The organism is Carbonatibacter coralli (assembly GCF_039592655.1).
Taxonomy (GTDB): Bacteria; Pseudomonadota; Alphaproteobacteria; order Kiloniellales; family Kiloniellaceae; genus Carbonatibacter; species Carbonatibacter coralli.
Map to the genome: position 1 here is coordinate 572,877 of NZ_JBBUTJ010000001.1, position 56,718 is coordinate 629,594.

Sequence of the window (56,718 nt, forward strand, 5' to 3'; positions counted from 1 at the left end):
TGAGGAAATCGACGAGATCAACATTCTCCAGGCTTCCTTCCTGTCGATGCGTCGCGCAAAAGACGCCCTGCTGGAACAGCTCGGTCTTCGCTTTCCGAATCACAAGGTTCTGGCTCTCGTCGATGGCAACAAGGATCCGAATCTGTCCCTGCCGGTTCGCACACTGGTCAAGGGCGACGGCCGTTCACTCTCCATCGCTGCCGCTTCGATCTGTGCAAAGGTTCTCAGAGACAGGGAAATGTCACATCTGGCAGAGCTCTATCCCGGCTATGCCTTTGAAAAGAATCAGGGATACGGCACGAAGGATCACCAGAACGGACTCGCAAAACTGGGCGTTTGCCCGGCTCACAGACTCACCTTCCGCCCCGTAAAAGAGCGACTCGAGGTAAGCAATTGACTCTCTTGACTCTTCCTTAAAAAAAAACTTGACCACGACTCCGTGAAGATTCAGGATAGGGACTCGGAGTCAAGAGGAGTTTTTTTCTGTGAAAACCAACACTATTCATGTGGGCGATTGCCTGGACATTCTGAACGCGCTTCCAGAAAAGTCCGTCGACATGGTTTTTGCAGACCCACCCTATAACCTTCAGCTGGGTGGAGACCTGACACGACCGGACAATTCACGCGTTGATGCTGTTGACGACGACTGGGACAAGTTTGAATCGTTTCGTTCCTACGACGAGTTTTCATGGCGATGGCTGCGCGCTGTGCGCCGCGTCCTGAAAGACAACGGAACCATCTGGGTTATCGGCAGCTACCACAACATCTACCGCGTTGGCAGTCTCCTGCAGGATTTGAACTACTGGATGCTCAACGATGTCATCTGGCGCAAATCCAACCCGATGCCGAACTTTCGTGGCCGCCGCTTTACCAATGCCCACGAGACCCTTCTCTGGGCAGCAAAGGGCAAGGAAAGCAAATACACCTTCAATTACGAAAGCATGAAGGCGCTGAACGAAGATGTTCAGATGCGCAGCGACTGGTGGATGCCGATCTGCAATGGCGGAGAGCGCATCAAGGACAAGGATGGCAACAAGGCCCATCCGACCCAGAAACCGGAAGCACTGCTCTATCGCGTGATCATGGCTTCGACAAAACCCGGTGACGTTGTTCTTGATCCCTTCTTCGGCTCGGGAACAACCGGCGCCGTTGCCAAACGTCTGGGCCGCCAGTACGTCGGCATTGAACAGAACGAAGGCTACGCCCAAATTGCCGAGGAGCGCATCACAAAAGTCCAGCCGCTTGAAGATGTCAATGTTCTGCAGACGCCCCAGAAACGCGAGCAGCCTCGCGTTGCCTTTGGCAGTCTGGTTGAGCGAGGCCTGCTGGAACCCGGTACGGTTCTTTACGGCCCCAAGAAAAAATTCAGCGCCAAGGTGCGCGCCGACGGCACCCTGATCGGCATTGAAGACAAGGTCCAGGGTTCCATTCACAAGGTTGGCGCAACACTGCAGGGCGCAAGCGCCTGTAACGGCTGGTCCTTCTGGCATTTTGACCGGGAGGGCGAACCGGTTTCCATTGACGTGCTTCGCCAGAAGGTCCGGGAGGAAATGGCTGCTTCAGCCAAAGCCCAGTAACAGCGCGCCTGAAAACAGGACAAAAGACCGAAAACAGCAAAACCCGCTCCCTTGCCGAGCGGGTTTTGCTGTTCCTGTTCTCCGGAGCAGGTATATCTGTCTAGATTTTCGCGAGCTTGAGTATCTTCTTCATCACGGTCGGCAGGGAAAGTTCGCCCAGCGTTTTGCGATCAGCCCAGAAAGCAGAGCCTGCCAAATGTTTTCGGTTGAAAGCATTTTCCTGATTTTCATCGACCAAATGACGCACCGCGACGGAAATTTCAAAGTCAAAATGGGTGAAGCTGTGCCGCGCAATCCCGTTCAGTCGCTCCCAGGGGCCACTTTGCTCAAAAAGGGTATCAGGGACAGCATCCCCTTCCAGCCAATCCCCGGTCGGGACCTCTGTCATGCCTCCCAGCATGCCCTTTTCATCACGCCGCCTGAGAAAAACCGCAGTGTCCGTCGCAACAACATAGGCCCAGGTTCGCTTTGTCGGCTTGGGCTTTTTCTTTTCCTTGAGAGGATAGCGCAACACAGTCCCCTCCCTCTGCGCCTGACACCCCTCAAGAACAGGACAGAGCACACAGGCGGGATTTCTGGGCGTACAGACCGTAGCCCCCAAATCCATAAGAGCCTGCGCATAGTCTCCGGCCCTTTGATCCGGTGTCTTGTCATCCGCCAGAAGGCGAATCGCCTTACGCGCCTTTGGAAGCGTCTCTTCCAGAGCGTGTTGCCGGGTTATGACCCGCTCAACATTGCCATCCACAACGACAGCACGCTGCCCGAAAGCAATCGAGGCGATTGCCGCAGCTGTGTAAGCCCCGACACCCGGCAGCTTCAGAAGCTCACTTTCCATTGCAGGGAAAAGGCCACCGTGCTCCTGAACGACAACCTGCGCACAACGATGCAGGTTCCGGGCGCGGGCGTAGTATCCAAGTCCGGCCCAGGCCGCCAGCACATCATCAAGCGGTGCTGCGGCCAGATCAGCCACCGTTGGCCAACGCTCCGTAAAGTTTGCAAAATAGGGTTTCACAGCAGCAACTGTTGTCTGCTGCAGCATGATTTCGCTCAGCCAGACCCTGTAGGCAGGCGTCCGTTCTGCCCTGCCCGGCGGCATCCTCCAGGGGAGTTCGCGGGCATTGTGATCGTACCATTCCAACAGTTTTCCGGAAAAAGCTTCCGATCCCATAGCAACAGAGTCCTCATCCTCACTGACAGGGGGCCAAAAGGGTCTTATACTTGACCCGCACTCTTTTCCAACCAGCCCAGCCTGAATGCGCACAAGAATGGTCTCAAAAAGCACAACAAACAACAAAAAGCCTGCCAGCACCCTCAAGCTTTTCAACATGATCAAGCAACAGTGGGAGACACTGGCCGGTCCCGACATGGCCCTTCTTTGCAAACCAGTCAGTGTCAGCGCAACACGCGCAACCGGTACAGCCCACCGAAAGGAGAAAGAGGGACAGCTCGCGCTGGTGATTGAGCTCTCCCCCTTTGCAGGCGGAATTTTTCCCGAACTGGAAAAGAGCCTTCCCCTGCGCATCAATGCCCAGTTCGGTGAAAAGCTCATCAGTCACCTTGTTCCCGTCGCACCACCCAAAGGCAAGGAGATTCCGGAAAAGACGGAAAAGGTTCAGCGCAACGCCGCCTCCCTGATGAAGCGCAGAAACGGTTTGCGCGCCATTGCCAGCAACCTGCCCCGAATCACAAAACAGGCGACAGGCAAACGCAAAATGGCGGGAGCCGACATTCTGCAACACTGGGAGGCCATTGTCGGCAAAGCGCTTTCCTCTCAGTGCCTCCCTCTCAAGTACACGCCCCCGAAAGGCCTGAGCGACTTCGGCAGCATCACAATGAAAGTTGATCCGGCGGTTGCCATGGAGATCCAGTACCAGGAACAGGTGATTATCGAGAAGATCAATCGCTTCTTCGGACACAGGGCCGTTGGAAAGCTGAACCTGATTCAGGGCCGCTTTACAGGCCCCGAAGACAGCAAACTCCCGCAGCTCAGACAGCTTTCAGGCGCAGAGAAACTGACCATTGAAACCGAACTCTCGGACGTGCCTCACGATCGCCTGCGCGAAGCCATGATCAGGCTGGAAAGCACGCGACGCGCCCAAAAGCCCGGCAAAAAGTAAGCCTGGTGTCATTCCGCGCCCCAATAACGCCTTTTTTATTTAGCATCCATATGACTGACCTTTAATGTTGGGGACAAGCCCTCCATCTGTTCGGAGACACTCTGGCTGAATGGCTCGTCCGTCAGCCTTGTATTTCGGGAATTACAAAACAATGATCAACAGACGTTCCTTTTTGAAAGCAGGTTCCGCCCTTGCGGCCTTCCCATTCGCCCTTGGCGGCTTCTCCGGCACCTCCCTTGCCCAGGATGGCGCCATTACAGACCAGGACCGCATTCTCGGCGATCCCGAGGCCCCCATCACAATTATCGAATACGCTTCCCTGACCTGTCCGCACTGTGCAAATTTCCATGCCACAGCCTACAAGGATCTGAAGAAGAACTGGATCGACACCGGCAAGGTGCGCTTTGTCTATCGTCACATGCCGCTTGATCAACTGGCGACAGTCGGCTCCGTTGCCGCAGAGAGCCTTGATGACGACAACAGATTCTTTGGCCTGATCACCTATCTCTTCCAGACACAGGACACCTGGGCACGCTCACAGAATCCCCTTGAGGAAATGAAGAAGATTGCGCTTCTGGCCGGCGTCTCCAACGAGCAGTTTGATGCTGCACTCAAGGATCGCGAACTGATTGATCGCGTGATCAATCAGGCCCGTGAAGGCGCCGCTGCTTTCAATGTGAACTCCACCCCGAGCTTTGTTATCAACGGCAAGCTCTACAACAATATGTCCTATGAAGACTTTAACGAGGTTCTCGAAGACCTCTCCTGATTTGCGCACGCATTTCGCCCCCCTGTGAAACTGACAAAAACAGGTGGTGATTCAGGCTTGACAGTCACTGTTCAGTCCACGTATGTTTCGCCCGCGTTTATTATGTTCTGTCGCATCTGTATCTTTTTCCGGAAGGTACACGACAGTTTCACAGGGGGGCTTCTTTATGTCTGGAGAAAACGACAGACAATCCCTTGATGAATTGTCGGAAAAGTTGCGCGCCGCCAAGTCCAGACAGGATCAGGCGCAGCAGCCTTCGGGGAATTCCTCCGCAGCTGCGACAGGAATGGCAATCGGCTTTCGTATTGCCGTCGAAATAATGGCTGCTCTGGCTATTGGTTTTGGAATTGGTTATTTTCTGGATCAATGGTTGGGTACAAAGCCCTGGTTGATGATTCTTTTCTTCTTCCTGGGAATTGGTGGCGCTTTCATGAATGTCATGAGAGTGGCACGGCAACTTGAAAACAAGAAAGAGTTTGCAAAAGGTAACTCCCCAGCAGACTCCAGTGAAAAATAGAGGGACAGTTTCGTGGCCGGTTCACCTATGGATCAGTTCAAGATCAGCACTCTTAAAGAGATCTCTGTTGCTGGTCTGGATATCTCCTTCACCAACTCTGCCGTCTTTATGGTTCTGGCTGTTGCACTGGTGAGCATTTTTCTGATCGCGTCCACCTCCGGTCGCGCCCTGATCCCTGGTCGTTGGCAGTCTGCCGCTGAAATGTGTTACGAGCTTGTTGCCAACATGCTTCGTGACAACGTCGGTTCAGCAGGTCGCGCCTACTTCCCGTTTGTTTTCACTGTCTTCATGTTTATCCTTTTCGGCAACCTGCTTGGTCTGATCCCGGGTGCCTTTACCTTCACAAGCCACATCATTGTGACCTTTGCTCTGGCAGCAGTCATCTTTGTCGGTGTGACTTTCATCGGGTTTGCCCGTCACGGTTTCGGCTTCCTGCGCCTGTTTTTCCCCCACGGCGCGCCACTGTGGACAGCGGTCATTCTGGTCCCGATTGAACTGGTTTCTTATCTTTCCCGTCCAATCAGCCTTTCTGTTCGTCTCTTTGCGAACATGGTTGTAGGGCACGTTCTCCTGAAGGTGATCGCAGGCTTTGTTGTTCTGCTGGGTATCCTCGGGGTGGTTCCACTGGCTTTCCTGGTCGGCATTACCGCTCTGGAATTCCTGGTTGCTGCGCTGCAGGCCTACATCTTCACTATCTTGACCTGCATCTATCTTCACGATGCGATCCACCTTCACTAAGGTTCGTTTCTTTCGAAGAGCAGGGTTCATCAAGATCCCTCACTTTAATCCTATCCTGTCTTATGACTTATATCTTCAGCGTTAAAGGAGCTGGAAAATGGAACTCGAAGCTGCAAAAATGATTGGTGCTGGCCTGGCGACACTCGGTATGATCGGTGCCGGTGTAGGTGTTGGTAACGTATGGGCATCTTACTTCCAGGCCATCGCGCGCAACCCGGCAGCAAAAGACGAAATCGGTGCATCTGTATGGATCGGCTTCGCGGTAACAGAGGCGGTTGCCCTGTTCGCTCTGCTGGTTGCCCTGATGGTTCTGTTCGGCTAATCCAGATTCAAGCTCTGGCGGGTCAAGACTCAACGTCCCGCCAGAGTTTTGTTTTTCTGATCCAACAACCACCACGGGGCTAGCTGCACAATGCCACAGTTTGATCCATCGACCTGGACCAGCCAGCTCTTCTGGCTGATTGTTACATTTGGCGTGCTGTACTTCTTGATGGCTCGCGTTGCCCTTCCTCGTCTGACGGCGATTCTGGAAGAGCGTGAGAACAAAATCAGCGGTGATCTGGAAAAGGCCGAGCGCCTGAAACAGGAAGCCGAGGAAGTTCTCGCGGACTATCAGAAAGCGATTGCGGAAGCCCGCTCTTCTGCCTCTTCCCTGCTGAAGGAAGCTTCTGATGACATCGCGGCTCTCTCCGCGGAACGTCAGGCTGCCTTTGACGCCGGTCTGAAAGAAAAGACAAATGAAGCCGAAGCACGCATCAACGATGCCCGTGCCGAAGCTCTGACGTCTCTCAAAGACGTTGCGGCAGATGTTGCAACAGCAGCAACAACAAAGCTGCTTGGGACCGAGGTTCCGAAAGTTCGCGTCACACGCGCGGTTGAAGAAGCCGTTGAAAAGCGAGGTGAAGCCTGATGCTAGCAAGTACAACATTCTGGGTTGGCGTCGCGTTCTTTGCCTTTCTGGCACTTGTTGTTGTCAAGGGTGGCAAATCCATTCTCGGCATGCTCGACGCCCGCAGTGATGCCATTCGCAAGACACTGAGCGAAGCTCAGGATCTGCACGAGGAAGCACAGAAGACACTTGCAGAGTACAAGCGCAAACAGCGCGATGCTCTGAAAGAAGCAGAAGACATCATCGAGCACGCCAAGGCCGAAGCAGCCCGCCTGCGCAAGGAAGCAGAAGCTGAACTGGAAGTGACACTCAAGCGTCGCGAACAGCAGGCTGCTGACAAGATTGCACAGGCTGAAGCTGCTGCCTTGCAGGAAGTTCGCAATGCTGCTGTTGATGTTGCCATGGCGGCAACACGCAATCTGCTTGAAACCAACATGAGCAAAGCCAAAGGCAAAGCTCTGCTGGATGAAGCCATCGAAGAACTGCCCGGCAAATTCCACTAGAATTTCAGGCGGTCTTCCGACCATAGCGAAAGCCGATCCTTTCAGGGTCGGCTTTTTGTTTGTCCGCAACTTTCCCCTGTCTCGTGACAGAAAACAGTCACTGACTTGTCGTTCAAATAAAACTATTCTGTTTTCCTTCATCTAAGCTGGACTGAAAAATGTCCCCGGCTCCCCACCTTCAGGAACTGACTGAAAAATGAGCGAAGAAAAAGTACTCCATATCCGTTGTGGCAACGACATCGAACAGACCCTCGGCGAAGCGGGATTTGATGGAGACTTTCTGGAATTTTCCGATCCTGTCTTTCTGGGACCGGTTCGCCCCGACAAGCAGTTGCGCAACAAAAACAACAGCGACAGTTTCCTTCGAACCAGAGCCGAGTTCCTTGGTACAGCCCTCGGCTTTCCCGTCGGGGAAACCTATGAAAAGCTGGAAGAACAAAACAGGGGACTGTCAAAGGTTCACGACTATGACAAGATCATCCTCTGGTTTGAACACGACTGCTATGACCAGATGATCCTGATCTGCCTCCTGTCCTGGTTCTATGGACGCTACAAGGTCTGGCAAAAGCTGCACCTGCTGTCCATTGACCACTTTGAAGGCATCGAACACTTCAAGGGCTTTGGCCAGTTGAACCCGGCACAGCTGGCTTCACTGAAAGGGCAGGAAAAAAAGCTGAACCTGAAACAGCTGAGTGTTGCCTTTCACAGCTGGACAGCCTACTGCAACGGTGAACTTGACCGCCTCTGGACACTTGTGCATGAACAGGAGCCCTGTGCTCTCCCCTTCCTTCCAGCCGCCCTGCAACGCGCTCTGGAAGACCGCCCCTGGACCAGTGACGGTCTCAGCAGGACCCAGCGCCTGATCCTGCAAAGCCTTGCCGACAATGACACCCTGAAAACCCCTGTCGAGCTTTTCGGGCAGCTCTCCGGAGGGACAAACGAAATCCTGCATCTGGGCGATGCCATGTTCTGGCCCATGCTCTTCTCCCTGACACAGGGAGACAGGCCCGCCATCCATCCTGTCGAGGGCTATGCTCCCCTGGAAATGGCAGCGGATCATAACCTGCTCAAAACTGTGGAGCTAAGGCTGACCGAATTCGGACAGCAGCTTCTGTCCGGTGAAGCATACTGGCCAAACGGCGACAGTCTCAATCTGAATGACTGGCACTGGGACGAACAGGCAGAACAGCCCGTTCCTGCCATCGACAGTTCACTCAAACACTAAGGTTAAGGGCCGGAATTTCAGGCTGCTCCAAGGCTTCTGGAGCCGACAATTTCGTGGCCACGGGCCATGATCACCACACCGGGTTCTATCGGCTCCCAGAGGTCTGTATCCTCGGAAAGAGGTTCGGAAAGCACCAGCAGCGAATCTTCGCGCTTCGAGAGATAGAGCGAAGGCGCGCGATTGTCACTGGCATACCGGAAGAAATAGCTTCTGCTTCCGTCTGTCAGGGCAAAGGTACAGCGGAACGGCGCCCGGATCGCGGCTTCCCGCTGGAGCTCGACCACCCGTTCAACAAGCCAGCAGATGGCATCTTCCGGCGCCATGGTTTCCATTGCCCCCAGAAGGATCAGAAACAGGGCCTCACTGTCTGTTGTCCCTCTCCTGCTCTGATAGAGACTGTCCGGGATCAGGGCTTCGAGCTGGCGGCGCAAAACGGAGTAATCCCCGATCTGACCATTGTGCATGAACATCCAGTTCCCGACAGCAAAGGGGTGACAGTTGTCACGGGATGTTGCGGTACCGGTAGAAGCCCGGACATGCGCAAAGAAATGCTTCGTCCTGATCTGATGGGCAATGTGCTGCAGATTGCAGTCATTCCATGCCGGCATGATTTCACGGTAAAGGCCCGGTTCATTGCGATCAGCAAACCAGCCGACACCGAAGCCGTCACCATTGGTTGGAACCTTGGCTTCCGTCGCATTCAGGGACTGCTCGACAAGTGAATGCTCCGCCTTGAACAACAGTTCTTCCATGTAAATTGGGGACCCGCTGTAGGCCAACCATCGGCACATTTTCTTTTCTCCGGAAAATCATAAGGGACAGAACGAACTGGTTAGAAACGATACAGTGTCTTCCCCGTCCTATCACGAGAAAAAAAGCCTGCATCCAAAAAGGATGCAGGCTCAAGTCAAAGGAGCTTCGAGTAGGACCATGTCCCAACTGTTCAAAACTGTCCCCGGTTCCGAACACCCGAAGTCTTGATGGCAGGTTCAATCAAGGTAACAGATCAAACCTGCCGCACAGCGGCTTACTCAGCCGCATCCCGGTAATCTTCAATAGACGGGCAGGAACAAGCCAGATTGCGGTCACCGTAAACGTTGTCCACACGGGCAACAGGCGGCCAGTACTTGTTCAGGCGCAGTCCTTCAACTGGGTAAACAGCATCCACACGGCTGTAAGGGTGAGCCCACTCTTCAGCAGTCAGAGCCTCGGCAGTGTGCGGTGCATTGCAGAGCATGTTGTCATCGGATGGCAGCTTGCCGGAACCCACCAGGTCGATTTCCTTGCGGATCTGGATCATTGCCTCGATGAAGCGATCCAGCTCGTACTTGGACTCGGACTCTGTCGGCTCGATCATCAGCGTGCCTGCAACAGGGAAGGACATGGTCGGTGCGTGGAAACCGTAGTCGATCAGACGTTTTGCAACGTCATCAACAGTCACACCTGTCTCATCCTTGATCGGACGCAGATCAACAATACACTCGTGCGCAACCATGTTGGTTTCGGATGTGTAGAGGATCGGGTAGTACGGACGCAGTTTCTCTGCCAGATAATTGGCATTGAGGATCGCTGCTTCTGTTGCCTTGCGCAGACCGTTGCTGCCCATCATCTTCAGGTACATCCATGAGATCGGCAGAATGGACGCAGAACCCCATGGAGCAGCAGAAACTGCAGACTGGTTGTACTCGCCATCCGGACCGGCATCCTGAACGATGGAGTGAGACGGCAGGAATGGCTTCAGATGAGCGCCAACGCCGATCGGACCAACACCGGGTCCTCCACCACCGTGAGGAATACAGAAGGTCTTGTGCAGGTTGAGGTGAGACACATCCCCGCCAAACTTGCCCGGCTTCGCAACCGCGACCATCGCGTTCATGTTCGCACCGTCAACGTAAACCTGACCACCGTACTCGTGGACGATTTCACAGGTCTTGCGGACCTCTTCCTCGAACACGCCGTGTGTGGACGGATAGGTGATCATGACGGCAGCAAGGTTGTCCTTGTGCTTCTCTGCCTTTGCGAGCAGATCGGCATTGTCGACGTTCCCCTTGTCGTCACAGTCCACGACAACAACCTTCATGCCAACGAGGTTCGCAGACGCAGGGTTCGTACCGTGGGCAGAAGACGGGATCAGACAGATGTCACGATTATGGTCACCACGGCTTTCGTGATAACGCTTGATCGCCAGCAGACCGGCATATTCACCCTGGGAACCGGCGTTTGGCTGCAGGGAAACGGCATCATAACCTGTCACTTCCGACAGCATGTCTTCCAGTTCCTTGATCAGCTTCACATAGCCCTGGGCCTGATCAAGCGGAGCAAACGGGTGAATGTTGCCGAACTCCGGCCAGGTGATCGGAATCATCTCGGATGTCGCGTTCAGCTTCATTGTACAGGAGCCAAGCGGGATCATCGCACGATCCAGAGCAATGTCCTTGTCCATCAGCTTGCGCAGATAGCGCAGCATCTCTGTTTCAGAGTGATAGCTGTTGAAAACAGGGTGCGTCAGGAAGGACGAGACACGGTTCAGACCCAGCGGAAGGGCTGTATCAACCAGACCGTCCAGAGCCTCGACGTCAGCCTCGACACCGAAAGCAGACCACAGAGCCTGAACATCTTCACGCGCAGAAGTCTCGTCAAAGGAAACGCCAACTTCATCGCTGGAGATGTGACGCAGGTTTAAACCGGCTTCCAGAGCAGCCTTGACGATTGCATCGCCCTTGCCCGGAACCTTGACAGTCACAGTGTCAAAGAAGTCCTTGCTCACCAGTTCCAGACCGGCATCTTCCAGACCGCGCGCAAAGATTGCAGCCAGACGTGCAACGCGACGTGCGATTGTCTTCAGACCTTCCGGACCGTGGTAGGTCGCGTAGAAACCGGCGATGTTTGCCAGCAGCACCTGCGCTGTACAGATGTTGGAGTTCGCCTTTTCACGACGGATGTGCTGCTCACGTGTCTGCAGGGCAAGACGCAGGGCAGGTTTGCCATCCGAATCAACGGAAACACCGACAAGACGCGCAGGAATGGAACGCTTGAAGGCATCCCGTGTTGCAAAGTAACCGGCGTGCGGGCCACCAAAGCCCATGGGAACACCAAAGCGCTGGGCAGAGCCGATAGCGACGTCAGCACCCAGATCACCCGGTGACTTGATAAGGGTCAGCGCCAGCAGGTCAGCTGCGAGAACCGCAAGACCCTTGTTGGCCTGAACAGAAGCGATGATGTCGCTGAAATCTGCAACATTACCGGAAACGCCCGGATATTGAAGAACGACAGCAAAAACGTCCGCAGGGTCAAGATCCTTGCGCGGGTCACCAACGACAACATTGATGCCAAGAGGCTGGGCACGTGTCTGAATGACTTCAATGGTTTGCGGCAGGCAGTCCTGATCAACGAAGAAGTTGTTGGACTTGCTCTTTCCGGAACGCTTGCAGAAGGTCATGGCTTCTGCTGCAGCAGTCGCTTCATCCAGCATGGAAGAGTTGGCAATGTCCATACCGGTCAGATCTGCAATCATGGTCTGGAAGTTCAGAATTGCTTCCAGACGTCCCTGAGAGATCTCGGCCTGATAGGGCGTGTAAGCCGTGTACCAGCCCGGATTTTCCAGAACGTTACGCAGGATCACACCCGGTGTCTTCGTTCCGTAGTAACCCATACCGATGAAAGACTTGAGAACCTTGTTCTGCTCTGCGAGAGCACGAATTTCTGCAAGAGCCTGGTCTTCGGTCTTGCTCAGTTCCAGAGCAAGCGGAGCAGTCTCAAGAATTGTCTCGGGAACAGTTTTCTCGATCAGGTCAGTAACGCTGGCCAGCCCCAGAACAGACAGCATTTCCTGCTGTTCCTGCTCGGTTGGTCCATTGTGGCGACCGATGAAGTTTGTTGTCTGCTCCAGATCTGCAAGAGAAGTGTGCTGGTTTGACATCATTTTTCCTTGAACGTTGTTAGGGGCCCAACGCTGGCCTGCTGATAAGATACGAGGCATGCTCCAGCCATTGAGCTGTGCCACGCAGTGTGCATTTTCTGAACGCTGTCAGGTCCCGAACAGGGATCTCTTCATTCATCACCCGCGAGGGGTGGATTTGGGGGTGAGGCAAGTCACCCCCCGGCTATCCACGGATCAGCCTTGTTCAGCGATGAACGCCTTGTAACCGGCTTCATCCATCAGATCGTCAAGTTCAGACGGATCAGAAAGCTTGACCTTGTAGAACCATGCATCGCTTTCCGCAGCAGAGTTTACCAGGCTTGGATTGTCAGCCAGTTCCTCGTTGCCTTCGGTTACAGTACCGGAAACGATCGCGATCACTTCACTGGCAGCCTTGACGGACTCAACAACTGCTGCTTCCTCGCCCTTTTCCAGATCCTGGTCTTCTTCCGGAACCTCAACGAAAACAACGTCACCCAGCTGTTCCTGTGCAAAGTTGGTGATACCGACAGTACCGATGTCACCATCCACGTCGATCCATTCGTGATCTTCACTGAACTTGCGATTGCTCATTTTTTTATCCTTTTTGCATTTCAACCGAACCAGAATTCATTCCTGACAGGCCGGTCTTCACTTGGTCGTAAAATTGAGACAGACGACAGGGAAGTCTATGCTGCTCAACCGCGATAATAGCTCTTCTTTTCGAAAGGCATTTTGACAACCTTGCACGGAAGGGCCTTCTTCCGGACAAGTGCTGAAATCTCGGTGCCGGCTTCCTTGAAAGCGGCATCCACGTAAGCGATAGCAATCGGGCCGCCAACAGATGGGCCAAAGCCACCCGAAGTCACGCGACCGATAACGTTCTCGTCACCGTCAACAAGCTCGACACCCGGACGAAGCGGCGCGCGGCCTTCCGGCAGAACACCGACCAGACGACGCGGAGCACCGTTTGCAATCTGATCCTGAATGATGGCCGCACCCGGGAAGCCACCCTCTTCGCGGCGACGCTTCTGGATCGCCCACAGCAGACCGGCTTCGATCGGAGTTGTTGTTGTATCGATGTCATTGCCATAAAGGCACAGACCTGCTTCCATACGCAGGGAGTCACGGGCACCAAGGCCAGCGAATTCAACACGCTCGTCAGCCAGAAGCTTGCGAACCAGGGCATCAGCCTGATCACCCGGCATGTAGATTTCATAACCGTCTTCGCCTGTGTAGCCGGAGCGGCTTACAAAGCACTCAACACCAGCCAGTGTCAGGCTTTCCGCTGTCATGAACTTCATTTCACCGGCACGCGCATCCAGTTCGGAGAGAACCTCTGCTGCCTTTGGTCCTTGGAAAGCAACCAGCGCATAGTTGTCTTCGATTGTCAGTGTGACGTCGCCTTCAAGATTGTCGCGCATGTGCTGGATATCTGCGTCCTTGCAGGCCGCGTTGATCACCAGATAGAGGCCGTCTTCCTCACGCGTGATCATCAGGTCGTCAAGAATACCGCCCTGGTCATTGGTGAAGAAGCTGTAGCGGATCGCGCCAACTTTCATGGCCTGGACATCAGCAGGCAGCAGTTTTTCAAGGGAAGTCAGGGCATCGGCACCACGCAGACGGACAACGCCCATGTGGGAAACATCAAACAGAGCAGCGGATTCACGGGTGTGCTGGTGCTCTGCCATGATACCGGCCGGGTACTGAACAGGCATGTCGTAGCCAGCGAATGGTACCATTTTGGCACCCAGCTCTACGTGAAGGGAATGAAGTACTGTTTTATTGAGATCAGCTTGATCAGTCACGTTTCCAAATCCAGACATAAAAAGGGCACAAGGCAAGATAGTCTTGCCACTATACCCCCTCTGTCTTCGCACCTGAGAGATTGACAGTCTGACACACAAGGCAATCACACTGCTTACTCCTTCGGTGCTCCATGCTTGGAAACATGAAGCTTTCCAGAGTTGCCTCTTCCAAACGGTCCTCAAGCCTGAGAGTTTCCGGGGTGGTTGCTCCTTCGGCGCCCCTTTCTGACAAGGGGACTCTCCCATTTGGAATAGAACGGCTATGTTGCGGGCGAACCCGCTTTCCGACCTAAAATGGTTCCACTGCGACGAAATGTCAACAAAAGTCGACACAGCTCAATTTTTTTTGATGACAATAATGCAATGCTGCCATGCTCAGACAGCAGCTAGATTGCTGTCTTTCAACACAAAATTACAGTCCTGTTTTTTTGATCAGAATCGAGTCCGATTGTAGTAAAGTTCCGCCCGACTCACCTCCAGACCGAGGTAGATAATGAAATCCTCTCCGGTCTCCCTGTCCTTGAGGGGAATGCTCGGGAAAACGTTGTCAACCAGAGCAACAGATGTGTCATTTCCCTGGAAAGGAATAAGAATATCAAAAGCTTCACGCTGGAGGATATTGTCATTCAAATCGGTAATGGCAACAAAGTAGTTCAGCTTTGCCATGTTCTCGGCATTTGCCGGTCCCTGACTGGCTTCAAAACGGATAACCAGGCGATTGTCCAGGCGACGAATACCTTCGTCCCTGTCTTCCTCCAGCACGCAGTTCAGGGCAAAGTTGTTGATTTCAACTTCGAAGGAAACATCTGTCAGGTCACGCCCCTGACCGACAAATCGCGTCATTTCCGCGGCTTCGGCCAGAACGACAACTTCGGGGCAGGCTGGTGGAGGTGCTTCCGGCTCCAGCACACCACAGGCAGAGAGCAGCAGGGCTCCAAGGGCCATGAAAGAGCTGCGAACAGCATTTTTCCCGGCAAACCGGGAAGCACCCTCACCCGCCTGAATGTCCGATCGCTTTAGGTCCGTGTTCTGGTTCATTCCGAAATGTCCCGCAAATCCTGTTATCCCTGCTGGAAAAAGCAACTGATCAGCCCCATCTTTTTTTTGCATAAGACCAGACAGCGCCAGCAATTCCGGCACTTTAACGCCACTCCTTGCTTCTGGAAAGACCGTTTATTTCGACAACACCCTTCCATGGACCGGACGACTATACTAGTTTGCTGTCCACAAAGACTGCAAACACACCGTATCAGGCCTCGTCAGGACAAACATCAGGATTGCGACATGAGTTCCCTTGCCGCCCCAAACAACGCTTCGGAAAAACCGGACCTCACCATTTACCTTGCCAGCCCCAGAGGCTTCTGCGCCGGCGTTGACAGGGCCATTGAGATTGTTGAACGCGCGCTGGAAAAACACGGCGCACCGGTCTACGTCCGCCACGAAATCGTTCACAACCGCTACGTCGTTGAATCGCTTGAGGCCAAAGGTGCTGTTTTCGTCAAGGAACTGGATGAGGTACCAGAGGGCGTGCCGGTTATTTTCTCTGCCCACGGTGTACCAAAGTCGGTTCCCGCCGAAGCCAAGCGCAGGGACCTGATGTATTTCGATGCCACCTGCCCGCTCGTCAGCAAGGTTCACCGCGAAGCCGAACGTCACGAAAAGGATGGCCGAACCGTCATCCTGATCGGGCACGAAGGACACCCCGAGGTTATCGGAACCATGGGGCAGATCGATCCTGAATCAATCGTTCTGGTTGAAACAGTCGAGGATGCCCGCACACTGGAACTGCAGAATCCGGACAATGTGGCCTATGTCACACAGACAACCCTCTCCGTTGATGACACCCGCGAGATCATTGATGTTCTGCGCCAGCGCTTTCCAAACATGGAAGCTCCAAGGAAAGAGGACATCTGCTATGCAACGACAAACAGGCAGGACGCCGTCAAGGTCATCGCCAGTCGCTGCGAGGCCCTGATGGTAATCGGGGCTCCCAATTCATCAAATTCGAAACGCCTGGTCGAGGTCGCGTTCAACGCCGGATGCGAGAAGGCAGCCCTGGTTCAGCGCGCCAGCGAAATCAAGTGGGATCAACTCAAAGATGTAAAATCCCTGGGACTGACAGCGGGAGCTTCCGCCCCCGAGATTCTGGTGGAAGAGGTAATTGACGCCTGCCGGGAGCACTTCAGGGTCACTGTCGAGGAAATCAATATCCGGGACGAGGATGTCGTCTTCAAGATCCCCAAGGGCCTTGCTGCCGACGCCCCCACCAAACAAGCCTGACAACAAGAAGATTCGAAGATGGCCGTCTATACAGAAGTTCCCGATTCAGAAGTTCAAGAGTTTCTGACGCATTACAACATTGGCGAGGTTACTGCCCTCAAGGGAATCGCAGAAGGGGTGGAAAACACCAATTTCTTCCTTTCAACAACCGAAGGGCAATACATCCTCACGCTCTACGAGAAACGGGTCAATGCCGATGATCTTCCCTTCTTTCTCGGGCTGATGGATCACCTCTCCCAAAAGGGGTTGTCCTGCCCGCAGGTGATCTCTGACAAAAAGGGGCAGCAATTGGGTCGCCTCTGCGACAGGCCTGCTGCCATTACCGGTTTCCTTCAGGGAATGTGGCCACGGAGAATCAAGCCTGTTCACTGCAAGGAACTGGGACGGGCCATGGCACAACTCCATCAGGCCGCCGCTGACTTCACCCTTGAACGCCCGAATTCACTCTCTCTGGAGGGCTGGGGACCAATCCTTGAAGCCTGCAGGGAAAAAGGCAACTCTGTTCAGGACGGATTGATTGAAAGCCTGGATCACGAGCTGTCCTTCCTTCAGGAAAACTGGCCCGGAACCCTGCCCACCGGGGTGATTCATGCCGATCTTTTTCAGGACAATGTCTTCTTCCTCGACGAAAAGCTGTCCGGGCTGATCGACTTTTACTTCGCCTGTAATGATATCCTGACCTACGATCTGGCCATCTGCCTGAACGCCTGGTGTTTCGAGGAAGACAACAGCTTCAATGTCACCAAGGCCAGATTGATGCTCAAGGCCTATCAGGGTATCCGCCCCCTGTCCGAAGCCGAGCTTGAAGCCCTGCCCGTTCTGGCAAGAGGTGCGGCGCTGCGTTTCCTGCTGACACGGCTGTTTGACTGGATCAACCATCCCGAAGGTGCCTTTGTCAAACCCAAGGACCCACTGGAATATGTCCGAAAACTCAAATTCCACCAAAGCGTCAAATCGGTTCGGGATTATGGCCTGTGAGCGAAACACAATCAGCAGCCCCCGTTGAAATCTTCACAGATGGTGCCTGTTCCGGCAATCCCGGCCCCGGGGGATGGGGCGCGCTGCTCCGTTACAAGGGGCACGAAAAGGAACTCTGCGGGGGTGAAGCCTCAACCACAAACAACCAGATGGAACTGATGGCCGCCATCGTTTCCCTCGAAACACTCAAACGCCCTTCCCTCGTCCACCTGACAACAGATTCGGTCTATGTCCGCGACGGCATCACCAAATGGATTTTCAACTGGAAGCGCAACGGCTGGAAAACCGCCAGCAAGAAGCCGGTCAAGAACGAGGAACTCTGGAAACGCCTGGATCAGGCAATGACACGCCACACAATCGAGTGGTTCTGGGTCAAGGGCCATGCCGGACATCCGGAAAACGAACGCGCCGACGAACTTGCCCGAAAGGGAATGGAAGACTTCAAATAAAAAAGCCGCTGCTCACGCAGCGGCTTTTGTTTCAACCGGAATAAACCACTAGTCGTCTTCAAGAAGCTGAAGCAGTGTTTGTGGTCCCTTGTTGGCCTGGGAGCGCGCTGCAATTTCCAGCTCGCTCTGCACAAGCGTGTTTGCGATCTGTGTCGAAACAGCGCCGATGTCAGCATCCGCCAGCGCAGAATTGGCCGCAACAGAGTTTTCGAACTGACTGGCAATGTTTTCAGCCGTTACGTCAAACCGTGAAATGGTTGCCCCGACATCGGACCGGAATCCCGAAACGCTGTCGAGGGCGGCATCCACTGCCGAAAAAGCCGCCTGCGCATCGGCCTGTGTGGTCACATTCAGACCTGTAAGACCCAGCGCACCGGCAGAGGCATCGACAGAATCAAGCTCGATGGTATCGCCTGTATCGGTCCCGACCTGAAAACTCAGGGCCGGACTGCCATTGATCAGCTCCTGACCGTTGAAGGTTGTCCCCTGGACAATCTGGTCAACCTCTGAAAGGAGTTGCTGAAACTCGGCGTCAATATTGGCCCGGCCATCAGCACCCGCAGTTCCGGACAGGGATTGCCCGGCCAGTTCCTTGAGACGCGTCAGGACATCCCCGACACGTGCCAGCCCGCCATCAGCGATCTGGCCAATGGAAGACCCTTGCGAGGCCGTTGTTGCGACCTGACGCAAAACAGAGTTTTCTGCGGTCAGTTTTGTACTGATCGCCAGAGCAGCAGCATCTGTAGAGGGATTGGCCAAACGGCTACCACTTGAAAGCTGCTGGATGGAGTTCGTCTGATTGATCTGGTTTTGGCGAGAGATGCTGCCCAAACCATTGACAGGATTAACTGTCGGCATTGTCTCTATCTCCTGAGAACCTAAACGGATCTTACCTAATCCGTTCCGGCAAAATACGCCCACCGGAAATTAGCCAACCGGACACCACCAGTGACAAAGTCACCGAAGATATCCATGCATATATGAATGAAACATCGCACAAATGTGCCAAAATATCAATGAAAGGCAAAAACTTTTAGATTCAATTTTAAGTAAATTTTTACCTCTTGAACAATACCCCTTCAGGAATCGAAGAGAGGCGCTGTCATGAAACAGCGCCTCTCTTCCCTGTTTTAAGGGGCAGAAACCTCAGAGGTCAGCAAGCAGTGTCATCGCATCAGACACTTCAAGCGCACCCGGGTTTTCCTCAACATGGAAATGTTCGACAACGCCATCACGAACCAGCATGGACAAACGAATTGCACGCGTAGACAGGCCAAAGCCCGACCCGTCAAAGGATGCGCCGATGGAGCGGGTGAAATCGCCATTGCCATCCCCGACCATTGTGACCTTGCCATCTGCGTTCATGGCCTTGCCCCAGGCTTGCATCACGAAGGCATCGTTCACCGAAACACAGAGGATTTCATCAACACCCGCTGCCCTGAAATCATCTGCCGCCTTTACAAAACCCGGCAACTGGTTGTTACAGGTCGGCGTGAAGGCACCCGGAACAAAAAAGCACGCCACATGCTTGCCTGCAAAAAGGTCTGATGTCTGATGCGCTTCCATACCTTCATCACCGGGTACCCATACCTTTACATCCGGAACAGGGTCCCCGACCGCAATCAGTCTGGTCTGCTCTGCCATTGTTCTTTCCTCTCTGTTTCTGTTTGAAAATGCGATGCACTGGATACGTCTGAATCACGCATCCGGTTTTTCTGCAGTCTGTAACGCATCAAGCACCTCATCCACAGAAAGGATCTCGCTCAGGGCAATACCCTCTGCACTGGATGGGCCATAAACAATATTGAAGGGAATTCCATAGCGACCATTGACCTTCAGATAATCCGAGATAACCGGATCAGGGTTCGTCCAGTCAGCTTTCATCAAAACAACATCACCTGTTTCAAAGGCCTGCTGAACCTGATCATCGGAAAGCACCAGCCTCTTGTTCACCTGACAGGTGATACACCAGTCAGCTGTGACATCAACAAAGACCGTCCTGCCCTCTGCAACAAGTCGGGAGATTTGCTGCTCATCAAAGACAGTCCAGTTTTCCTCAAGCGCAATTGGCGCAGGCACCGTCGATGCCGATCCCAGCGGAATTGCCAGAGTGAAAACGGAAACAAGCGCCACCATGGCCCATTTGGCCTGCGTTTTGTATCGCAAGGCCCAGAGCACCACCAGCAGGGCCGCAAGAGCCAGAGCGATCAGCACGGTCACCATTGCCCCTGACTGTACCCAGACGACCGACAGCAACCAGACAGCCGTTACAATCAGGGCCAGACCCATGACCTGCTTGACCCGAACCATCCACATCCCCGGCTTTGGCATGACGGCTGCCAATCCGGGAAAGAGCGCAACCAGCAGATAGGGAAGCGCCATCCCAAACCCGAGGGCCGTAAAGATTGCAAGGATCTCGAAACTTCCACCCGCCAGTGCAAAGGCCACAGACGTTCCCAGGAAAGGCGCGGAACAGGGCGTCGCCAGCAGGGTCGCAAAAACCCCTGTCGCAAAATCACCCTTTACTCCTTTGGACTGACTTTCCCTGACAGCCAGATCGTTCAGGGCTCCGACAGAGCCGATCTCGAAAAGGCCAAAGAGATTCGCGGCAAAGAAAACGACGACAAGCGCCATAAAGGCCAGAAACACAGGTTGCTGAAACTGAATACCCCATCCCACAGAAAGACCGAGAACCTTCAGCAGAATGGCACCCAGCGCAAGTGCCCAGAAGGACACCATAATTCCGGAAACCGTTACCAGAAACCCCTTGCGTGCCTCACTTCTTTCCCTGTCAGCCTTGTTGACCAGAGACAGAAACTTCAGGGAAAGCACAGGCAGAACACAGGGCATCACATTCAGGATCAAGCCCCCCAGGACAGCAAGCAGAAGAACCTCAAAAAGCCTATCTGACAAGGGGGAGGCTGTCACACCATCAGGGTCGAAACGCGCGAGCTCCGCCCACTCTGTTCCGCTTTTCTGTTCATCGTTCACATAGGTCAGCGTTAGCCTTTTGCCTTCCAGAACCTGCCTGTCATCCGTTGAGGTGACTGTGATGGCAAAGCTGTAGAGGTCCTCTCCGCCACTGGCGGGTCTGAATTCCGGAGCCGAATAGAGAAAGGCTGTCGGTCCTTCAACAAGAACATCGCTTCCGTCCGGCAGGCTTTCGCCCGGAATGGAGATCATTCCGGCAAGCACAAGCTCCTCGTCACTGCCCTGAAGGGCGAGCGAGCGAAATGATGCAACAGACGATTGCGCCCCGGGGGTCTGAAGTTCCGGCACTGTTTTCAGGGCATCCTGAACAAGGTCTGCCTCAAGAGACTGAAAACCCTTTCCCGGTTGCAGTGTCATTTCAAAGGCATTCGAATAGGGAATGCAGACCTCTTCACAAATCAGGTAATTGGCCGTCAGTCTGAGGGTCAGGGACCGGCTCGTGTCCTTTGCCTTCACAGCGAGGGGGAACACAACCCGATCGGAATAGCCGAAGGTCTGGAGCCCGAAGAGCACAAAGCGATGGGGCGCAGGCCACAAAACCTCAAGGCTCTCGACATTTTCACTGCCGGACCAGTCAACAGAAAGCGGAAACCCTGCATCACCGGGAGAACGCCAGTAGGTCTTCCACCCCTTTTGCAGAACCTGCTCCAGAGCAAAAACGACCTCTCCCTCCCCCAGTGCGTCCCTGTCACTCAGGAGACGAACAGAAAGCTGGTCCATTTCCTGCCAGCCGGACGCTGCAGCACGGGCGTCCCTGACACCCAGGTCAGGGAACGAAAGAGACAAAACAGCAAGCAGGGCAAAAACGAAAGCCTGATATTTTTTAACGGCTCTGAAAAAAACGGGCATATGAAATCTGACTGATCGTGAATGACAAGGAGCTTGCAAACGCCAGTGAAAAGCTCCCTTTTCTGTCTTCTAAGGTAATCAACTCCTGTTCCCGGTCAAGGAAAGGAGGTTGCACATACTGTCACATCTTTGTCAGAAGCGTGAAAAAACACACAGGAAAGCGCTCTCAGGATTGATTTACCAAGCAAAGCACCGCTAGTGTTATAGAAGACGTCACTTTCATGGCAGGTCTGAAAACCCTATGTCCTCTTCCGATGAACTCACCTCGCTCCGCGGCAAACTGCTGATCGCCATGCCCCAGATGAGCGATTCCCGCTTTGCAGAGGCTGTTATTTACCTGTGCGAGCACACCCCGGAAGGTGCAATGGGTCTGGTCATCAACAAGGATATCGAGGTCATTTCGATGACAGAGCTGATGGGGCAGCTCTCCATCTCGATCCCCGAGCCCGAGAAAGACAGGCTGACAAACTGCTTTGTCGGAGCCGGTGGACCTGTTGAACAGAACCGCGGTTTCATTCTGCACAGCAACGAATACCTGAAAGAAGAGAGCCTGTCTGTCTCTGACCAGCTTGCCATGACAGCCACGCTGGAAATTCTCCAGGACATTGCAAACGGACAGGGACCGGCCTCCTGCCTGATTGCTCTTGGCTACTCCGGCTGGTCCGAACTCCAGCTTGACCGGGAGCTTCAGGAGAATGCCTGGCTTATTGTCGACGCCGATCAGGACCTGCTTTTCAATCATCCCAGATCAGAAGTCTGGGGCGCAGCCCTGGCAAAACTGGGCATCTCCCCGGAACTGCTCTCCAGCGAGATTGGCCGGGCATAGAACGGAAAGGCTAGTCGTCGAAATCCTGCAGCATTTCTGCGAAACGGTAGGCCGCAGGATGGGACGGATCAACAACGGGCCTACGCCAGTCATCGTCGGTCAGAAGACCAAATGTCAGATGGTCCTCCCATTCCCCGTTGATTTTCAGATACCTTCTGGCAAGGCCTTCCTGCCTGAAACCGGCGTGTCCCAGAACACACTTGCTCGCCACATTTTCGGGCAGACAGGCCGCTTCCAGTCTGTGAAGCTTCAGTTTTTCAAAGGCAAAGGCCGACACGGTAGGCAGGGCATCCTTCATAAAGCCCTTCCCGGCATGCGGCTCCCCCATCCAGTAACCGATGGTTCCACTGCTTGAGGTTCCCCTGCTCACCTTGCCAAGGGTCACGCCTCCCAGAAGCTGGTGATTTTTCCTCTCGAAGATAAAAAAGGTATAGCCCCAGCCATCCAGCCAGTCGTTGCGGTAGTTCCTGAGCCTGCGCTTAAAGGCATTGCGGGTCAGTGCATCCGCCGTCCAGGTTGGTTCCCAGGGGACAAGAAAGTCGCGACTGACCCTTCTGAGCTCTTCCCACTGGGCAAAGTCCGAGATAAGAGGAGGGCGAAGATAGACGCGCCCTCCTGTCAGGCAAACTGTCCGCATATCCCGGGTCGTGTAGAAGAGGTCAAACATGGAATTCTATGCCGCGAAACGCTGCCCGACAGCGTCATAACTCTCCAGCTGTGACAAGGGACCGATCGCCGCAATGGTCGGCGCAGAGGACAACAGCCGCCTTGCTGTTTCCCTGGTTTTTTCAAGATCAACAGCCTCGATCTCAGCAACGATTTCCTCTGTTGTGATCTGACGGCCGAAAACAAGCATCTGCTGCGCCAGTTGCTCGCAGCGTACAGAAGTGCTTTCCCGTCCCATCAGAATGGAAGCTTTCAACTGGATACGCGCACGTTCCACCTCTGCCTCGCTCAGGTCATCAATGGATTTCATCATCACATCGCTGACAGCCGGAACCAGTTCCGCCAGTTCTTTCTCTCCCGTTCCCGCATAGACCCCGAACAGGCCTGAATCCATGAAGGACGATGTAAAGGAGTAGATGCTGTAAACAAGGCCACGCTGCTCGCGGATATCCTGGAAGAGCCGCGAGGACATTCCGCCGCCCAGCAGGGTCGAATAGATATTCGCAGCATAGTAATCGGGATCCCCAAAGGCCACACCTTCAAAACCAAGCAGGAAATGCGCCTGGTCCAGCTTGCGGTCCTCCCGGAAATCCCCGCCCGTGTAGAGTGTTTTCTGTCGTTGAGGCACTTCCACGGAATTCAGGGCTCCGAAATGCTCCTCTGCAAGGCGCACAAAATCCTCATGCCTGATCTTGCCTGCAGCGGTCAGCACAATATTGTTGCTGCCGTAAAGCGAGATGTAATCGACAAGATCACCCTTCTCGAGGCGCGCAACAACTTCCGACTTGCCGAGAACCGGACGCCCCAGAGCCTGCTGAAAATAGGCGCGCTCCTGAAAGTGATCAAAGATCACATCATCCGGAGTGTCGTTGACCTGCCCGATTTCCTGCAGAACAACCTGCCGCTCACGCTGCAGTTCCTTCCTGTCAAAAACCGAGTTTTGCAGAATGTCTGCAATTGTATCGACGGCCAGCGGCACGTCATCAGCCAGTACACGCGCGTAAAAGGCTGTATTTTCACGGCTGGTGTAGGCGTTCAACTGCCCCCCGACGGCCTCGATCTCTTCTGCAATGTCATAGGCTGTCCGGCGCCTGGTTCCCTTGAAAACCATGTGTTCCAGAAAATGGGCGATCCCGTTCGCAAGCTGGCTTTCATCACGGGTTCCTACCCCGATCCATGCTCCCAAAGTGACAGATTCCACCGACATTACTGAATCTGTTGCCACTCTCAAGCCATTGGCGAGGGTTGAAATCTGAACTGTCATCCGGTGTTGAGCTTTCCTGTTGTACCGCAATTACTCTATCACCGGGTGGCTACAGAAGAACAGCCCAAAGGTCCAGAAAATAAAAAACCCGCCGCCGGAAAACCGGGGCGGGTTCCTTTTCTGACGACAGAAGGAATCACACATTCCGTCTGTGAGACAGGACAAATTCTTTCAGGGCATCCAGATCATTATCCATAACCTCGAAACGTTCTTCACGTTCAAAGAGATCAGACAGGTGTGCCGGCAGTTCGGGATGAACACCGGATGCCTTGCTGACGGCGTCCGGGAACTTGGCCGGATGCGCTGTGGCCATGCAGGCCATGACCGGAACATCATCACGGATCTTTTCGCGCGCCGCGACAACAGAGATCACAGAGTGCGGATCAAGCAGTTCTCCGGTTGTTTCATGGTAGTGGCGGATTTCCTTCAGGGTGTCTTCGTCAGACAGGCGGAAACCGTCAAAGAGACGCAACACGGAAGACAGCTGCGCATCACTGACACTGAATTCCCCCCTGGAGCGGAAATCGGTCATGGTTTGTGCAACAGCAGCTCCATCCCGTCCGAGCATGTCGAACAGCAGGCGCTCGAAGTTACTGGAAATCTGGATATCCATGGAAGGCGAGAGACTGGGCTCGACAGATTCCATGGTCATGGCACCGGTTTCAAAGAAGCGGGTCAGGATATCATTGCGGTTGGAACCAACAATCAGCTGGGAAACCGGCAGTCCCATCCGGCCTGCCGCATAGGCTGCAAAGACATTGCCGAAGTTTCCTGTCGGCACAGAGAAGCCAACGGGACGGTCCGGCGCACCCAGCGCGATCCCTGCCACGAAATAATAGGCGATCTGCGCCATGATGCGGGCCCAGTTGATAGAGTTCACGGCAGAGAGGTTCACGGCACGACGGAAATCCATGTCATTGAACATGGCCTTGACGTTGTCCTGGCAATTGTCAAAATCACCGTGGATCGCAATGTTGAACACATTCCCGGCCTGCACTGTCGTCATCTGACGGCGCTGAACATCCGACACACGGCCGTGGGGATGCAGAATAAAGATGCTGATCTGGTCACGATCACGACAGGCCTCAATCGCAGCAGACCCGGTGTCTCCGGATGTTGCACCAACAATCACAACCCGCTCGTCACGCTTCTTGAGGATCAGATCGAAAAGACGCCCCAGCATCTGCAGGGCGAAATCCTTGAACGCCAGTGTCGGACCGTTGAACAGCTCCATAACCCAGAGACGGGAATCAATCTGCTTGAGCGGCGCAACAGCCGAGTGGCGAAAATCGGCGTAGCTGCGCCGGATCAGATCTTTCAGCTCTGCATCAGCAATCACTCCCTCAACAAAGGGGCGAACGACACGAAAGACAACCTCTTCATAGGGCAGTCCGGCCATTTCACGCATTTCCTGCGCGGAAAATTCAGGCCAGGCCTCCGGAACATACAGGCCGCCATCTTCGGCCAGACCGGCCAGAAGAACGTCATCAAAGGAGAGGACGGGAGCTTTGCCACGGGTGGAAATGTATTTCATGGGCTGTCTCTAGATCTGCTGTCACAGGATGATTTCTGCACAACGTACTTGCACCGGTCCCAAACAGCAAGCCTTCGCGTGGCTCTGAAGCCCAAGTTTTAAGAATAGCCAGCAATAGAATATTCACTGGCCTCCCGGAGCAGGGACTATTCACCGTTCCGTTCCATGAATCTCAGGAACCTCTCAATGAGTGGATCAGCCCTGAGACTGGAAGCCCAGACCACGTGGACAGCCATGGGAGCAACTGTCCAGTCCGGGAGAATCTCGACCAGCCTCCCCTGCTTCAGATCCTCCCGCACCATGAACTCCGGAGGAGAGGACAGCCCCATTCCCTGCAGGGAAAACTGATGCATCGCATCAGCGTTATCCACCTGCAGTCTTGCAGCATGATGAATGCGCACCAACCCCTCTTCGGGGTGAGACAGTTCCCGGTAGGGCGGCATCATCGCCATCTGAATCCACGGCCAGCTTTCAAGATCAGAAGGCTTTTCAGGCACAGTACGGCCCTTGAGCAGATCAGGATGACAGACCAGCGTGCGGGCAAGGCTTCCCAGACTTTTTGTCAGCAACGAAGAATCCGGCATCTTTCCGACCCTTATCGCGACATCAATACCTGCCTCCAGCAAATCCTGCCGCACATCAGCGTAGATCAGTCTCAGGTCCAGATCCGGATAGGCCCTGGCAAAGGCGGCAATCTTCGCGGAATAATCACTGCGGACAAAAGCCGCAGGCAAGGCCACGGTAAAAACGCCTGACGGATTTTCCGTTTTGTTTCTGAGCAGGCTCAATCCCTGTTCCGCATGCTGAAGCATTGCACGGGCCTCGTGATAGAACTCTTCCCCGGCTGCAGTCTTGCGAATCTTGCGCGTTGAACGATGCAACAGGGCAAGATTGTACCGCTTTTCAAGCGACGAGATATGGTGACTGACCACAGAGGGGGACACCCCCAGTTCAGCAGCAGCCCTGCTAAAGGAACCCGCCTCGACTGCCTTCACAAAAACCGCCATTGCTCTCAAGTCATTGATCAAGATAACACCTGCGTCAATTATTCTATTTTTTGCAATTATCTTTTCTTATTAAAGCATATTATAGAAAATAGGAAAGCCTGATAGCTTGCCTGCTCCCATCTGGAGTTGACGATGCAAGATTATCTGTCCATGGCGCTCTTTGCGCTTGCCCTGTCCATCTCACCCGGCCCGGTGAACATGATCACGCTTTCATCCGGCGTCAGCCGCGGTTTTGCAGGGACGCTTCCCTTTGTTCTGGGGGCATCACTGGGCTTTACGGCACTTCTGTTCCTGCTGGGGCTGGGACTTCTTGAACTTGTGACGCAGCATGACCTTCTGATGACCGCGATCAAGGCACTGGGAACCGCCTACATCTGCTATCTTGCCGTCCTGCTGTTCAAAGCCCCCTCCACCCTTGCTGCTTCAGAACAGGAAAGTGCACCCCGCTTCTATCAGGGTGCACTTCTGCAATGGCTGAATCCTAAAGCCTGGGCAGCCTGTTTTACCGGTCTTGCCCTTTTCACAACAACACAGCAGCCGGAAAGCCTCTATACCTTCTGCAGCATCTATCTGGTTGTCTGTATGTGCGGCATCGGTTTCTGGGCTGTACTGGGCTCAAAAAGCACCCGCCTGTTTTCGACAGAGCGCCGTCTGGGACTTTTCAACAAGACCATGAGTCTGCTGCTCCTGCTGTCAGCAGGCCTCATTGCCCTGTCATAACAGGTCACTGCCCCAGATAACGGGTCTTCAGGTGAGCCTTGAAGACAGCCGGATCAAGAGGACGACCGGTGGCATGCGTCAGCAGTTCGTCCGTGCTCATGGATGATCCCCTGGAATGAACCTGCTCACCCAGCCAGCTCATCAGGGGCGCGAAATCACCCTGTTCTATCCGGTTCAGAAGATCCGGATTGGCCCGTCTGGCCGAATCAAATATCTGGGCCGCAGCCATGGCACCAAGACTGTAGGTCGGGAAATAGCCCCAGGCTCCATCATACCAGTGAATATCCTGCAAGCAGCCCAGTGTGTCACTCGGTGGACGAATACCAAGCAAGGCCTCAAGGCCATCATTCCAGGCTGTCGGCAGATCTTCCAGCTCCATACGGCCCTCAATCAGAGCACGCTCCAGACGATAGCGCAGGATGACATGCGCAGGATAGGTCACCTCGTCCGCATCAACCCGGATAAAACCCGGCTGCACACGGTTGCTCAGGGCACGGAGGTTCTCCGCTTCGTAAGCCGCTCCGGAGAGGCCCAGAATCTCCCGGGCCTTTGGTGCCATGAATCGCATGAACTCGGCTGAACGACAGGCCTGCATTTCAATCAGCAGGGACTGGCTTTCATGCAGGGTCATCCCGCGGGCGGAACCAACCGGCTGCAAGCGCCAGTCCGCGGGAAGGCCTCTTTCATAGAGGGCATGCCCCGTTTCATGGAGCACCCCCATCAGCGCGGTCATGAAATCCTGCTCGTCATAGCGGGTGGTGATACGGACATCATCCGGCACACCACCGCAGAAAGGGTGCAAGGAGGTATCAAGACGACCGTGATTGAAGTCGAAGCCGACAGCGGCCATCAGTTCGCGCCCCAGCTCCGCCTGTTGCGCGGTATCGTAAGGCCCCTGCAAAGGCAGGGCGTCGGGACGTGAAGCCTGCGCTTCCATCACCTCGCCCAGGAAACCCGGTAAAAAGGCCGCAAAATCCTCAAAAATGGCATCAATGCGTTCAGAGGAGCCACCCGGTTCATATGAATCGAGCAGGGCATCATAAAGCGAGCAGCCAAAAAGCTCTGCCTTGATCGCCGCTTCCTCACGCGACAGGGCCAGCACCTCTTTCAGTGCCGGCAAAACCGCCTTGAAATCATTGCCCGGGCGCGCTGTTCTCCATATGCCCTCGCATTTCTTGCAGGCACGCGTCAGACGTTCAACAAAATCACTGCTCAGGGCTGTAGCATGGCGCCAGATACGACGCATTTCCCGCAGGTTGGCCAGTTGCCAGCCATTGAGGTTGCCCTTGCTTTCCTCTGCAGCATCCAGCCAGTCCCCAACCTCGGACGCTGTCAGCATCTCGTGGCGCACGGCCCCGAGCGCAGCCAGCTGTTCTGTTCTGGCTGCAGCACCGCCTTCCGGCATGACAGCCGACATATCCCACCCCAGGACGCCCGAAGCCTCACCAATCGCGTTGATCCGGCGAAAACGCTTTTCGAGCTGTTCATAAGCAGTCATGGAATCTGTCCTGTTCAAAGAGTGATTGTGTCTGTGGTAATTTCTGGTTGGTGATTTATGATTTCAGAAGCGTGAAGACAAGCCCGACACCCTAAAGATCATCTTCCCCATCGCCGTCACGCCGATAGTGGAAGAGCACATAGATCACGGCAAGAACACCGGCAAGCGCGTACCAGGTGATGACATATTCCAGATGATTGTTCACCAGTTCGATACGGGTCTGACCTCCCAGAGGATAGCCGCCCGGAAGGTCCTGCCTTCGTGCATCCACATAGACCTTTTGAACCAGGTTCGGAATCCCTGCCAGCGTCCCCATGACTTCTGTGTCCACATAGAACCAGAAATTTTCCTCAATATCGTGTTCAGGTCTGACAAAGTCATACCCGCGCCATCCGTCGACACGCATCAGCGCTTCCTCGGTCAGCTGTCCAGAGATCTGTGCTTCGACACGGGTCGCAGGATCCTTCTGATCACCGGGAACCCAGCCCCGGTTGACCAGTATGGTGCGCCCGTCTGTCAGCTCGAACGGCGTCACCACCAGAAAGCCGATCCGGCGATCCAGCGCACGTGCACCCAGATAAAACTCCCTGTCGTGGCGATAGCTTCCCGTGATACGAACAGCCTTGAACTCCTCTGCCAGAGGATCCGCAACAGCCCCCGGGTAGCTCTCGACAAAATCCACCGACGGAGCAAACGCCCGCTCCTGCCGAAGGACGATCTGCTCTTCTTTCCATTCCAGCCTGAAAAGCTGCCAGGTTCCCAGCGCAATCATCCCGAAGAAAAGGGGAACAACAAAGAGCGTTGCAATAAAGGTTGGGCGAAAACGTCTGGGCGGCAGAGCCTTCCCGCCAGAGGAGCTGTTCGTCATAAGAAAGCGTTTCCTGCTAGTTGCTTTGCCCCAGAGTAGCCTATCTGCCCTGCAATGCAAATGCGTCCTTTTATTTCAGCGGCTTGAACAAAAAAGGAGGAGCCGGGGCTCCTCCTTGTGGTCTTCATGCTGCGGCCGTTTCCTAACCTCCCCACCAGTAAACAGCGAAGAACAGAAACAGCCAGACAACGTCGACAAAGTGCCAGTACCAGGCCGCCGCCTCGAAACCAACGTGGGCATCCGGGGTAAAGTGCCCCTTTTTCGCACGTTGCAGGCAAACGAACAGGAAGATGGTGCCCACCAGAACGTGGAAACCGTGGAAGCCCGTTGCCATGTAGAAGGTGGACGCATAGATGCCATCTGTGAAGCCAAAGGCCGCGTGACTGTACTCGTAGGCCTGCAATCCACTGAAGGCGATGCCAAGAACAACAGTATAGGTCAGGGCCTGTACCGCACTTTTCTGATCATCATGCAAAATGGCATGGTGAGCCCAGGTCACTGTACAGCCGGACAGGAGCAGGATCAGGGTGTTGAGAAACGGCAGATCGAAAGCATTGAAGGTTACGATATCTTCAGGAGGCCAGACAAACCCGATGGCCTCTTTCGGAAAGAGTGACGCATCAAAGAAGGCCCAGAAGAACGCAAAGAAGAACATCACTTCCGATGCGATAAAGAGGATCATCCCGTACCGCAAACCGATGCGGACAACCGGGTTGTAGAGCTGCTGCCTGTAGGCCTCATCCACGACCTCTCTCCACCAGCCGAACATGCAGATCAGGATCGACAGAACCCCCAGAGGCAGAATCCAGGGTGTCACGTCATGCATGAAAAGCACCATGCCAGTTGCAAAGAGACCACCTGCAAAGGCACTCAAAAGAGGCCAGATACTGGGTTCTACAAGGTGATAGGGGTGTTTTACTTCATCATGCCCTGCGCTCATGTTTATCCCTCTTCTTCCAGTGTTTCTCTGTTCTTGATGTTGTCTTCCAGCGATTGAAGGGAGAGCTCCTGTTCCTCTTCAAGCGCTTCTTCAAAAAAGGTGTAGGACAGGGTGATGGTCTGCACCTCGTCCATGTTCGTTTCGTCCTCGATGGACGGATCGACGTAAAAGGTTACCGGCATGTCGACCTCCTCTCCCGGCAGGAGGGTCTGCTCGGTAAAGCAGAAGCAGTCGATCTTTACAAAATAGGGCCCTGCCTTCAGTGGTGTCACATTGAAGGTCGCCACTCCGCGAACAGGACGCTCGGACGTGTTTTTTGCCCGATAGAAAGCCAGGCCACTCTCGCCAACCCTGATTTCAACCTGTCTCTGTGCCGGCTGAAACTCCCACGGCATGCCCCCGTTCACGGACGAATCGAAACGGATCTTCATCGTGCGATCCAGAATCTCCTCCGAGGCAACGTCCGATTGTTGCGGAGTTCCGCCATAACCGGTGACCTTGCAGAAAAGTTCATACAGCGGCACTGCGGCGTAGGCCATTCCAACCATTCCACCAACCATCAGGGCCAGTATCATGGCCATGCGTTTGTTGCGCGCAGAAGCCTGCGCCAAACGATCAGGTTGAGGAGAACGGGGATCCAGCGTCATGAGATCAGCTCCCTGCTCCGGTTCTGACAATGGAAACCGCGAAGAGAAGCACGACAATCGCCCCCAGCAAAAGCCCGAGCATCCTGTTCTGGACAGAAATGCGCTTGCGGCGCTGTTCCATCGTTTCCTCGGAGAGATCAGTCCTGTTCTTGTCCATGTCGTTCACAGTCATACCCTCACCTCAAAACAGCGTTGCCAGAAAAGCGAGGCCCTGCCCGGCCCGGGCCACAAGTCCATCACCGCTGTCCAGTATCAGAAAGGCAAACAGCAGTGTCAGATACAGAAGGGAAAAGAGGAACATCCTGCGCGCGGGTTTATTGCTTTCTGATCGCAACACCTGAACGTTCAGCCACAGGAACCAGAGACTGGCCGCAAGGGCCACAGCCCCGTACACAATCCCCGCGATGTCATAGACAACCGGCAAAAGGGAAACGGGCAAAAGCGAAAGCGTATAGATCATCATCTGACGCTTGGTTGCCTCGCGACCGGACACAACCGGCAGCATCGGCACACCGGCTGCAGCGTAATCTCCGTCCTTGTAGAGCGACAGTGCCCAGAAGTGCGGAGGTGTCCACATGAAAATCAGGGCAAAGAGAACGATGGCCTCAACAGAGACACTGCCTGTAACAGCAGCCCAGCCGATCATGGGCGGGAAAGCGCCGGCAGCACCACCGATCACAATGTTCTGCGGCGTACGACGCTTCAGATACATCGTGTAGACAAAAACGTAAAAGGCGTTGGCAAATCCCAGCAGGAAGGCCGCAACCCAGTTGACTGCAATGCCCATGAAGAAAACCGAGAAAACGCTCAGGATCACGCCATAGCTCAGCGCCACGTCCGGTGCCATGCGACCTGCCGGAATAGGACGCTTTCTCGTACGGCTCATGATCGCGTCGATATCGCGGTCATACCACATGTTGATGGCACCGGCTGCCCCCGCAGCCACGGCAATACACAGCACTGCAATCGCAGCAATCAATGGATGAATGGAGCCCGGAGCAGCCATCAGCCCTGCAAATCCGGTAAAGACCACCAGAGACATGACACGGGGCTTGAGCAGCAGCCAGAAGTCCCGGACTTCCGGAACCTGGGCGACATCGCTCCAGCCTTTCTCCTCTGTCATCATGTCCTGATTGGTAACATCACTCACGCCAGATCTCCCTCAATCGTCTCTAGTCTTTTTGATTATTGGCCTGTCGAGTAGCGGCCCACAGGCATTCGGGGCGGGCCGCCCCGCATCACTTGATGCGGGGAAGCTCGTTGAAGCAGTGGAACGGAGGCGGAGAAGAAACGGTCCATTCCAGAGTGTTTGCAGATTCACCCCAGGGATTGGCCTGCGATTTGCGACCGGCCCAGGCTGTGTAGATCGTCATCACCACCCAGAACAGTGTCGCCGCAAAGGTGATATAGGCTCCGTAGGAGGAAATCGCATTCCAGCCTGCGAAGGCATCCGGATAGTCCACATAACGGCGCGGCATACCGGCAAGACCAAGGAAGTGCTGCGGGAAGAAGATCATGTTCACGCCGATGAAGGTCAACGTAAAGTGCAGATACCCGGCCCATTGCGGATATTCGCGACCGGACATCTTGCCCATCCAGTAATACATCCCGGCAAACATTGCGAAGACCGCCCCCAGACTGAGGACATAGTGGAAGTGCGCAACAACATAGTAGGTGTCATGCAGGGCAATATCCACACCGGCGTTCGCCAGAACAACACCTGTCACACCACCCACAGTAAAGAGGAAGATGAACCCGATCGCCCAGCACATTGGCACTGTAAAGCGAAGCGAACCACCCCACATGGTCGCAATCCAGGAAAAGATCTTGATCCCCGTTGGTACGGCAATGATCAGTGTTGCAATGGTGAAATAGGCCCGGACATTCACATCAAGCCCCACGGTGTACATGTGGTGCGCCCAAACCGCGAAACCTACAAAACCGATTGCCACCATCGCATAGGCCATGCCCAGATAACCGAAAACAGGCTTGTTCGAGAAGGTGGAAATGATGTGGGAAACAATGCCGAAGGCCGGCAGAATCATGATGTAGACTTCAGGGTGACCAAAGAACCAGAACAGGTGCTGATACAGGATCGGATCCCCGCCCCCGGCCGCATCAAAGAAGGTTGTACCGAAGTTGCGGTCTGTCAGCAGCATGGTGATGGCACCACCCAGAACCGGAACAGCCAGCAGCAGCAGGAAAGCCGTCACCAGCATGGACCAGACGAACAGCGGCATCTTGTGCAGGGTCATCCCGGGAGCACGCATGTTGAAGATGGTTGTAATGAAGTTCACGGCACCAAGAATAGACGAGGCACCTGCGAGGTGAAGGGCAAAGATCGCCATATCAACCGATGGTCCGGGATGCCCCAGTTCAGCCGAAAGCGGTGGATAGACCGTCCAGCCCGTACCGGCACCCTCGCCAACGAAGGCAGATCCCAGCAAAAGGAGGAAAGCGGGAACGATCAGCCAGAAGGAAATGTTGTTCATCCGCGGGAAGGCCATATCCGGCGCACCGATCATCAGGGGAACGAAATAGTTTCCGAAACCACCGATAATGCCCGGCATCACGACAAAGAAGACCATGATAAAGCCGTGAGCCGTCACCGCGACGTTCCAGAGTTGACCATCTGGTTCACCGCCAGCCAGGAAGTATTGCACACCCGGCTCCTGCAGCTCCAGACGCATCCAGACGGAAAAGGCTCCGCCGATGATCCCGGCCACAACCGAGAAGATCAGATAGAGGATGCCAATATCCTTGTGGTTGGTTGAACAGAACCAGCGTTTAAAGAAACCCGGCTTGTGATCGTGATGAGCATCGTGATCTGCATGATCAACTGAATGTGCCGTTTCCATATTCTCATCCCTCTTCTGGATGTGTCTTCCCTTTGAACTTTGATCCGGGAAGAATCATTATAGTCTTTGAAAGGGAGGCAGTGACGCACCTGCCCCGATACTGATCCCGCAATTACTGTGCAGCTGCTACACGCAACGGAGCATTCTCCTGCTCCAGACCAGCAAACTCGTCCTGTGCCTTTTTAACCCAGGCATCGAATTCAGCCTTTTCCACAGCGCGGACCTCGATCGGCATAAAGGAGTGACCGGTTCCACAGATTTCGGAACACTGACCGTAGTAGGTTCCAGGCTCCGTCACTTCGAACCATGTCTCGTTGATACGACCGGGAACACCATCCAGTTTCACGCCGAAGGCCGGCATGGCAAAGGAGTGGATCACGTCACCCGCTGTTACGAGCAAGCGGATCTTTGTGTTTACAGGCACAACAACCGCATTGTCTGTTGCCAGAAGACGCGGCTGCCCCTCTTTCAGGTCCGCTTCGGGAATCATGTAGGCATCAAAGGTGAAGTCCCCGTGATCCGGGTATTCATAGGCCCAGTACCACTGGTGACCGATGGCCTTGATTGTCATTTCCGTATCCGGGTTGCGATCGGCAGCGTAAAGCAGTTTCAGGGATGGAATGGCAATCACGACAAGGATCAGGACCGGAACAGCGGTCCAGACAATTTCCAGAAGTGTGTTGTGACTGTTTGTCGAAGGCGTCGGGTTGGCCTTGTGGTTAAAGCGGACCATCACAAAAATCAGGAGCGCCAAAACAAGCAGCGTGATCACAGTGATGATAATGAAAAGCAGATCGTAAAGATTCGTGATTTCCACCATGGTCGGGGTTACAGCGGCCTGAAAGTCCGTCCCCCAAATATCGTCAGTTGCCTGCGAAAGGCCCGAAAAGCCAAAGACAAAACTGGCCAGAGTACTCAAAAATAGAGCGAAGCTTGCGCCTCTTGTCGTCATAGTCCTCATCCGCTACCTACCCTTGTTCACAAGACATTGATTATCTCAATGCCTCCCCCGTTAAAATCGAGTAAATATTTATTCGATTCAGGGATTTGCATTTACTGCTTCAGCAAGAGGTTACCGACATTTTCGCCTGACGACAAGCTCCTCCGAACAACCATATACTTAAAAAAGAGAAATAATGTCTCATATAGGCCCGTATTTTTCTTGAAAATCAGATGCTTATTTTATTTAATATTTCCCACAAAAAAGATAGGCTCTTTTTCCCATAAAAAACATACGCTTATACTTATACAGTTGAATTCAAAAAGAAAAACTCAACTGCTCCGGCGAACAAAAAACAGGAATCAATCAGACAAAAACCGTGATGCAGGTTTCAGAGGCCCGGTCAGCATCCTTTTGCGTTTTTACAAATTCCGGCAGCCGGGTTTATATTTCTTTTGACAAGCCTACTCCTCGGGCCCATCTCAAAAGAAACGAACCTGTTTCAAGCCATCAGGGAATTCCAATGAGCACCTTCGACATTACAGATGACCTCTTCTTCAATCGCACTGAGCTGGACCTGCCCCGTTTGCAGTCTCTGGTCGCGGACAGCCTGAAAGGTGCGGATGACGGAGAGCTCTATCTGGAGTATCGCCAGTCTGAAGGCCTGGCTTTCGACGACGGACGCCTGAAATCGGCAAGCTTCGACACCCAGCAGGGCTTCGGCCTGCGCTCGGTATCCGGCGAAAGCGCAGGCTACGCTCACGCCAGTGAACTGAGCGAGGAAGCGATCAGGCGGGCCTCCCAGACTGTCCAGGCCGTTCATTCAGGACACGATGGAACCATGGCACTGGCGCCAACCGGCACCAACCAGGCACTTTATGGAGACGACAATCCCCTTTCTGCACTGGCTTTTGATCGCAAGGTCAAACTCCTGTCGGAAATAGACGCCTTTGCCCGCGCCCTGGATCCCCGCGTTGTACAGGTCAGCGCATCACTGAGCGGTGAATGGCAGGCCATCCAGATTCTCCGTGCTGACGGCTACCGGGCCAGTGATGTCCGCCCTCTTGTCCGGCTCAATATTGCTGTGACCCTGAAAGACGGGGACAAGATGGAAAGCGGTTCCTTTGGCGGCGGCGGACGTTTCCTGTTTGATGCCGTGATTGATGACCAGTACTGGCAGGATGGCGTCCGCGAGGCCCTTCGCCGTGCCGATGTCAATCTTCACGCCATTGCCGCCCCTGCAGGGGAAGCCAATATTGTGCTGGGTCCGGGATGGCCCGGTGTGCTTCTGCACGAAGCCGTGGGACACGGACTGGAAGGCGATTTCAATCGCAAGAAAACTTCCAACTTTTCTGACCGCATTGGCGAACAGGTCGCCGCAAAGGGCGTCACAGTCCTTGACGATGGAACCCTCTATGATCGCCGCGGTTCCCTTTCCATCGACGACGAGGGTACACCCACACAGTGCACCACCCTGATCGAGGACGGCATTCTGGTCGGCTACATGCAGGACCGCCAGAACGCCCGTCTGATGAACATGAAGCCAACCGGGAATGGCCGCCGCCAAAGCTATGCACACATCCCCATGCCCCGCATGACAAACACCATTATGGCCAGCGGTGACAAGGATCCTGACGAGATCCTCGCCTCACTGGACAACGGCATCTATGCCGTTAACTTTGGCGGAGGACAGGTTGACATCACATCCGGCAAGTTTGTTTTCTCCTGCACGGAAGCCTACAAGGTGGAGAACGGTAAACTCGGTCAGGCCATCAAGGGGGCAACGCTCATCGGAAACGGCCCTGATGTCATGAACAAGATCACCATGGTCGGCAATGACATGCAGCTCGACGAAGGCGTCGGAACCTGCGGAAAGAACGGCCAGGGTGTGCCCGTCGGTGTCGGGCAGCCAACCCTGCGCATTGACGGCATTACGGTTGGCGGCACAGCCTGACAACGTACTGTTTGTTTCGAAGCAAAACGGAAAAAGCCCGGCCAGAGCCGGGCTTTTTTGCATGCGACAAATCCGGATTATTGCGAATTGATGTAGTCAATAACCGCAACAGCATCATCCGATTTCTTCAGACGGAAGGACATCTTGGAACGCCCGGAAGCCTTGCCGCCCTTTTCAGTGACATAGGCTTTCAGGAACTTCTGAGGATTTTCAAGATACTGGACAAGGTTTTGCTCATCCCAGACAAGTCCCTGGGCACCAGCCTCGACCAGAATCTTGGAATACTTGAACCCGTCCACAGAGCCGGCTGTTCGCCCAATCATGCCGTTGAGGTACGGACCAACCTTGTTCTTGCCAACTTCAAGACTGTGACAGGACTTGCACTTGTTGAAAACCTTCTTGCCGTCTGCAGCAGAAGCGCCTCCGGCCACCAGAAGTGCAGCTCCGAGAGCAACGCCAAGCAACGCAATTTTTTTCATCTCAATCCCTCCGGACTTTTTTTTCGGAAACCTGCCTTCTTCAGCCAGTTCCATTCAAGTCATAAACCCTTTTTAGCAAGGGCTTTGTTCTGACAGCCATGATCCACGTCAGGCTGCCTTATCCAACACCAAAATCACGCAGCTTCATAGCGGTCATAATGGCGCATGGCCTCCAAACCCAAAGCCTCCAGCAGAGTTCCGCCATCCCCCAGGTTTTCCGTGATATGATCAAGCCTTTCAACAACATGATCCCTTACAGTGGAAGAAACCTGCAAAAGCACCAGAAGGGCATCGACGTTTCTCTGCTCAACAGCCAGTTCAACACAGCGCTTCAGAAGATCCGGATCACCCTTTGCAGCCACGCGCTCCAGAACCGTTCTGCGCACGAGATGAACCTCGTCGGACAGGGCGTCCCGGACAATGTCCAGCGGGTTGTCCTGCACGCTTTCAAGGCGCGCAAGCAGCCCGAGGGATCTCAGATGGGCATCGTTGTCAGTCGACAGGGTCGCCAGAATATCCCCGCAGTTTTCAAAGGCCTTCAGGATAAAAGCTGCAGCAGCATAGCGAACCTGACTTTCCGGATGTTTCAGCAGCCCGACCAGTTCATCCCGCTCCTGTGCAGAACCCGCAAAGGTTCCCCCAACACGGGCCATGGCATTCAGGGCAGCAACCTGCAACGGGATCTGATCGGACAGGGCCGCAGCGATCATTGCGTTCCGGATGGTTTCGAAGCCTGAACTCTCAGGATCCAGAACATTGAGCGCATTGATCCTGAGATCCAGCTCAAACGCTTCAGGCCCCCTCACATCAACCCGTTTTTTGCCTCCGGCCTTTGGCTTGCGCACACCGGCCTCCCCGCCATGGATATCATCTGCCTTGTCTTGCGAACGGGTTTCATCCTCCCGCTCCTGATAGGTTGAACTTTCGGGAACCGCTCGCACCAGCGGACGCTGCAGGGCAGCAAGAGTGGATTGTGGCGCAGCAAGCTCTTCCTCCGGAACCTCGCTCTTGTCCCTGTGAAGGATCTCCCCATCCTCGGCAATCTCGAGATATTTGTCTGTCTTGCCCGGAAGCGGGTCACTGTGATTGTCCCCGGAATCAGAAGCAACCGTCAGCAGGTCACCGCCGATCGCCATGGCAAAAAGTTTCACAGCCCCATCCCTTTTCAGAGGCTGATTGCTCTGCAAGGCCAAACGGAGGCCGCTCAGTGCCGAGACACGCATTTGACGGGAACGATCCTTCAGTGAAAGTTCAAGGGTCGCCAGCGCCTCCTCACCATCCATCGTCCCGAGCAGGCTCAACGCCTTCAGGCGAGCCTGCTCCGGGCGATCCGCGTTTTTGACCAAAGCACAGAGAACCGGAACAGCCCTTGATCCGCCCCATTCTGCAAAGCGCTCGACAGCGGCCACACAAAGCGTTTCCCCGCCCACAGAAATCCAGACCTCAAGATTTGCCAGCAGGTCGTTACAGAAATTCTCGTGATCCGGCAGCACAAGCGTTTTCAGGGCCCGGGCCCGGACCTCTTCACTTTCATCCAGCAAGGCAAGCCTTGAAAGATCCTGCCGCTCTGCACCGAACAGGCGGACAAGCTCGGCTCGAACAGAGGCCTGTGTGTCATGTTCGAGAATGAACCGGAGTTCCTCGTGATCAGCCGGAAATCCTCTCAGGGCAATCCTGCGGATTTCCGGGTTGTCATCTGCAGACAGAGCCAGCACATCACCGGCCAGAGCCTCGGGGGCAACGGTCATCAGGGCGTTCATCGCAATCCGGCGGGATCGTCCGTCTTCCCCCTTCACAATATCCAGCAGAACAGGCAGTCCCCTCTCCGGCAAGGCTGCAAGGCTCATGAATATATCCGCATGGATTTCCTGTCCCATTTCGTCCTGCCAGGCCTTCATGAGAGGCTCGACAGCATCCGGATTGCCATAACGCCCCAGCGCCCGAACGGCTTCAAGCTGGATGTCCAGCCAGTCGTCCCAGACATCACCGTGCTCATCCCAGAAAACCTCGTCCTCTGCCCGGTCCACAACCAGCCTGCAAAGCAGGGGAAAGGCCTCTTCGGCCTTCAGGCGGGCCAGCGTCTTGACAGCAGCAATCTTGACTTCGGGGATCGGGTCCCCCTGAAGGGATTTCAACACTGTCCGTGCATCTTGCGGACGCGCCACATCCCTGAGAGCAACCATGGCATCGATGCGAACATCTTCATCCTCGTCCAGCAGGGCTGCCAGCAATTCATCAGCAGTCTTGTCTGTTGCATAGCCACACAGCGCGCGCGCAGCGGCAGCGCGAATGGTGTCTTCCTCTGCCTTGAGAAAGCGCGTCAGAACTCGGGCCTGTTCATCCGCTTTCATCTGGCTTGTCAACGCAACGGTCTTTGTCTCTGTCATCATGACGACATATCCTTTCCTGTCCCGGGAAAAAGAAAAGGTGCGTGCTGTCGAAAAGAAGAGAATTCCCTGTCATTTCCGGATCAGCAGCGCACCTCGTCTCCTGTCGGGTGATCAGATCACCCGGGGCTCATGCTCTGCCTTACGCGATATCGCGACGGGCAAAGGACATGGAGCGCATGTCATGCTTGTAAGGGCTCTCGCCGATACGCGTGACCTTGCCCACACCCATTTTGTAGTTGTAGTTGCCGCTGATCCAGTCGACCACACGGCCGGACAGCGCATTGGCCGGCTGGGCAGTGTGCAGGAAGTCCATGTAACCGATGCCTTCCTTGATGGCCGGGGACACAATGGCAACTGCAGTGATCGCCGCCTCTGTCAGTTCGATGTGACCATTCTTCATCAGGCTTGCGAAGTCAAAGTCATCACCCTCGACACCGATGATGGTGTCTTTCTGGACAGGGATACGGTCTGAGTGCAGCAAGACATAATCACCGGACTCAATACCGTATTTGGCCGCTGTATCGGGGTGCAGTTCCACCCAGTTTTCAGGCCAGCGCTGAACGATATAGGGACGGCGACGATCATCGTAACCGGACTGCCAGCGTTCATTGATACGACCGGAGGTAATCCAGATCTCGCCATCGCGCGGTTTCAGCCACTCCCAGTAACTGGAGAAGAGAGACCAGGGCGCTTTCTGGATGTTGCACTTGCCGGTCTGGCTGTTGAAGTGGGTCAGCTTCTTGTTGAAGACAGTTCCACCAACGGGGCCTTCTTCAGGCAGAACACGGTTCACATCGTGCAGGCGCTTGGTTTCTTCCAGCGTGCCGTCCTTCAGCATCAGAACAGGGCCCTGAATACCGTTGGTCCCGTATTCACCCAGTTTCTGGTGCAGGGTCTTGCCCTCGCGATGCGCGGCGACCTTGACCATGTGGAAATCCTTGCGGGAACCGCGAGAGTTGCGGGAACCCTCTTCCAGCACTTCGTTGGAATCCTTCCAGTCAAAACCGTCATACCCCATTTTCTTCGCCAGATTGGCAATGATCCACCAGTCCGGTTTTGCCTCGCCCGGTGCATCATAGAACTTGGGATAGAGACGAATGCGGCGCTCACCGTTCGCACGGGTAAAGGTTTCCTCACCCCAGCCGGCAGCCGGGAAGACGATATCCGCATAGCGTGCGCCGATCGGATCGACCAGATAGATATCCTGATTGATCACAACAGTCCCGCCGCTATCCACGCGCCGTTTCAAGGTGGCGATGATTTCTTCCTTCATGAAAGACATCACCTGATTCGGGTTGCGTGTTGTCAGCTCATCGAACTTTGCCTGCAAAGACTGGGAACCGCACATGGCCTGAACCCAGGTGGAGCCGATCACATGGGCAAGTCGGGTGTGACCGGCCATCAGATAACGGTCTGTATCAATGGCACGACGACGGCGACCCGGCAGCTTCTCGGGGCTCTTGTTGCGCGGATACTTGCCGCCACGCAGACCACCACGCTGGTGACCACCGGCACGACCGATCATCTGGCCATCCCGTCCACCGGCACCAACAATAATCCCCAGAGAGGAAATAGCGTTGGTGTTTCCGGTGTTGTTGGACCAGTAGAAACCCTTCTCAATCATGATGGAGGTCTTCGGACGGGTGCCATCGGCTTTTGGCTTCGCCATCCATTCAGCGGCCCTGTAGATCTTCTCGACATCGATCTGGGCAATCTCGGCAGCTTTCTCGGGAACGGCATAGTCCTGTTCCAGCAGCCAGTTTTTCCAGTCGTCAAAACCCTTGGTCTGGAACTTGCCCCAGGTGGTCCGCCACTGCCATGGCGTGTTCCGGGTGCCCTGGCCAAAGCCGGAGTTGCTCTCCCACTTGGAGTTGACCCAGTCTTTGATCCATTCCTTGTCTTCCCAGCCGTTTTCAACGATCACGCGGGCAATCGCCAGAACAACGGGCAGGTCCGTGCCGGGCTGGATGTCAATCAGCATGCCGCCATGCTTTTCGGCGTAGGCCACACCCCCTGTGCGACGCGGGATCAGGAAAATGGTCTTCTGACCACCCTGAATGGCCGGCATGATCCAGTCCGTAAAGAGAATGGTCTTGGACTCGTACGGGTCCGTGCCACAGATCATGAGGGTTTCGGCGTTCGCCCAGTCTTCATAGGACGGACCGAAATTGTCGAAACCTGCATCGCGGAAACCCGGTGTGGAGGTCACATCGGACGGCGTGTCGTGGAAGGTGAAGTTTGCAGTCTTCACATGGCGCAGCGCGTACTTGGTGATGGCGTAGGTGTTCTCCATATAACCGTAGGAGAAAGTCTTGACGCCGTATGCGTTTGTGCCGTGTTTCTCGATCACATAGCGCCCGACCTCGGCCGCAATGTCCAGCGCGAAGTCCCAGGGAACCGGCATCAGAACACCGAACATGCGGATCATCGGGGATTTCAGACGATCACGGGTCGGGGTTTGCGGGTTGTAGACCTTCTGGGCAATGGCCCCGCCACGAATGGAAGAGTTGCCGGTGTAGTTTACATATTCGGTGTCCTTGTCAGGGATGATGACAACGTGATGAGGTTCACCGTTGTGCATCACAATGTTGTGCTGGTTCGGAGCAACCCATGCTCCCAGCTGACTGACGGGAAAATCCTCGCCAAACGCATTTTCCTCTGCTCTCGGGCCACCGTTTTTACCGCCGCGAACCGGCCAGCGATAGACCTTGTAGCCGCAGGCAACGATACAGTAGTCACAGGCTGTGGAAATGACATCTGCATCAGGTGGTGGCAGTGGAACAGATTCTTCCGGAACATAATAGGGAGTAGACATATCTTATCCTCCTCAACCCTGCAGATTGTCAAAACGACCGTAGATCAGGCCGAACATGCCAACGGCATAGATGTCATCACCATCCAGCTCCAGAAGGACCTGGGGCAGTGACTGATAGGCCTGACCGGAGATAAAGATCCCGTGGCGGGTCAGATCAAAGGTGGTCAGGTGGAGCGGACAGGGACCAAGCGCCTTGTCTGCCGCCTGATAGGTTCCCTGAAGAGGCCCGCCCTGGTGTGTACAGGTATAGTTGAACGCCACGATATCGTTGTCCGGGCCGATACCGCCGCCCGCTTTTGTGCCCAGCTTGACCAAGGCTGATTCGGCGTACTGGCCTTCATCCGGATAGGTGAAGTCAAACGGCTCGTCCTGTTTCAGCTCGGACAGCTTTGCGATGAACTTGCGTGGATAGGTAGAGACAGCAGCAGGCACTTCCTCTGCCATTCCCGGAATACCGACCATCACAACGGAGGTTGCAACACCACTGCTGAGCAGGAACTGGCGGCGGTTCATCAGACAACGACGTGTACCGGCCTTCTCGGCCTCGCCGTTTTCGCCATTGATGGCAGAGCGTACTCGATCAATCACTGACATGATTTTCTCTCCTTATTGCTGCGCAACCGGCAGAGGTGCGATTTCAGGAATGTCCGGTTCTTCCATCAGGATTTCAGGACCGGACAGACTCTCCAGAAAGGCCACGAGGTCTTCCTTTTCACCAGAGGTCAGACCCAATGGCTGGATGAGCTTGCTCTTGTTCGCAGCAAATTCGTTTGTATCCCCGCCGCGGTCATAGAACTCGACCACGTCAGCCAGGGTCTCGATGGTCCCGTTGTGCATGAAGGGATAGGTGTATTTGGTATAACGCAGGGACGGCGTACGGAACTTGCCCTTGTCCGCCTTTTGCTTGGTGCGGAAGTAAAGACCGGGATCATCCTTTGTATGACGATACATCTCTTCGGTAGAGCCCTTGGCATAGAGCTCGAAACGGAAGGTGATCTGTGCCAGGGGGTCCTCTTCCCAGATCGGGCTGGGCGGCACACCAATGTTGTAATAGGCCTCGTCACTCAACAGAGGTCCATTGTGACAGGTGATGCAGTTCCCCTTGCCTGCGAAGACTTCCAGACCACGCTTTTGCTGTTCGCTCAGCGCATCGTCATCACCACGCATGTAGTTGTCAAAGGGCGTATCGGTCTGAACAAGCGTGCGCTGGAACGCCGCCATTGCGCGATAGGCATTGCGGATCAGGGGATATTCATCACCAAAGATTTCACGGAAGGCTTTGCGGTATTCCGGCACAAAAGCCAGACGTGCCTCCATCAGATCGTCTTCCCCATTGCCTGCAACGGCACCACGCGCAGCAGAGCGTGCCTGCCCTTCCAGAGACTTGGAAGCTCCGGCCCAGAACAGCTTGCCGTAATAGGCAGAGTTCACAATGGTCTGGCTGTTGCGCCAGTGGGTTGTACCCGGATAACCAAAGCTGATCGGATCCTGAATGGCCCAGCCAGCTTCTGGCAGGTGACAGGCCGAACAGGGCATGCCGTTGTTGCCGGACACCTTGGGATCGAAGAAAAGCTTCGCACCCAGGGCCACCTTGGCAGCTGTTGTCGGATTGTCGGCCGGAGCAGGAGGAGGATCCAGTGGAGCCAGAGCATCCGGGCGAAGATTTTCGGCCATGGCAGGCCCTGCGAGACTGGCTAGCAGGGCGACCACAGAAACTGTAGATTTCATCAACATGACAAGCCTCCCTTAATTCGCCGTTTCACGCCAGTTTTCAATCAGCGTGTAGTCGTAGTCATCTTTCCGCCAGACATAGGCGTCTGTGTCGAAGGAATCGCCGGAAAGGGACTTGAGGAACTCAACCAGATCACTCTTTTCAGAGTCATTCAGATCCAGGGGCCTGATCCGCTGATCCTTGAGCGTGTCTGCACCACCGCCTGCGTTGTAGAAGTCAACGACCTCTTCCAGAGTGGCAAGGGTCCCGTTGTGCATGTAGGGCGCAGTGTGTGTCAGCTCACGCAGGGATGGTGTCAGGAAAGTCCTGCGGCTCGTGTAGCTGTGGTCCCTAACAAAGGCACCCAGATCCTGACGCAGGTTCATGTAGTTTTCGACACCCATGAACTTGGCATAGGTCACAAAGGCAATGTGACGCTCCGGATCAGCCCAGATTTCAGGATTGTCCTGAACACCTGTGTTGTGCACCTTGTCATCGGTGTAGCGATCACCGGAGTGACAGGAGACACAACCGGCCTTGCCATTGAACAGCGCCTGCCCCCGCAGTGCCGCAGCAGTCAGATCACCGGTATCAATCGGCGCATTGCGGGAAACAATCGTGTCCTGGAAGGCGGCAATCGCCTTGCGGGCACCACCATTGGACGGTTCGCCCAGACCGGCGGCCCTGAACATCTCGACGTAAACAGGGTCCTGCTTCAGACGCTCCTGCATCAGCCGCATGTCCATGTTCATCAGATAGGTTTCCGTGATCATTTCACGGGTGACATCATTCAGGTTCGTGCCCAGGCGACCATCGTGGTTCCAGGCAGCACGCTTTCCGACATTTGCCAGTGTGGGTGTGTTGCGAAAGTGGCTGACACCTGAATAGGCTTCTGACAGCGCCAGACCATCGGTAAAGGCCTTGTCCGGCTGGTGGCATGATGCACAGGCCAGAGACGTATCACCAGACAGCCTGGCATCATAGAACAGGCGCTTGCCCAGTTCTGCCAGTGCCGGATCGACATCCTTTGGCTTGATCGCTTCGGCCTGAGCCGCTCCAGCGCACAAGATAGCCAAGAGGCCCACTTTCAGGCCCTTTGTGAGGCTTGAGTGTGGTTTCATATCTCCATTCCTCCGTTTTTTAAGGTTTCTCTGCCCTGTGGAGTAACGAAAGAATGGCAGAGTTCAGAGGAACGGCACTGACATGGATCATAAGAAACAAAAAGATCACATTTTTTTTGTGGATATAATGTCACACCCATTGAAAAAGGGCCCCTGCCTTCCGGCAGGAGCCCTTGAAACACACGCCACTAGAACGGAGAAATCCTAGTAGGCGTATTCCGTGAAGATCGGATCGACCGACTCGTGCCATTCACTGTGATAGCGATCCAGTTTGATCTGCGCTTCTGTCTTTCCTGTACGGACGATCTCGTGAAGGGGTGCAAGGAACTGGGTTTCATCCTGTCCCAGGGAATCTGTCTTTGCCCGGTTCCGCAGACCATTGTCGGCAATCTTCAGAACTTCACGGGCAATGTCGTGAACCTTCTGCCCGGCAACTTCTGCATTCAGGGCAGAACGGGGAACTTCGCGACGCAGGTGATCATGATCCTCCTGGGTCCAGTTTTTGACGAGGTCCCATGCAGCATCCAGTGCATCCTCGTCATAAAGCAAACCAACCCACAACGCCGGAAGTGCACAGATGTTCTTCCACGGACCACCATCGGCACCCCGCATTTCGAGATACTTCTTCATGCGCACTTCCGGGAAAGCCGTGGTCAGATGATCCTCCCAATCCTGATAAGTCGGACGCTGTCCCGGCAGAATATCCAGTTCACCCTTCAGATAATCGCGGAAGGATTTCCCGCTGGCATCCAGATACTGTCCGTCGCGGTAGACGAAATACATCGGAACATCCAGCATGTAATCAACGTAGCGTTCAAAGCTCATTCCCTCTTCAAACACAAAGGACGGCACACCGCAGCGATCCGGATCTGTGTCTGTCCAGGTGTGGCTGCGGTAGCTCTGGAAGCCGTTCGGCTTTCCTTCTGTGAAGGGTGAGTTGGCGAAAAGTGCGGTTGCAATGGGCTGCAGGGCCAGAGAGGTGCGGAATTTCTGCACCATGTCGGCCTCGTTCGCAAAATCCAGATTCACCTGAACCGTACAGGTTCTGGTCATCATGGTTGTTCCAAGCGCACCGCGCGTTGGCATGTACTCACGCATGATCTTGTAACGCCCTTTCGGCATCCAGATCACCTTGTCCTGCCCCCAGCGTGGTGTGAAGCCCATACCCAGCATGTGAATGCCCAGTGGACCAGCGATTTCCTTGACCTGTTTCAGGTGTTCATGGGTTTCCTTGCAGGTCTGGTGCAGGGTCTCAAGCGGTGCTCCGGAAAGCTCGAGCTGCCCGCCCGGCTCCAGAGTGACAGAAGCCCCATCCTTGGTCAGAGCAATGATGTTCTCGCCTTCATAGCCCGGATTCCAGCCAAAACGCTGTTGCAGTTCTGTCAGCACGCGCTGGATGGACTTTTCTCCAAAGTACGGGAGGGGTTCCAGTGTCTGATCGCAATACACGAATTTTTCGTGTTCGGTGCCAATCCGCCAGTCTTCCTTGGGGGAACAGCCACTGGCGATATAATCAATCAGATCATCCTTGCTGGTGACCTCGGGAGAAACGGCTTTACTGTCTGCCATCGTAACAATCCTCTTGGCCCAAACCCACTCGGGTGTACAGGCGGTTCTCTCTTGGATTTTGCAGGAAATCCCTACGCATCATCCCTGACTGGTGTTGTGCCACCTGGCGGTCGTTCGCTGCCATCCCCCAGAACAGCCTGCCAACAGGCCAGCGCTGCAACTGCAGCAGTATCTGCGCGCAGCACTCGCGGACCAAGGCCAACTGGTGTGACATAGGGCAGTTTACGCAAGGCTTCAAGTTCGGATTGTGCAAAGCCACCCTCGGGACCGATCAGAATCGCCCACTGCCCTGTTCCGCTTTCCTGTCTCTTGCGTTCCAGAGCCACCTGAATCGGTTCTGCCTCGCCAAATTCAGCGCAAACCAGCAACTGGCGTCCCTCCGGCCAGCTCGCCAAAAGTTGATCAAAGCTGACAGGCTCGGCAACCTCCGCAACACTGAGGCGCTCACACTGTTCCGAGGCTTCCTTGCTGTTCGTGCGCAGACGGGCCGTATTAACCCGCGACGAGTTGGTAAAGCGCGTAAAGACAGGCACCAGTCTGGAACATCCCAGTTCACAGGCCTTTTCCACCATAAAATCCACACTTTGTTTCTTGATCGGAGCAAAAACCAGCCAGACGTCCGGCTCCCCCGCAGCCTCCCGGCTCTGTCCTTTCAGCAGAACAGTTCCGTTGGCCTTGGACAGGCTTTCAATCTCGCCGATCCATTCACCATCGTGCTCGTTAAACAGGGCGACCAGTTTTCCCGGAGACAGGCGCAGGACAGAACGCAGGTGATGCGCATCATCCGGACCAAGAGTGATCGAGGCCTTCAGGGACAGTTTTTCGGGACAATGGATCCGCGTTTCGATTTTGATGCTGCTTCTGGACATGCTGTCTTGGTTCTTTGAATCAAAGCGACTTAACAAAGGGGGAAGGCAGATGTTAATGAGGGGGGCAACATCTGCACAGGATTGCGCCATCATGGCGCATCACCCATCAAAGGCAACAAAAATGTCTGTACCGAATCATTCTGCCAGCGACATCGCGAACGATCACTGGATCATCCGCATTGCCCCGGCTTTTGCCATTCCCTATCTGAAGCTGGCGCGGGCAGATCGACCGATCGGAACGTGGCTTCTGCTTCTCCCTTGCTGGTGGGGTATGCTTCTGGCTCTGGTTGCGACAGGGCAAGGTCCCGATGCAGCGACCCTGTTCCACGGTCTCTGGCTTGCCTTTCTCTTTGCGGTGGGCTCCTTTGTGATGCGCGGAGCGGGCTGCACCGTTAACGACATGGCCGATCGCGAGTATGACAGACAGGTGGCCCGAACAGCCCTGCGCCCACTGGCCAGTGGCGCCCTGTCCATGAAAAAGGCAACCGCCTTTCTGGCCCTGCAGCTTCTCATTGGTCTGCTGATCCTGCTTCAGTTGAACAGCTTCACAATTCTGCTGGCGGCCTCCTCACTCGTTCTGGTTGCCATCTACCCCTTCATGAAGCGGATCACCTACTGGCCACAGGCCTGGCTGGGCCTGACCTTTAACTGGGGTGCTCTTGTAGGCTGGGCCAGCATCACGGGCGAAATCAGTCTGCCAGCACTTCTGCTCTACGCCGGGAGCCTCTTCTGGACTCTCGGATACGATACAATTTACGCCCATCAGGATAAGGATGACGATGCCATGATTGGCGTCAAATCCTCGGCCCTGCGTCTGGGTGCCGGAACAAAACCGGCCCTGATCCTCTTTTACGGTCTGACCACAGCTTTGTGGACGGCAGCTGGCTTTGTCGCCGAAACAGCTGTTCCCTATTATGTCGCGATCACTGCGCTGGCAGCCCAGTTCGTCTGGCAGGTCTCCAGCCTGAAGATCGATGACCCCTCTCACTGCCTGATGCTTTTCAAGTCAAACCGCTATGTCGGTTTTATCCTCTGCGCAGGTTTGATCGGCGCACTGGTCTGGCAGGGTCTCTGAAAATGCAAATCACGGATCGGGAAGCCTTTATCAGGGAGAACACGCGTCTTCAGGGGACGCCCCTGCTCGGAGAAGAGTACCTGCTCTGGCTTGCCCATGACAGCTGCCCGCTCTGGACCATGGGCGAGGAGGACATGAAGGCCATCGGCCTGCCGACCCCGTTCTGGGCCTTTGCCTGGGCAGGCGGACAGGCTCTGGCCCATTACATCCGCGACAATCCCCGACTGGTCCAAAACAAGACTGTCCTCGATTTTGCCTGCGGCTGTGCCCTGCAAGGCCTTGCAGCTCTCAGGGCTGGTGCCAGCAGGGTTCTCGCTGTTGACATTGACCCCTTTGCCATCACGGCAACACGCATGAACGCAGAGGCCAACAACCTTGGAACCGGACTGGAAAGCTCCACAGAAAACCTGATCGGTCAGGACCTGTCCGAATGGGATGTCATCTTTGCCGGTGATGTCTGCTATGATGGCCCCATGGCCAGAGAAATTCTGGACTGGCTGAGAAAGGAAGCGGCAAGGGGTGCAGTCATTTTTCTGGGAGATCCGGGGCGCACCTATCTGGATCGAACAGGTCTGGAACGCATTGTTTCCTATGGCGTCAAGACGACATCGGCACTTGAGGACAGCGACGTCCGATCCGCAAGTGTCTGGCAACTCGGACCGTAAACAGAAAAGAGGCACAGCATGCTCTCTGACAAAGTTCTTCTGGCAGGAACCCTTTTTGGAGCCACGGCTCCCCTGATTGGCCTCTTTGCAGGGCTGCAGATTGCCCCTCTTGCAGGAAACATCCTGCTGTTTTCCTTTGTCATCGCCAGCCTGCTTACAGGTGAGGCACCCGGAGATTTCAGCACAGTTGCAACAGTCCTGCTCTGGATGGTTTCGATCATTGTGTGGGGTGCCCTGTTCAAACTGAGTGGAAAACTTGTCGCAAAGCGCTCCTGATCAAGAAGAGTGACGCTTCCAAAACGGATTGCAATCCGTTTTACAAATAGAACGTATCTGAAAGCTGAACAAAGAGAGCAGAAACAAAGCTGGACCTTTAAAGCCTGAGCAGCTAAATGCTCTGCAAAACTCGCTCAGGCAGGACAAAGAATTAGGGCAAGAACTCCTTGGACACGACTTCCGTCTCACAACGACCAGAACTTCTTGATGACGCAACGCTGCAGGTCCTTGTCGAATCTGCGCGAAAGGCCCCCTTTGTCATGCTGGAAGACACCCTTCATGGCAAAGGTGCAAAGCTTTTCACAGCTCCGCAGGAAATCATTTCCTGCAGCTCTCCCCGCGATGTCCGCGAAGCCCTCGACAGGATTGATCTCAGGCAGAGCCAGGGGTTCTATCTGGCAGGCTTTATGTCCTACGAGCTTGGCTACGTCTTCGAAGAACGCCTGAACAGCCTTCTGCCGGCAGACAGCAAAACGCCTCTGCTCTGGTTTGGCGTTTTCGAAGCCCCTCAGGTTCTGACACCGGAACAGGCCGATCAGTTCCTCGGCGCTCTCAGACAAAATGACTGTCGTGTCGACAATCTCGTCCCTTCCATGGAACAGGCCGACTACGAACACGCCATTCAACGCGTCCGGGACTTTATTGCCGCAGGAGATACCTATCAGGTCAACTTCACCTTCAAGCATCGCTTTGAAGTGACAGGCGATACAACAGCCCTTTACCAGCAGCTGCGCCAACGACAGCCCGTCGCGCACGGCGCCATGGTTTTCACCGGGGAGCAGCGTATCCTCTCCCTCTCGCCGGAACTCTTTATCAAATCCGAAAACGGTCTTTTGACGACACGTCCGATGAAGGGCACAACCCCCCGGGGCACAACGCCGCTCGAAGATGATGAGAACCGGACTTTCCTGACCCGGGACCCCAAATCCCGCGCGGAAAACCTGATGATTGTAGACCTCCTGCGCAATGACATCGGACGGGTTTCCGAGACAGGCAGTGTCAGGGTCACCGAGCTCTTTACTGTGGAAACCTATAAATCCCTGCACCAGATGACCTCCAATGTCACGGGCAGACGCCGCGAGAACGCCACCACATCAGAGTTGATCAGACGTCTCTTTCCCTGCGGTTCAATCACAGGCGCGCCAAAGGTCCGCACGATGGAGATCATCCGGGAACTGGAACAGGAACCCCGGGGCCTCTACACTGGCAGTATCGGCATGATCGAGCCCAATGGCGATCTCTACTTCAACGTCGCCATTCGTACACTTGTGATGGACAAGCCCCGCCAGGATGGCAAGGCCGTTTACGGTGAACTCGGTATCGGCAGCGGCATTGTCTATGACTCTGTTCCCACAGACGAGTACCACGAGTGTCTGCTCAAAGGCCGCTTCCTTTCGGCCAATCAGGCCCTTCAGGATGAAGCACTCTCCCGGCCCCTTTCACTCATAGAGACCCTGCGCTGGACAGAAACCGGAGGATACTGGCTTCTGGCAGAACACCTTGAACGCCTGCAACACTCGGCCGGCTTCTTTGGCTTCCCTTTCAATGCGAAAACAGTTCGGGAAACGCTTGAGAACCTTGATGCCTCGGCCGGGGCGCTCCAGCGCGTCCGCCTGCTTCTCGACAGGGATGGCAGCTGCTCTCTGAGCACGACTGTTCTGGATCAAAGCGCAATCGAGCCGGACATCACCTTCGCCGTTTCGCAGAAAACCGTGGACAGTGGAAATCCGCTTTTCTATCACAAAACCACCCGCCGCGAATTCTACGAGGATGAACTGGCGCAGTGCGCGGCACAAACAGGCTGTGATGAAGTGCTGTTCCTCAACGAACGCGGAGAGGTCACAGAGGGCGCAAGAACCAATATTTTTGTCGAGAAAGACGGCAGGCTCTTCACACCGGCCCTGAACAGCGGCCTGCTCAATGGTGTGCTGCGACGCCATCTGCTCCGCACAGGTTACAGGGACCTTCAGGAACAGCTCGTTACTCTGGAAGACATTCGCTCCGCAGACCGGATTTACTTTGGCAACTCCGTACGCGGTCTGATGCAGGCCAGCGAGATCAGGCAGCCCAGAGGCTAGACAAAGGTCTTTTGCGCTGCAGCCATAAGCGCATGGCGGTAGGTCTGATCGTCAATGGAACGCAGGATGGAACGATCCAGCTCCTCAGGCTCCACCTGATGCACCAGCGCCAGAAGCTCTTCCTGACAGAGCGACAGTCCCTGCCGCCCTTTCGAGGGAATCGCTGCAATTGAAATGGGCTGCCCGCCCCTTTTCAGGGGATCATCATTCGACTTGTAATAGTAAACCGGAAAGTCACGGCCAAACATTTCAGGAATTTGCCAGTCCAGTGGAGACCAGTTTCCCTCAACCGGGATAAAGCTGTAGGAACTTTCCGTTTTGTGCATCATCTCCAGCTGAACCGGTGTCAGCCAGTTGACAAAGACCTGCACCGAGACACCCGGAGCGGGGGCCAGATCCGCGGCAACAGAGCCATAACGCGCCATGTGGGATGAAAAGACCACATCGTGATCCTCAAGCCAGATTCCCGTGACAACAACCCCTTCATCAAAGGTGTCATGTCCCTGATACTTGCGTTTCAACTGCTCGGGAGACCGATTGGAACCGTGCCCGACGACGGGCGTCCTGCCTTCCAGAACCGTTCCCAGGGTTTTGCCGCTTGACGCCAGTCTTTCCTCAAGCCGCAAACAGCACGAGGAGTCCAGCCAGTAAGAGTAGTCCGGAGCGAAAAAGGGATAGCTTTTCGCAAGATCAACACGATCCTGCGGAGATGTCGGCAAAGGCCAAGGCATGAATTGCCTTTCCTGTAACTCTCAAGCGTTCAGCTGCTCAATCCGTGCAGTGCGGATCGTCATCATCAATACGCTCGATGCGGTAACGCATTGTGCATTCATCAACTGTCTTCCAGGCGTATTTGGACCACTCTGCCTTCGCGGAGGCATAGTCTGCAAATGGTCCGAACCATTTTTCTTCACCTGAAATCACGTCAGCAAATGAAGTATCCTTATACTCACCGCCAACAACAAAAAACTGAGCCATTTTGGACCCTCGTCCCGCTTTTCGCGTTCTAGATTTTCACACCCGTGCTCTTCTGTTAGGCCAAGAGCTTCCTTGCAGTACCAAAATATCGCACTACGCAATAAAAGTGTCATTAAAATAATGATTGTCTCGAGACAAGTTTTTCTTTGGGCGCAACCACAAATATCCGGAAGCTGCGACAGTCCGGCAGCGCACTGATCCTGCCCGCATCTTGAAACGTAGTGACAGCAGTCAGATTGGCGGCTCATCAGAATCATTTGGCAAAAGAGCCTGAATCACGTACCTAACAGTAAAACATTCCCAGCAAACAAGGGCTTTCTCCCCATGCCTTATGCTTCCATGCGCGATTTCATTGATCATCTGGAAAAGGAAAACCGACTCGTTCGGGTCAGTGAACCGATTTCGCCGGTTCTGGAGATGACGGAAATCCAGACGCGCCTTCTGGCAGAAGAAGGCCCCGCTGTGCTCTTCGAAAACCCGGTCCGTGAAGACGGTACTCCCTATGGTGTTCCTGTCCTGGTGAACCTTTTCGGAACTGTCGAACGGGTCGCAATGGGAATTGACCGTAAGCCGGAGCAACTCAGGGAAGTTGGTGAAACGCTGGCCTTCTTCAGGCAGCCGGAACCTCCTGCCAACTTCAAGGAAGCCATTTCCCACCTGCCCCTGCTGAAAACCGTGCTGGCCATGAAGCCCAAAACCGTCAGCAAGGCCCCCTGTCAGGAAGTGGTTCTGACAGGTGATGATATCGATCTGGGCCGTCTGCCCATCCAGACCTGCTGGCCCGGAGAGCCCGCCCCCCTGATCACCTGGCCGCTCGTGGTCACAAAAGGTCCGGGCAAGGGCAAGGAAGATGACTTCAATCTTGGCATCTACCGCATGCAGGTTCTCGGCAGGAACAAGGCCATCATGCGGTGGCTGAAGCACCGCGGCGGAGCACAGCACTACGCCCGCTGGAAGAAGGAAAAGCCGGAACCCCTGCCCGCTGCCATTGTTCTCGGCAGTGATCCGGGAACCATCGTTGCTGCTGTCACTCCGGTTCCCGACACCCTCTCGGAATACCAGTTCGCAGGCCTGCTGCGCGGCAAAAAGGTTGAACTCGTCGACTGCAAAACCGTCCCTCTCAAGGTTCCGGCCAATGCAGAGATCGTTCTGGAAGGCACGATCTCACTGGATGAATATGCCGATGAAGGCCCCTACGGAGACCACACGGGCTATTACAACTCTGTTGAACCCTTCCCCGTGTTCACGCTCTCGGCCATCACCATGCAGGAAAAGCCGATCTACCTCTCGACCTTCACGGGGCGCCCACCGGACGAGCCCTCTGTTCTGGGTGAAGCCCTGAACGAGGTTTTTGTTCCGCTGATTCAACAGCAGTTCCCCGAAATTACAGACTTCTGGCTTCCCCCGGAGGGCTGCAGCTACCGCATTGCTGTTGTCTCGATGAAAAAAGCCTACCCCGGGCACGCCAAACGGGTCATGCTGGGCGTGTGGTCCTACCTTCGCCAGTTCATGTATACCAAGTTCGTCATCGTTGTGGACGATGGCATCAACACCCGCGACTGGAAGGATGTGATGTGGGCCGTCTCGACCAAAATGGATCCGGCACGCGATATCACTGTCATTGAAGACACACCGATCGACTACCTTGATTTTGCCTCGCCTGTGAGCGGCCTGGGCTCAAAGATCGGCTTTGATGCCACAGACAAGGTCGAGCCGGAAACCAACCGCGAATGGGGCGAGGTTATCCGCATGGATGACGAGGTTATCGACAGGGTTGACGAACTCTGGTCCAAACTCGGCCTGCCCGGAAGTGGCAAGGACATCTGGCGCCGCTGACCGGAAGCAGAAAGCTTCAAAACAATGAGAGAGGTTCCGGCTGTCAGAAACCGGAACCTCTCTCAAACATGAAAAAATACAAATAAAACTATAAAACAGGTGATATTAAAATTCTCTTTCACCCGAATTATTTTTAACCGAAAATAGATAACAAGGTAAATACCGACAATTATATGTAATTTTCGAATGATTTTTGTTTCTGACAAATGCAGACAAGCTTACGAATACTGGCAGAGCCTTTTTAAAGGCGGTCGCTTGCCTGCACGATCGGATATCTCCCCGCACGACATTCCACAGCTTCTTCCCAACCTGATGTTGAAGGATGTCCTGAAGGACCCGCACGATTTCCGTTATCGCCTGATCGGAAGCGAGATCTGCCGGCATATCACCCGGGACTACACGGGCTGGAAAATGTCAGAGATTTCCGGACAGGGACCGGAAAGCGCCCTGTGGAAGCTGATGACCGAAGTGATCGAGACCGGAAAACCCATCCGGACCAACCCTCCCTACGTCGGCCCCTATTCCGAGTTCAAAAGCATTGAGGGAATTTCCATGCCTCTGTCAGAAGATGGCAAGACAGTAAACATGATTTTCATTTGTGCAGATTTTATTCTAAAAGACCCGTCCAGAGAACGTTGAGCACTTTCACAAATACGGGCAAAGCCTCCTGATGACAGACACTCCCTCCTTTTCCTCGCTACGGACCTTCGAAGCCTATAACTACTGGAACGCCCGGAAAAACGGGAACACTCTTCCCGCGAGGGCAGATCTTGATCCGGCAGATCTGGAGCATCTGTTTCCCTGCCTGGCCTTTCTCGACGTCAAGCTTCTCGATGAACAGAAAAGTGACTTCCTCTTTGCGTTCAGGCTGATGGGAAGCGAGCTGACATCCCTCTTTTCCCCGCTTGGCAAAGCCCAGCACTTTTCAAAAAGGGATCTGAAAAAACTCTCCCCCGATCTGGACAGTCTTCTCCACCAGGCCATTGCGGACCAGAAAGCCTGCCTCTGGTCTGTCGAAGCAGGCAGGGACCGGAACAACAGGGGGGAAGTCGTGATCCTGCCTCTCTCGGCAGACGGAAAGACCGTCAACATGCTCCTGCTTTGTGGAGAAACAGCACTTGCATCCGGAAGTTCCTTCAACGCCTGATCCCGGTGAAACGCTTGACCCCCGTGAAAAGCACGCTAAACTGGCCTCATGAAAACACAGATGATGAACTTCGCCCTGCTACGACTAATGACCCCGGCTGCTTAAGAGCACCGGGCCACTGGCGCTGACCAGCGCATCCTTACAGTCGTTTGTTATCGAGTTCATCCCATGCAATCTGTTTCATTTTCCCTTTCCGTTATCCCGGCCCGGAGGCAGACTCCTACCCCGAGTGCTGCACGTCCTCTTTCGCTACGACTAGGGGATGATCATCAGGCCTGACAGCGGTCCTGATGATCGAGGGTTCCCATGGCGACCTTCACCCTTTTGCCAGCCGCAGCAAACCAACGGAATCACCAATACAAAAGAATTTTACCCCGAATGCTTTGCAAAGCTGCCCGG

Annotated in this window: 54 protein-coding genes and 1 riboswitch (1 of these 55 cut by a window edge); of the genes, 23 read left to right on the forward strand and 31 right to left on the reverse strand. The window is 54.7% G+C overall.

Features of this window, described 5'->3' with window-relative positions; translation table 11 throughout:
- Positions 1-397 carry the 3' portion of a ribonuclease HII gene (gene rnhB / locus AAAH10_RS02550; protein ID WP_343560227.1) on the forward strand. 314 nt of this gene lie to the left of the window's left edge, so the window shows 397 of its 711 coding nt (coding positions 315-711); its start codon lies beyond the left edge, outside the window; the stop codon is at positions 395-397.
- Between the two features lie 88 nt (positions 398-485).
- Complete coding sequence (locus AAAH10_RS02555) at positions 486-1,577, forward strand: site-specific DNA-methyltransferase (protein ID WP_343560229.1); 1,092 nt, start codon at positions 486-488, stop codon at positions 1,575-1,577.
- A 100-nt stretch (positions 1,578-1,677) separates the two neighbouring features.
- On the opposite strand, the gene mutY is transcribed toward AAAH10_RS02555, so the two are convergent.
- On the reverse strand, positions 1,678-2,745 hold the full coding sequence (gene mutY / locus AAAH10_RS02560) for an A/G-specific adenine glycosylase (RefSeq protein WP_343560231.1): 1,068 nt from the start codon (positions 2,743-2,745) through the stop codon (positions 1,678-1,680).
- A 157-nt stretch (positions 2,746-2,902) separates the two neighbouring features.
- Between mutY and AAAH10_RS02565 the strand changes: the two genes are divergently transcribed.
- From AAAH10_RS02565 to AAAH10_RS02600, 8 genes are all read left to right on the forward strand, one after another.
- On the forward strand, positions 2,903-3,694 hold the full coding sequence (locus AAAH10_RS02565; protein WP_343560233.1) for a DUF721 domain-containing protein: 792 nt from the start codon (positions 2,903-2,905) through the stop codon (positions 3,692-3,694).
- Between the two features lie 151 nt (positions 3,695-3,845).
- Positions 3,846-4,463: a thioredoxin domain-containing protein gene (locus AAAH10_RS02570; protein ID WP_343560235.1), complete on the forward strand. Its 618-nt coding sequence runs from the start codon at positions 3,846-3,848 to the stop codon at positions 4,461-4,463.
- A gap of 166 nt (positions 4,464-4,629) precedes the next feature.
- Entirely contained in the window at positions 4,630-4,980 is a 351-nt protein-coding gene (locus AAAH10_RS02575) for an AtpZ/AtpI family protein (RefSeq protein WP_343560237.1), read from the forward strand.
- Between the two features lie 27 nt (positions 4,981-5,007).
- Positions 5,008-5,718: a F0F1 ATP synthase subunit A gene (locus AAAH10_RS02580; RefSeq protein WP_343561320.1), complete on the forward strand. Its 711-nt coding sequence runs from the start codon at positions 5,008-5,010 to the stop codon at positions 5,716-5,718.
- Positions 5,719-5,815: 97 nt separating this feature from the next.
- Entirely contained in the window at positions 5,816-6,040 is a 225-nt protein-coding gene (locus AAAH10_RS02585) for a F0F1 ATP synthase subunit C (protein WP_343560239.1), read from the forward strand.
- A 90-nt stretch (positions 6,041-6,130) separates the two neighbouring features.
- Positions 6,131-6,628 (forward strand): F0F1 ATP synthase subunit B family protein, encoded by a 498-nt coding sequence (locus AAAH10_RS02590; protein ID WP_343560241.1) that lies wholly within the window; start codon positions 6,131-6,133, stop codon positions 6,626-6,628.
- Positions 6,628-7,110, forward strand: coding sequence for a F0F1 ATP synthase subunit B family protein (locus AAAH10_RS02595; protein WP_343560243.1), 483 nt, complete (start codon positions 6,628-6,630; stop codon positions 7,108-7,110). The genes AAAH10_RS02590 and AAAH10_RS02595 overlap by 1 nt, the downstream gene beginning before the upstream one ends.
- A 196-nt stretch (positions 7,111-7,306) precedes the next feature.
- On the forward strand, positions 7,307-8,335 hold the full coding sequence (locus AAAH10_RS02600) for a DUF1835 domain-containing protein (protein WP_343560245.1): 1,029 nt from the start codon (positions 7,307-7,309) through the stop codon (positions 8,333-8,335).
- A 17-nt stretch (positions 8,336-8,352) separates the two neighbouring features.
- Here the strand turns inward: AAAH10_RS02600 and AAAH10_RS02605 are convergent, their stop codons facing one another.
- From AAAH10_RS02605 to AAAH10_RS02625, 5 genes are all read right to left on the reverse strand, one after another.
- Positions 8,353-9,087 (reverse strand): class II glutamine amidotransferase, encoded by a 735-nt coding sequence (locus AAAH10_RS02605; protein ID WP_343560247.1) that lies wholly within the window; start codon positions 9,085-9,087, stop codon positions 8,353-8,355.
- A gap of 275 nt (positions 9,088-9,362) precedes the next feature.
- Positions 9,363-12,254: an aminomethyl-transferring glycine dehydrogenase gene (gene gcvP, locus AAAH10_RS02610; protein ID WP_343560249.1), complete on the reverse strand. Its 2,892-nt coding sequence runs from the start codon at positions 12,252-12,254 to the stop codon at positions 9,363-9,365.
- A gap of 195 nt (positions 12,255-12,449) precedes the next feature.
- Positions 12,450-12,827, reverse strand: coding sequence for a glycine cleavage system protein GcvH (gcvH, locus tag AAAH10_RS02615; RefSeq protein ID WP_343560251.1), 378 nt, complete (start codon positions 12,825-12,827; stop codon positions 12,450-12,452).
- Between the two features lie 104 nt (positions 12,828-12,931).
- Positions 12,932-14,059, reverse strand: coding sequence for a glycine cleavage system aminomethyltransferase GcvT (gcvT, locus tag AAAH10_RS02620; protein ID WP_343560253.1), 1,128 nt, complete (start codon positions 14,057-14,059; stop codon positions 12,932-12,934).
- A 145-nt stretch (positions 14,060-14,204) separates the two neighbouring features.
- Positions 14,205-14,296: riboswitch (glycine riboswitch) on the reverse strand.
- Positions 14,297-14,473: 177 nt separating this feature from the next.
- On the reverse strand, positions 14,474-15,079 hold the full coding sequence (locus tag AAAH10_RS02625; protein WP_343560254.1) for a hypothetical protein: 606 nt from the start codon (positions 15,077-15,079) through the stop codon (positions 14,474-14,476).
- A gap of 246 nt (positions 15,080-15,325) precedes the next feature.
- Here AAAH10_RS02625 and ispH point away from each other — a divergent pair, with 246 nt between their 5' ends.
- Genes ispH through rnhA form a run of 3 tightly spaced genes read left to right on the forward strand, consistent with a single transcriptional unit; the run spans position 15,326 to position 17,748 of the window.
- Positions 15,326-16,321 (forward strand): 4-hydroxy-3-methylbut-2-enyl diphosphate reductase, encoded by a 996-nt coding sequence (gene ispH / locus AAAH10_RS02630; protein ID WP_343560256.1) that lies wholly within the window; start codon positions 15,326-15,328, stop codon positions 16,319-16,321.
- An 18-nt stretch (positions 16,322-16,339) separates the two neighbouring features.
- Positions 16,340-17,299, forward strand: a complete 960-nt coding sequence (locus AAAH10_RS02635) for a homoserine kinase (protein WP_343560258.1) — start codon at positions 16,340-16,342, stop codon at positions 17,297-17,299.
- The gene (gene rnhA, locus AAAH10_RS02640; RefSeq protein WP_343560260.1) at positions 17,296-17,748 is read left to right on the forward strand and encodes a ribonuclease HI; all 453 of its coding nucleotides are present in this window, start codon (positions 17,296-17,298) and stop codon (positions 17,746-17,748) included. Before AAAH10_RS02635 ends, rnhA begins: the two co-directional genes overlap by 4 nt.
- Before the next feature lie 48 nt (positions 17,749-17,796).
- On the opposite strand, the gene AAAH10_RS02645 is transcribed toward rnhA, so the two are convergent.
- The 3 genes from AAAH10_RS02645 to AAAH10_RS02655 all read right to left on the reverse strand — a co-directional run bounded on the left by AAAH10_RS02645 (position 17,797) and on the right by AAAH10_RS02655 (position 21,588).
- Positions 17,797-18,606 (reverse strand): flagellin N-terminal helical domain-containing protein, encoded by an 810-nt coding sequence (locus tag AAAH10_RS02645; protein ID WP_343560262.1) that lies wholly within the window; start codon positions 18,604-18,606, stop codon positions 17,797-17,799.
- A gap of 288 nt (positions 18,607-18,894) precedes the next feature.
- Positions 18,895-19,392, reverse strand: a complete 498-nt coding sequence (locus tag AAAH10_RS02650; protein WP_343560264.1) for a peroxiredoxin — start codon at positions 19,390-19,392, stop codon at positions 18,895-18,897.
- 54 nt (positions 19,393-19,446) lie between these two features.
- On the reverse strand, positions 19,447-21,588 hold the full coding sequence (locus tag AAAH10_RS02655) for a protein-disulfide reductase DsbD family protein (protein WP_343560266.1): 2,142 nt from the start codon (positions 21,586-21,588) through the stop codon (positions 19,447-19,449).
- A 241-nt stretch (positions 21,589-21,829) separates the two neighbouring features.
- Between AAAH10_RS02655 and AAAH10_RS02660 the strand changes: the two genes are divergently transcribed.
- On the forward strand, positions 21,830-22,414 hold the full coding sequence (locus tag AAAH10_RS02660) for a YqgE/AlgH family protein (protein WP_343560268.1): 585 nt from the start codon (positions 21,830-21,832) through the stop codon (positions 22,412-22,414).
- 10 nt (positions 22,415-22,424) lie between these two features.
- Here AAAH10_RS02660 and AAAH10_RS02665 read toward each other — a convergent pair whose 3' ends face one another.
- The 4 genes from AAAH10_RS02665 to AAAH10_RS02680 form a co-directional block, all read right to left on the reverse strand.
- Positions 22,425-23,081, reverse strand: coding sequence for a GNAT family N-acetyltransferase (locus AAAH10_RS02665; RefSeq protein WP_343560270.1), 657 nt, complete (start codon positions 23,079-23,081; stop codon positions 22,425-22,427).
- A 6-nt stretch (positions 23,082-23,087) separates the two neighbouring features.
- Positions 23,088-24,344 carry a M16 family metallopeptidase gene (locus tag AAAH10_RS02670; RefSeq protein ID WP_343560272.1) on the reverse strand — a complete coding sequence of 419 codons (1,257 nt, stop codon included), beginning with the start codon at positions 24,342-24,344 and terminating at the stop codon, positions 23,088-23,090.
- 136 nt (positions 24,345-24,480) lie between these two features.
- Positions 24,481-25,878, reverse strand: coding sequence for a threonine synthase (gene thrC, locus AAAH10_RS02675; protein WP_343560274.1), 1,398 nt, complete (start codon positions 25,876-25,878; stop codon positions 24,481-24,483).
- A 146-nt stretch (positions 25,879-26,024) separates the two neighbouring features.
- The gene (locus AAAH10_RS02680; protein ID WP_343560276.1) at positions 26,025-26,906 is read right to left on the reverse strand and encodes a LysR family transcriptional regulator; all 882 of its coding nucleotides are present in this window, start codon (positions 26,904-26,906) and stop codon (positions 26,025-26,027) included.
- 111 nt (positions 26,907-27,017) lie between these two features.
- Between AAAH10_RS02680 and AAAH10_RS02685 the strand changes: the two genes are divergently transcribed.
- A complete protein-coding gene (locus tag AAAH10_RS02685; RefSeq protein WP_343560278.1) occupies positions 27,018-27,605 on the forward strand; it encodes a LysE family translocator in 588 nt (195 codons plus the stop codon).
- Between the two features lie 4 nt (positions 27,606-27,609).
- Here the strand turns inward: AAAH10_RS02685 and AAAH10_RS02690 are convergent, their stop codons facing one another.
- From AAAH10_RS02690 to coxB, 8 genes are all read right to left on the reverse strand, one after another.
- Positions 27,610-29,103, reverse strand: a complete 1,494-nt coding sequence (locus AAAH10_RS02690; RefSeq protein WP_343560280.1) for a carboxypeptidase M32 — start codon at positions 29,101-29,103, stop codon at positions 27,610-27,612.
- 91 nt (positions 29,104-29,194) lie between these two features.
- Positions 29,195-29,971, reverse strand: a complete 777-nt coding sequence (locus tag AAAH10_RS02695) for an SURF1 family protein (protein WP_343560282.1) — start codon at positions 29,969-29,971, stop codon at positions 29,195-29,197.
- Positions 29,972-30,113: 142 nt separating this feature from the next.
- Positions 30,114-30,911 (reverse strand): cytochrome c oxidase subunit 3, encoded by a 798-nt coding sequence (locus tag AAAH10_RS02700; RefSeq protein WP_343560284.1) that lies wholly within the window; start codon positions 30,909-30,911, stop codon positions 30,114-30,116.
- Positions 30,912-30,913: 2 nt separating this feature from the next.
- Complete coding sequence (locus tag AAAH10_RS02705) at positions 30,914-31,558, reverse strand: cytochrome c oxidase assembly protein (protein ID WP_343560286.1); 645 nt, start codon at positions 31,556-31,558, stop codon at positions 30,914-30,916.
- A 4-nt stretch (positions 31,559-31,562) separates the two neighbouring features.
- The gene (locus AAAH10_RS02710) at positions 31,563-31,730 is read right to left on the reverse strand and encodes a hypothetical protein (RefSeq protein ID WP_343560288.1); all 168 of its coding nucleotides are present in this window, start codon (positions 31,728-31,730) and stop codon (positions 31,563-31,565) included.
- 9 nt (positions 31,731-31,739) lie between these two features.
- Positions 31,740-32,708, reverse strand: coding sequence for a heme o synthase (locus AAAH10_RS02715; RefSeq protein WP_442490257.1), 969 nt, complete (start codon positions 32,706-32,708; stop codon positions 31,740-31,742).
- 88 nt (positions 32,709-32,796) lie between these two features.
- Positions 32,797-34,416, reverse strand: a complete 1,620-nt coding sequence (gene ctaD, locus AAAH10_RS02720; protein ID WP_343560290.1) for a cytochrome c oxidase subunit I — start codon at positions 34,414-34,416, stop codon at positions 32,797-32,799.
- A gap of 112 nt (positions 34,417-34,528) precedes the next feature.
- The gene (gene coxB / locus AAAH10_RS02725; RefSeq protein WP_343560292.1) at positions 34,529-35,368 is read right to left on the reverse strand and encodes a cytochrome c oxidase subunit II; all 840 of its coding nucleotides are present in this window, start codon (positions 35,366-35,368) and stop codon (positions 34,529-34,531) included.
- A 511-nt stretch (positions 35,369-35,879) separates the two neighbouring features.
- On the opposite strand from coxB, the gene tldD reads away from it, so the two are divergent.
- Entirely contained in the window at positions 35,880-37,310 is a 1,431-nt protein-coding gene (tldD, locus tag AAAH10_RS02730) for a metalloprotease TldD (protein ID WP_343560294.1), read from the forward strand.
- A 77-nt stretch (positions 37,311-37,387) separates the two neighbouring features.
- Here tldD and AAAH10_RS02735 read toward each other — a convergent pair whose 3' ends face one another.
- From AAAH10_RS02735 to AAAH10_RS02770, 8 genes are all read right to left on the reverse strand, one after another.
- Complete coding sequence (locus AAAH10_RS02735) at positions 37,388-37,789, reverse strand: c-type cytochrome (RefSeq protein WP_343560296.1); 402 nt, start codon at positions 37,787-37,789, stop codon at positions 37,388-37,390.
- A 134-nt stretch (positions 37,790-37,923) separates the two neighbouring features.
- Entirely contained in the window at positions 37,924-40,179 is a 2,256-nt protein-coding gene (locus AAAH10_RS02740; protein ID WP_343560298.1) for a HEAT repeat domain-containing protein, read from the reverse strand.
- Positions 40,180-40,318: 139 nt separating this feature from the next.
- Positions 40,319-42,994, reverse strand: coding sequence for an arsenate reductase (azurin) large subunit (locus tag AAAH10_RS02745; protein WP_343560300.1), 2,676 nt, complete (start codon positions 42,992-42,994; stop codon positions 40,319-40,321).
- 12 nt (positions 42,995-43,006) lie between these two features.
- The gene (locus tag AAAH10_RS02750) at positions 43,007-43,588 is read right to left on the reverse strand and encodes an arsenate reductase (azurin) small subunit (RefSeq protein ID WP_343560301.1); all 582 of its coding nucleotides are present in this window, start codon (positions 43,586-43,588) and stop codon (positions 43,007-43,009) included.
- Positions 43,589-43,600: 12 nt separating this feature from the next.
- Entirely contained in the window at positions 43,601-44,728 is a 1,128-nt protein-coding gene (locus AAAH10_RS02755) for a cytochrome-c peroxidase (RefSeq protein ID WP_343560303.1), read from the reverse strand.
- A 12-nt stretch (positions 44,729-44,740) separates the two neighbouring features.
- On the reverse strand, positions 44,741-45,826 hold the full coding sequence (locus tag AAAH10_RS02760; protein ID WP_343560305.1) for a cytochrome-c peroxidase: 1,086 nt from the start codon (positions 45,824-45,826) through the stop codon (positions 44,741-44,743).
- Positions 45,827-46,030: 204 nt separating this feature from the next.
- Positions 46,031-47,395 carry a glutamate--cysteine ligase gene (locus tag AAAH10_RS02765; protein ID WP_343560307.1) on the reverse strand — a complete coding sequence of 455 codons (1,365 nt, stop codon included), beginning with the start codon at positions 47,393-47,395 and terminating at the stop codon, positions 46,031-46,033.
- A 71-nt stretch (positions 47,396-47,466) separates the two neighbouring features.
- Positions 47,467-48,264 carry a 16S rRNA (uracil(1498)-N(3))-methyltransferase gene (locus AAAH10_RS02770; RefSeq protein ID WP_343560309.1) on the reverse strand — a complete coding sequence of 266 codons (798 nt, stop codon included), beginning with the start codon at positions 48,262-48,264 and terminating at the stop codon, positions 47,467-47,469.
- 121 nt (positions 48,265-48,385) lie between these two features.
- Here AAAH10_RS02770 and ubiA point away from each other — a divergent pair, with 121 nt between their 5' ends.
- The 4 genes from ubiA (at position 48,386) to AAAH10_RS02790 (ending at position 52,358) form a co-directional block, all read left to right on the forward strand.
- Positions 48,386-49,339 carry a 4-hydroxybenzoate octaprenyltransferase gene (gene ubiA, locus AAAH10_RS02775; protein WP_343560311.1) on the forward strand — a complete coding sequence of 318 codons (954 nt, stop codon included), beginning with the start codon at positions 48,386-48,388 and terminating at the stop codon, positions 49,337-49,339.
- Between the two features lie 2 nt (positions 49,340-49,341).
- The gene (locus AAAH10_RS02780) at positions 49,342-50,004 is read left to right on the forward strand and encodes a class I SAM-dependent methyltransferase (protein ID WP_343560313.1); all 663 of its coding nucleotides are present in this window, start codon (positions 49,342-49,344) and stop codon (positions 50,002-50,004) included.
- An 18-nt stretch (positions 50,005-50,022) separates the two neighbouring features.
- On the forward strand, positions 50,023-50,280 hold the full coding sequence (locus AAAH10_RS02785) for a hypothetical protein (protein ID WP_343560315.1): 258 nt from the start codon (positions 50,023-50,025) through the stop codon (positions 50,278-50,280).
- Between the two features lie 167 nt (positions 50,281-50,447).
- Positions 50,448-52,358 carry an aminodeoxychorismate synthase component I gene (locus AAAH10_RS02790; RefSeq protein WP_343560317.1) on the forward strand — a complete coding sequence of 637 codons (1,911 nt, stop codon included), beginning with the start codon at positions 50,448-50,450 and terminating at the stop codon, positions 52,356-52,358.
- On the opposite strand, the gene AAAH10_RS02795 is transcribed toward AAAH10_RS02790, so the two are convergent.
- Complete coding sequence (locus AAAH10_RS02795; protein ID WP_343560319.1) at positions 52,355-53,089, reverse strand: hypothetical protein; 735 nt, start codon at positions 53,087-53,089, stop codon at positions 52,355-52,357. The genes AAAH10_RS02790 and AAAH10_RS02795 overlap by 4 nt on opposite strands.
- 37 nt (positions 53,090-53,126) lie before the next feature.
- A complete protein-coding gene (locus AAAH10_RS02800; RefSeq protein ID WP_343560321.1) occupies positions 53,127-53,336 on the reverse strand; it encodes a DUF4170 domain-containing protein in 210 nt (69 codons plus the stop codon).
- 324 nt (positions 53,337-53,660) lie between these two features.
- Between AAAH10_RS02800 and AAAH10_RS02805 the strand changes: the two genes are divergently transcribed.
- From AAAH10_RS02805 to AAAH10_RS02815, 3 genes are all read left to right on the forward strand, one after another.
- Positions 53,661-55,172: a UbiD family decarboxylase gene (locus AAAH10_RS02805; protein WP_343560323.1), complete on the forward strand. Its 1,512-nt coding sequence runs from the start codon at positions 53,661-53,663 to the stop codon at positions 55,170-55,172.
- 186 nt (positions 55,173-55,358) lie between these two features.
- On the forward strand, positions 55,359-55,811 hold the full coding sequence (locus tag AAAH10_RS02810; protein ID WP_343560325.1) for a PAS domain-containing protein: 453 nt from the start codon (positions 55,359-55,361) through the stop codon (positions 55,809-55,811).
- A 31-nt stretch (positions 55,812-55,842) separates the two neighbouring features.
- Positions 55,843-56,319, forward strand: coding sequence for a PAS domain-containing protein (locus AAAH10_RS02815; RefSeq protein WP_343560327.1), 477 nt, complete (start codon positions 55,843-55,845; stop codon positions 56,317-56,319).
- The last annotated feature ends 399 nt before the right edge of the window (positions 56,320-56,718 follow it).

What these genes read in the sequence shown, in the direction of transcription:
- ubiA (WP_343560311.1), top strand. Translation starts at nt 48,386, where the DNA reads ATGTCTGTACCGAATCATTCTGCCAGCGACATCGCGAACGATCACTGG.
- AAAH10_RS02750 (WP_343560301.1), bottom strand. Translation starts at nt 43,588, where the DNA reads ATGTCAGTGATTGATCGAGTACGCTCTGCCATCAATGGCGAAAACGGC.
- AAAH10_RS02655 (WP_343560266.1), bottom strand. Translation starts at nt 21,588, where the DNA reads ATGCCCGTTTTTTTCAGAGCCGTTAAAAAATATCAGGCTTTCGTTTTT.
- AAAH10_RS02665 (WP_343560270.1), bottom strand. Translation starts at nt 23,081, where the DNA reads ATGTTTGACCTCTTCTACACGACCCGGGATATGCGGACAGTTTGCCTG.
- AAAH10_RS02700 (WP_343560284.1), bottom strand. Translation starts at nt 30,911, where the DNA reads ATGAGCGCAGGGCATGATGAAGTAAAACACCCCTATCACCTTGTAGAA.
- tldD (WP_343560294.1), top strand. Translation starts at nt 35,880, where the DNA reads ATGAGCACCTTCGACATTACAGATGACCTCTTCTTCAATCGCACTGAG.
- AAAH10_RS02770 (WP_343560309.1), bottom strand. Translation starts at nt 48,264, where the DNA reads ATGTCCAGAAGCAGCATCAAAATCGAAACGCGGATCCATTGTCCCGAA.
- AAAH10_RS02575 (WP_343560237.1), top strand. Translation starts at nt 4,630, where the DNA reads ATGTCTGGAGAAAACGACAGACAATCCCTTGATGAATTGTCGGAAAAG.
- AAAH10_RS02745 (WP_343560300.1), bottom strand. Translation starts at nt 42,994, where the DNA reads ATGTCTACTCCCTATTATGTTCCGGAAGAATCTGTTCCACTGCCACCA.
- AAAH10_RS02815 (WP_343560327.1), top strand. Translation starts at nt 55,843, where the DNA reads ATGACAGACACTCCCTCCTTTTCCTCGCTACGGACCTTCGAAGCCTAT.
- AAAH10_RS02710 (WP_343560288.1), bottom strand. Translation starts at nt 31,730, where the DNA reads ATGACTGTGAACGACATGGACAAGAACAGGACTGATCTCTCCGAGGAA.
- gcvT (WP_343560253.1), bottom strand. Translation starts at nt 14,059, where the DNA reads ATGTCTGGATTTGGAAACGTGACTGATCAAGCTGATCTCAATAAAACA.
- AAAH10_RS02660 (WP_343560268.1), top strand. Translation starts at nt 21,830, where the DNA reads ATGTCCTCTTCCGATGAACTCACCTCGCTCCGCGGCAAACTGCTGATC.
- AAAH10_RS02760 (WP_343560305.1), bottom strand. Translation starts at nt 45,826, where the DNA reads ATGAAACCACACTCAAGCCTCACAAAGGGCCTGAAAGTGGGCCTCTTG.
- AAAH10_RS02705 (WP_343560286.1), bottom strand. Translation starts at nt 31,558, where the DNA reads ATGACGCTGGATCCCCGTTCTCCTCAACCTGATCGTTTGGCGCAGGCT.
- AAAH10_RS02570 (WP_343560235.1), top strand. Translation starts at nt 3,846, where the DNA reads ATGATCAACAGACGTTCCTTTTTGAAAGCAGGTTCCGCCCTTGCGGCC.
- AAAH10_RS02590 (WP_343560241.1), top strand. Translation starts at nt 6,131, where the DNA reads ATGCCACAGTTTGATCCATCGACCTGGACCAGCCAGCTCTTCTGGCTG.
- gcvH (WP_343560251.1), bottom strand. Translation starts at nt 12,827, where the DNA reads ATGAGCAATCGCAAGTTCAGTGAAGATCACGAATGGATCGACGTGGAT.
- AAAH10_RS02785 (WP_343560315.1), top strand. Translation starts at nt 50,023, where the DNA reads ATGCTCTCTGACAAAGTTCTTCTGGCAGGAACCCTTTTTGGAGCCACG.
- AAAH10_RS02670 (WP_343560272.1), bottom strand. Translation starts at nt 24,344, where the DNA reads ATGACAGTTCAGATTTCAACCCTCGCCAATGGCTTGAGAGTGGCAACA.
- AAAH10_RS02585 (WP_343560239.1), top strand. Translation starts at nt 5,816, where the DNA reads ATGGAACTCGAAGCTGCAAAAATGATTGGTGCTGGCCTGGCGACACTC.
- AAAH10_RS02625 (WP_343560254.1), bottom strand. Translation starts at nt 15,079, where the DNA reads ATGAACCAGAACACGGACCTAAAGCGATCGGACATTCAGGCGGGTGAG.
- gcvP (WP_343560249.1), bottom strand. Translation starts at nt 12,254, where the DNA reads ATGTCAAACCAGCACACTTCTCTTGCAGATCTGGAGCAGACAACAAAC.
- AAAH10_RS02685 (WP_343560278.1), top strand. Translation starts at nt 27,018, where the DNA reads ATGCAAGATTATCTGTCCATGGCGCTCTTTGCGCTTGCCCTGTCCATC.
- ctaD (WP_343560290.1), bottom strand. Translation starts at nt 34,416, where the DNA reads ATGGAAACGGCACATTCAGTTGATCATGCAGATCACGATGCTCATCAC.
- coxB (WP_343560292.1), bottom strand. Translation starts at nt 35,368, where the DNA reads ATGACGACAAGAGGCGCAAGCTTCGCTCTATTTTTGAGTACTCTGGCC.
- AAAH10_RS02595 (WP_343560243.1), top strand. Translation starts at nt 6,628, where the DNA reads ATGCTAGCAAGTACAACATTCTGGGTTGGCGTCGCGTTCTTTGCCTTT.
- ispH (WP_343560256.1), top strand. Translation starts at nt 15,326, where the DNA reads ATGAGTTCCCTTGCCGCCCCAAACAACGCTTCGGAAAAACCGGACCTC.
- AAAH10_RS02740 (WP_343560298.1), bottom strand. Translation starts at nt 40,179, where the DNA reads ATGATGACAGAGACAAAGACCGTTGCGTTGACAAGCCAGATGAAAGCG.
- AAAH10_RS02805 (WP_343560323.1), top strand. Translation starts at nt 53,661, where the DNA reads ATGCCTTATGCTTCCATGCGCGATTTCATTGATCATCTGGAAAAGGAA.
- AAAH10_RS02650 (WP_343560264.1), bottom strand. Translation starts at nt 19,392, where the DNA reads ATGGCAGAGCAGACCAGACTGATTGCGGTCGGGGACCCTGTTCCGGAT.
- mutY (WP_343560231.1), bottom strand. Translation starts at nt 2,745, where the DNA reads ATGGGATCGGAAGCTTTTTCCGGAAAACTGTTGGAATGGTACGATCAC.
- AAAH10_RS02735 (WP_343560296.1), bottom strand. Translation starts at nt 37,789, where the DNA reads ATGAAAAAAATTGCGTTGCTTGGCGTTGCTCTCGGAGCTGCACTTCTG.
- AAAH10_RS02795 (WP_343560319.1), bottom strand. Translation starts at nt 53,089, where the DNA reads ATGCCTTGGCCTTTGCCGACATCTCCGCAGGATCGTGTTGATCTTGCG.
- AAAH10_RS02605 (WP_343560247.1), bottom strand. Translation starts at nt 9,087, where the DNA reads ATGGAAGAACTGTTGTTCAAGGCGGAGCATTCACTTGTCGAGCAGTCC.
- AAAH10_RS02780 (WP_343560313.1), top strand. Translation starts at nt 49,342, where the DNA reads ATGCAAATCACGGATCGGGAAGCCTTTATCAGGGAGAACACGCGTCTT.
- AAAH10_RS02635 (WP_343560258.1), top strand. Translation starts at nt 16,340, where the DNA reads ATGGCCGTCTATACAGAAGTTCCCGATTCAGAAGTTCAAGAGTTTCTG.
- AAAH10_RS02810 (WP_343560325.1), top strand. Translation starts at nt 55,359, where the DNA reads ATGATTTTTGTTTCTGACAAATGCAGACAAGCTTACGAATACTGGCAG.
- thrC (WP_343560274.1), bottom strand. Translation starts at nt 25,878, where the DNA reads ATGAAATACATTTCCACCCGTGGCAAAGCTCCCGTCCTCTCCTTTGAT.
- AAAH10_RS02645 (WP_343560262.1), bottom strand. Translation starts at nt 18,606, where the DNA reads ATGCCGACAGTTAATCCTGTCAATGGTTTGGGCAGCATCTCTCGCCAA.
- AAAH10_RS02800 (WP_343560321.1), bottom strand. Translation starts at nt 53,336, where the DNA reads ATGGCTCAGTTTTTTGTTGTTGGCGGTGAGTATAAGGATACTTCATTT.
- AAAH10_RS02690 (WP_343560280.1), bottom strand. Translation starts at nt 29,103, where the DNA reads ATGACTGCTTATGAACAGCTCGAAAAGCGTTTTCGCCGGATCAACGCG.
- AAAH10_RS02580 (WP_343561320.1), top strand. Translation starts at nt 5,008, where the DNA reads ATGGATCAGTTCAAGATCAGCACTCTTAAAGAGATCTCTGTTGCTGGT.
- AAAH10_RS02765 (WP_343560307.1), bottom strand. Translation starts at nt 47,395, where the DNA reads ATGGCAGACAGTAAAGCCGTTTCTCCCGAGGTCACCAGCAAGGATGAT.
- AAAH10_RS02695 (WP_343560282.1), bottom strand. Translation starts at nt 29,971, where the DNA reads ATGACGAACAGCTCCTCTGGCGGGAAGGCTCTGCCGCCCAGACGTTTT.
- AAAH10_RS02600 (WP_343560245.1), top strand. Translation starts at nt 7,307, where the DNA reads ATGAGCGAAGAAAAAGTACTCCATATCCGTTGTGGCAACGACATCGAA.
- AAAH10_RS02565 (WP_343560233.1), top strand. Translation starts at nt 2,903, where the DNA reads ATGATCAAGCAACAGTGGGAGACACTGGCCGGTCCCGACATGGCCCTT.
- AAAH10_RS02755 (WP_343560303.1), bottom strand. Translation starts at nt 44,728, where the DNA reads ATGTTGATGAAATCTACAGTTTCTGTGGTCGCCCTGCTAGCCAGTCTC.